The 53,443-nt window shown below is 74.9% G+C and carries 64 protein-coding genes, 1 tRNA gene and 1 pseudogene (2 of these 66 running past the window's edge); 31 read left to right on the top strand and 35 right to left on the bottom strand.

The genetic code is table 11. The annotated features are described in order from the left end of the window. On the bottom strand, positions 1–474 hold the beginning of the coding sequence (locus tag ACU610_RS26370) for an IS110 family transposase (protein WP_446770645.1). It extends 552 nt beyond the left edge of the window; 474 of the gene's 1,026 nt are visible here — the first part of the coding sequence; its start codon is at positions 472–474; the stop codon falls past the left edge of the window. A 588-nt stretch (positions 475–1,062) separates the two neighbouring features. Here ACU610_RS26370 and ACU610_RS26365 point away from each other — a divergent pair. From ACU610_RS26365 to ACU610_RS26350, 4 genes are all read left to right on the top strand, one after another. Further along, a complete protein-coding gene (locus ACU610_RS26365) occupies positions 1,063–1,269 on the top strand; it encodes a hypothetical protein (protein ID WP_446770644.1) in 207 nt (68 codons plus the stop codon). 98 nt (positions 1,270–1,367) lie between these two features. Continuing rightward, a complete protein-coding gene (locus ACU610_RS26360) occupies positions 1,368–2,381 on the top strand; it encodes an alpha/beta hydrolase (protein ID WP_446770643.1) in 1,014 nt (337 codons plus the stop codon). 83 nt (positions 2,382–2,464) lie between these two features. Continuing rightward, complete coding sequence (locus tag ACU610_RS26355; protein WP_446770642.1) at positions 2,465–3,292, top strand: helix-turn-helix domain-containing protein; 828 nt, start codon at positions 2,465–2,467, stop codon at positions 3,290–3,292. After that, positions 3,289–3,705, top strand: coding sequence for a VOC family protein (locus ACU610_RS26350; protein WP_446770641.1), 417 nt, complete (start codon positions 3,289–3,291; stop codon positions 3,703–3,705). Before ACU610_RS26355 ends, ACU610_RS26350 begins: the two co-directional genes overlap by 4 nt. On the opposite strand, the gene ACU610_RS26345 is transcribed toward ACU610_RS26350, so the two are convergent. From ACU610_RS26345 to ACU610_RS26325, 5 genes are all read right to left on the bottom strand, one after another. After that, a complete protein-coding gene (locus ACU610_RS26345; RefSeq protein WP_446770640.1) occupies positions 3,690–4,406 on the bottom strand; it encodes a hypothetical protein in 717 nt (238 codons plus the stop codon). The genes ACU610_RS26350 and ACU610_RS26345 overlap by 16 nt on opposite strands. Continuing rightward, positions 4,403–4,573 (bottom strand): hypothetical protein, encoded by a 171-nt coding sequence (locus tag ACU610_RS26340; RefSeq protein ID WP_446770639.1) that lies wholly within the window; start codon positions 4,571–4,573, stop codon positions 4,403–4,405. Before ACU610_RS26340 ends, ACU610_RS26345 begins: the two co-directional genes overlap by 4 nt. A gap of 76 nt (positions 4,574–4,649) precedes the next feature. Then, a complete protein-coding gene (locus tag ACU610_RS26335; RefSeq protein WP_446770638.1) occupies positions 4,650–6,491 on the bottom strand; it encodes a potassium channel family protein in 1,842 nt (613 codons plus the stop codon). Between the two features lie 13 nt (positions 6,492–6,504). Continuing rightward, positions 6,505–6,891: a DUF6394 family protein gene (locus ACU610_RS26330; RefSeq protein WP_446770637.1), complete on the bottom strand. Its 387-nt coding sequence runs from the start codon at positions 6,889–6,891 to the stop codon at positions 6,505–6,507. A gap of 72 nt (positions 6,892–6,963) precedes the next feature. Next, positions 6,964–7,485: a TetR/AcrR family transcriptional regulator gene (locus tag ACU610_RS26325; RefSeq protein WP_446770636.1), complete on the bottom strand. Its 522-nt coding sequence runs from the start codon at positions 7,483–7,485 to the stop codon at positions 6,964–6,966. A 609-nt stretch (positions 7,486–8,094) separates the two neighbouring features. On the opposite strand from ACU610_RS26325, the gene ACU610_RS26320 reads away from it, so the two are divergent. The 6 genes from ACU610_RS26320 (at position 8,095) to ACU610_RS26295 (ending at position 12,711) form a co-directional block, all read left to right on the top strand. After that, complete coding sequence (locus ACU610_RS26320; RefSeq protein ID WP_446770635.1) at positions 8,095–8,466, top strand: hypothetical protein; 372 nt, start codon at positions 8,095–8,097, stop codon at positions 8,464–8,466. A gap of 7 nt (positions 8,467–8,473) precedes the next feature. Next, positions 8,474–9,625: an FAD-dependent oxidoreductase gene (locus ACU610_RS26315; protein WP_446770634.1), complete on the top strand. Its 1,152-nt coding sequence runs from the start codon at positions 8,474–8,476 to the stop codon at positions 9,623–9,625. Positions 9,626–9,826: 201 nt separating this feature from the next. Next, a complete protein-coding gene (locus ACU610_RS26310) occupies positions 9,827–10,744 on the top strand; it encodes an ABC transporter ATP-binding protein (RefSeq protein ID WP_446770633.1) in 918 nt (305 codons plus the stop codon). Continuing rightward, positions 10,741–11,559, top strand: a complete 819-nt coding sequence (locus ACU610_RS26305; RefSeq protein WP_446770632.1) for an ABC transporter permease subunit — start codon at positions 10,741–10,743, stop codon at positions 11,557–11,559. Before ACU610_RS26310 ends, ACU610_RS26305 begins: the two co-directional genes overlap by 4 nt. Positions 11,560–11,741: 182 nt before the next feature. Then, on the top strand, positions 11,742–12,248 hold the full coding sequence (locus ACU610_RS26300; RefSeq protein ID WP_446770631.1) for a DUF4231 domain-containing protein: 507 nt from the start codon (positions 11,742–11,744) through the stop codon (positions 12,246–12,248). Positions 12,249–12,369: 121 nt separating this feature from the next. Beyond that, entirely contained in the window at positions 12,370–12,711 is a 342-nt protein-coding gene (locus ACU610_RS26295; protein ID WP_446770630.1) for a hypothetical protein, read from the top strand. Between the two features lie 3 nt (positions 12,712–12,714). Here the strand turns inward: ACU610_RS26295 and ACU610_RS26290 are convergent, their stop codons facing one another. Together ACU610_RS26290 and ACU610_RS26285 are read right to left on the bottom strand one after the other, a co-directional pair. Further along, the gene (locus tag ACU610_RS26290) at positions 12,715–13,152 is read right to left on the bottom strand and encodes a hypothetical protein (protein ID WP_446770629.1); all 438 of its coding nucleotides are present in this window, start codon (positions 13,150–13,152) and stop codon (positions 12,715–12,717) included. A gap of 52 nt (positions 13,153–13,204) precedes the next feature. Beyond that, positions 13,205–14,362 (bottom strand): MFS transporter, encoded by a 1,158-nt coding sequence (locus tag ACU610_RS26285; RefSeq protein ID WP_446770628.1) that lies wholly within the window; start codon positions 14,360–14,362, stop codon positions 13,205–13,207. 120 nt (positions 14,363–14,482) lie between these two features. Here ACU610_RS26285 and ACU610_RS26280 point away from each other — a divergent pair, with 120 nt between their 5' ends. Further along, positions 14,483–15,145, top strand: coding sequence for a class I SAM-dependent methyltransferase (locus ACU610_RS26280; RefSeq protein ID WP_446770627.1), 663 nt, complete (start codon positions 14,483–14,485; stop codon positions 15,143–15,145). A 25-nt stretch (positions 15,146–15,170) separates the two neighbouring features. Beyond that, the gene (locus tag ACU610_RS26275; protein WP_446770626.1) at positions 15,171–15,725 is read left to right on the top strand and encodes a DUF488 domain-containing protein; all 555 of its coding nucleotides are present in this window, start codon (positions 15,171–15,173) and stop codon (positions 15,723–15,725) included. Between the two features lie 36 nt (positions 15,726–15,761). Here ACU610_RS26275 and pruA read toward each other — a convergent pair whose 3' ends face one another. Next, positions 15,762–17,387 (bottom strand): L-glutamate gamma-semialdehyde dehydrogenase, encoded by a 1,626-nt coding sequence (gene pruA / locus ACU610_RS26270; protein ID WP_446770625.1) that lies wholly within the window; start codon positions 17,385–17,387, stop codon positions 15,762–15,764. Between the two features lie 33 nt (positions 17,388–17,420). Then, positions 17,421–18,356: a proline dehydrogenase family protein gene (locus tag ACU610_RS26265; RefSeq protein ID WP_446770624.1), complete on the bottom strand. Its 936-nt coding sequence runs from the start codon at positions 18,354–18,356 to the stop codon at positions 17,421–17,423. Between the two features lie 123 nt (positions 18,357–18,479). Here ACU610_RS26265 and ACU610_RS26260 point away from each other — a divergent pair, with 123 nt between their 5' ends. Then, complete coding sequence (locus ACU610_RS26260) at positions 18,480–19,607, top strand: PucR family transcriptional regulator (RefSeq protein ID WP_446770623.1); 1,128 nt, start codon at positions 18,480–18,482, stop codon at positions 19,605–19,607. A 107-nt stretch (positions 19,608–19,714) separates the two neighbouring features. Here ACU610_RS26260 and ACU610_RS26255 read toward each other — a convergent pair whose 3' ends face one another. Then, on the bottom strand, positions 19,715–20,689 hold the full coding sequence (locus ACU610_RS26255; protein WP_446770622.1) for a transposase family protein: 975 nt from the start codon (positions 20,687–20,689) through the stop codon (positions 19,715–19,717). A 76-nt stretch (positions 20,690–20,765) separates the two neighbouring features. On the opposite strand from ACU610_RS26255, the gene ACU610_RS26250 reads away from it, so the two are divergent. Then, a complete protein-coding gene (locus ACU610_RS26250) occupies positions 20,766–21,392 on the top strand; it encodes a biliverdin-producing heme oxygenase (RefSeq protein ID WP_446770621.1) in 627 nt (208 codons plus the stop codon). Continuing rightward, the gene (locus ACU610_RS26245) at positions 21,389–23,701 is read left to right on the top strand and encodes a SpoIIE family protein phosphatase (protein WP_446770620.1); all 2,313 of its coding nucleotides are present in this window, start codon (positions 21,389–21,391) and stop codon (positions 23,699–23,701) included. Before ACU610_RS26250 ends, ACU610_RS26245 begins: the two co-directional genes overlap by 4 nt. Before the next feature lie 7 nt (positions 23,702–23,708). Here the strand turns inward: ACU610_RS26245 and ACU610_RS26240 are convergent, their stop codons facing one another. Then, positions 23,709–24,116 (bottom strand): four-helix bundle copper-binding protein, encoded by a 408-nt coding sequence (locus ACU610_RS26240; protein WP_446770619.1) that lies wholly within the window; start codon positions 24,114–24,116, stop codon positions 23,709–23,711. Between the two features lie 123 nt (positions 24,117–24,239). Between ACU610_RS26240 and ACU610_RS26235 the strand changes: the two genes are divergently transcribed. Further along, positions 24,240–24,632, top strand: a complete 393-nt coding sequence (locus tag ACU610_RS26235; protein ID WP_446770618.1) for an ArsR/SmtB family transcription factor — start codon at positions 24,240–24,242, stop codon at positions 24,630–24,632. A 39-nt stretch (positions 24,633–24,671) separates the two neighbouring features. Here the strand turns inward: ACU610_RS26235 and ACU610_RS26230 are convergent, their stop codons facing one another. The 3 genes from ACU610_RS26230 to ACU610_RS26220 form a co-directional block, all read right to left on the bottom strand. Beyond that, positions 24,672–24,959: a hypothetical protein gene (locus ACU610_RS26230; protein ID WP_446770617.1), complete on the bottom strand. Its 288-nt coding sequence runs from the start codon at positions 24,957–24,959 to the stop codon at positions 24,672–24,674. A 56-nt stretch (positions 24,960–25,015) separates the two neighbouring features. Next, positions 25,016–25,795, bottom strand: coding sequence for an SDR family NAD(P)-dependent oxidoreductase (locus ACU610_RS26225; protein WP_446770616.1), 780 nt, complete (start codon positions 25,793–25,795; stop codon positions 25,016–25,018). 74 nt (positions 25,796–25,869) lie between these two features. Continuing rightward, the gene (locus ACU610_RS26220) at positions 25,870–26,685 is read right to left on the bottom strand and encodes a polysaccharide deacetylase family protein (RefSeq protein ID WP_446770615.1); all 816 of its coding nucleotides are present in this window, start codon (positions 26,683–26,685) and stop codon (positions 25,870–25,872) included. Between the two features lie 177 nt (positions 26,686–26,862). On the opposite strand from ACU610_RS26220, the gene ACU610_RS26215 reads away from it, so the two are divergent. Next, entirely contained in the window at positions 26,863–27,477 is a 615-nt protein-coding gene (locus ACU610_RS26215) for a maleylpyruvate isomerase N-terminal domain-containing protein (RefSeq protein ID WP_446770614.1), read from the top strand. 8 nt (positions 27,478–27,485) lie between these two features. On the opposite strand, the gene idi is transcribed toward ACU610_RS26215, so the two are convergent. Beyond that, positions 27,486–28,037, bottom strand: a complete 552-nt coding sequence (gene idi / locus ACU610_RS26210) for an isopentenyl-diphosphate Delta-isomerase (RefSeq protein ID WP_446770613.1) — start codon at positions 28,035–28,037, stop codon at positions 27,486–27,488. 360 nt (positions 28,038–28,397) lie between these two features. Here idi and ACU610_RS26205 point away from each other — a divergent pair, with 360 nt between their 5' ends. Beyond that, the gene (locus tag ACU610_RS26205) at positions 28,398–29,231 is read left to right on the top strand and encodes an alpha/beta fold hydrolase (protein WP_446770612.1); all 834 of its coding nucleotides are present in this window, start codon (positions 28,398–28,400) and stop codon (positions 29,229–29,231) included. 84 nt (positions 29,232–29,315) lie between these two features. Here ACU610_RS26205 and hppD read toward each other — a convergent pair whose 3' ends face one another. Beyond that, positions 29,316–30,521 (bottom strand): 4-hydroxyphenylpyruvate dioxygenase, encoded by a 1,206-nt coding sequence (gene hppD / locus ACU610_RS26200; RefSeq protein WP_446770611.1) that lies wholly within the window; start codon positions 30,519–30,521, stop codon positions 29,316–29,318. Between the two features lie 170 nt (positions 30,522–30,691). On the opposite strand from hppD, the gene ACU610_RS26195 reads away from it, so the two are divergent. Further along, complete coding sequence (locus ACU610_RS26195) at positions 30,692–31,228, top strand: Lrp/AsnC family transcriptional regulator (RefSeq protein ID WP_446770610.1); 537 nt, start codon at positions 30,692–30,694, stop codon at positions 31,226–31,228. Between the two features lie 21 nt (positions 31,229–31,249). On the opposite strand, the gene ACU610_RS26190 is transcribed toward ACU610_RS26195, so the two are convergent. Beyond that, positions 31,250–31,663: a nuclear transport factor 2 family protein gene (locus tag ACU610_RS26190; protein ID WP_446770609.1), complete on the bottom strand. Its 414-nt coding sequence runs from the start codon at positions 31,661–31,663 to the stop codon at positions 31,250–31,252. Between the two features lie 87 nt (positions 31,664–31,750). Here ACU610_RS26190 and ACU610_RS26185 point away from each other — a divergent pair, with 87 nt between their 5' ends. The 4 genes from ACU610_RS26185 (at position 31,751) to ACU610_RS26170 (ending at position 34,698) form a co-directional block, all read left to right on the top strand. Then, entirely contained in the window at positions 31,751–31,936 is a 186-nt protein-coding gene (locus ACU610_RS26185; RefSeq protein WP_446770608.1) for a hypothetical protein, read from the top strand. A gap of 123 nt (positions 31,937–32,059) precedes the next feature. Beyond that, on the top strand, positions 32,060–33,397 hold the full coding sequence (locus tag ACU610_RS26180; RefSeq protein ID WP_446770607.1) for an MFS transporter: 1,338 nt from the start codon (positions 32,060–32,062) through the stop codon (positions 33,395–33,397). Between the two features lie 22 nt (positions 33,398–33,419). Beyond that, positions 33,420–33,587, top strand: a complete 168-nt coding sequence (locus ACU610_RS26175) for a hypothetical protein (protein ID WP_446770606.1) — start codon at positions 33,420–33,422, stop codon at positions 33,585–33,587. Continuing rightward, on the top strand, positions 33,580–34,698 hold the full coding sequence (locus ACU610_RS26170) for an NAD-dependent epimerase/dehydratase family protein (protein ID WP_446770605.1): 1,119 nt from the start codon (positions 33,580–33,582) through the stop codon (positions 34,696–34,698). Before ACU610_RS26175 ends, ACU610_RS26170 begins: the two co-directional genes overlap by 8 nt. A gap of 321 nt (positions 34,699–35,019) precedes the next feature. Here the strand turns inward: ACU610_RS26170 and ACU610_RS26165 are convergent, their stop codons facing one another. Then, positions 35,020–36,174 carry an acyl-CoA dehydrogenase family protein gene (locus ACU610_RS26165; RefSeq protein WP_446770604.1) on the bottom strand — a complete coding sequence of 385 codons (1,155 nt, stop codon included), beginning with the start codon at positions 36,172–36,174 and terminating at the stop codon, positions 35,020–35,022. Positions 36,175–36,347: 173 nt separating this feature from the next. Between ACU610_RS26165 and ACU610_RS26160 the strand changes: the two genes are divergently transcribed. After that, entirely contained in the window at positions 36,348–36,827 is a 480-nt protein-coding gene (locus tag ACU610_RS26160; protein ID WP_446770603.1) for an STAS domain-containing protein, read from the top strand. A gap of 24 nt (positions 36,828–36,851) precedes the next feature. On the opposite strand, the gene ACU610_RS26155 is transcribed toward ACU610_RS26160, so the two are convergent. Next, positions 36,852–37,706: an aldo/keto reductase gene (locus ACU610_RS26155; protein WP_446770602.1), complete on the bottom strand. Its 855-nt coding sequence runs from the start codon at positions 37,704–37,706 to the stop codon at positions 36,852–36,854. A 115-nt stretch (positions 37,707–37,821) separates the two neighbouring features. Between ACU610_RS26155 and ACU610_RS26150 the strand changes: the two genes are divergently transcribed. Further along, on the top strand, positions 37,822–38,403 hold the full coding sequence (locus tag ACU610_RS26150; RefSeq protein WP_446770601.1) for a histidine phosphatase family protein: 582 nt from the start codon (positions 37,822–37,824) through the stop codon (positions 38,401–38,403). Here the strand turns inward: ACU610_RS26150 and ACU610_RS26145 are convergent. Then, a complete protein-coding gene (locus ACU610_RS26145; RefSeq protein WP_446770600.1) occupies positions 38,381–39,466 on the bottom strand; it encodes an EAL domain-containing protein in 1,086 nt (361 codons plus the stop codon). The genes ACU610_RS26150 and ACU610_RS26145 overlap by 23 nt on opposite strands. Before the next feature lie 136 nt (positions 39,467–39,602). On the opposite strand from ACU610_RS26145, the gene ACU610_RS26140 reads away from it, so the two are divergent. Further along, on the top strand, positions 39,603–40,229 hold the full coding sequence (locus tag ACU610_RS26140) for a TetR/AcrR family transcriptional regulator (protein ID WP_446770599.1): 627 nt from the start codon (positions 39,603–39,605) through the stop codon (positions 40,227–40,229). A 1-nt stretch (position 40,230) separates the two neighbouring features. On the opposite strand, the gene ACU610_RS26135 is transcribed toward ACU610_RS26140, so the two are convergent. Together ACU610_RS26135 and ACU610_RS26130 are read right to left on the bottom strand one after the other, a co-directional pair. Next, positions 40,231–40,728 (bottom strand): DUF427 domain-containing protein, encoded by a 498-nt coding sequence (locus ACU610_RS26135; RefSeq protein ID WP_446770598.1) that lies wholly within the window; start codon positions 40,726–40,728, stop codon positions 40,231–40,233. A 1-nt stretch (position 40,729) separates the two neighbouring features. Continuing rightward, positions 40,730–40,960: a DUF3618 domain-containing protein gene (locus tag ACU610_RS26130; protein WP_446770597.1), complete on the bottom strand. Its 231-nt coding sequence runs from the start codon at positions 40,958–40,960 to the stop codon at positions 40,730–40,732. Positions 40,961–41,071: 111 nt separating this feature from the next. On the opposite strand from ACU610_RS26130, the gene ACU610_RS26125 reads away from it, so the two are divergent. Together ACU610_RS26125 and ACU610_RS26120 are read left to right on the top strand one after the other, a co-directional pair. Beyond that, positions 41,072–41,152 (top strand) — tRNA-Leu (locus ACU610_RS26125). A gap of 496 nt (positions 41,153–41,648) precedes the next feature. Further along, positions 41,649–42,494 (top strand): hypothetical protein, encoded by an 846-nt coding sequence (locus ACU610_RS26120; protein WP_446770596.1) that lies wholly within the window; start codon positions 41,649–41,651, stop codon positions 42,492–42,494. Positions 42,495–42,552: 58 nt separating this feature from the next. Here the strand turns inward: ACU610_RS26120 and ACU610_RS26115 are convergent, their stop codons facing one another. The 3 genes from ACU610_RS26115 to rph all read right to left on the bottom strand — a co-directional run bounded on the left by ACU610_RS26115 (position 42,553) and on the right by rph (position 46,020). Then, a complete protein-coding gene (locus ACU610_RS26115) occupies positions 42,553–44,544 on the bottom strand; it encodes a putative bifunctional diguanylate cyclase/phosphodiesterase (RefSeq protein ID WP_446770595.1) in 1,992 nt (663 codons plus the stop codon). A gap of 115 nt (positions 44,545–44,659) precedes the next feature. Further along, positions 44,660–45,271 (bottom strand): RdgB/HAM1 family non-canonical purine NTP pyrophosphatase, encoded by a 612-nt coding sequence (rdgB, locus tag ACU610_RS26110; RefSeq protein WP_446770594.1) that lies wholly within the window; start codon positions 45,269–45,271, stop codon positions 44,660–44,662. Next, the gene (rph, locus tag ACU610_RS26105) at positions 45,268–46,020 is read right to left on the bottom strand and encodes a ribonuclease PH (protein WP_446770593.1); all 753 of its coding nucleotides are present in this window, start codon (positions 46,018–46,020) and stop codon (positions 45,268–45,270) included. Before rph ends, rdgB begins: the two co-directional genes overlap by 4 nt. Before the next feature lie 62 nt (positions 46,021–46,082). Between rph and ACU610_RS26100 the strand changes: the two genes are divergently transcribed. Further along, positions 46,083–46,487: a YjbQ family protein gene (locus ACU610_RS26100; protein WP_446770592.1), complete on the top strand. Its 405-nt coding sequence runs from the start codon at positions 46,083–46,085 to the stop codon at positions 46,485–46,487. Positions 46,488–46,553: 66 nt separating this feature from the next. On the opposite strand, the gene ACU610_RS26095 is transcribed toward ACU610_RS26100, so the two are convergent. Next, positions 46,554–47,477, bottom strand: a complete 924-nt coding sequence (locus ACU610_RS26095; RefSeq protein WP_446770591.1) for a GNAT family N-acetyltransferase — start codon at positions 47,475–47,477, stop codon at positions 46,554–46,556. 401 nt (positions 47,478–47,878) lie between these two features. Here ACU610_RS26095 and bcp point away from each other — a divergent pair, with 401 nt between their 5' ends. Further along, a complete protein-coding gene (bcp, locus tag ACU610_RS26090) occupies positions 47,879–48,367 on the top strand; it encodes a thioredoxin-dependent thiol peroxidase (RefSeq protein ID WP_446770590.1) in 489 nt (162 codons plus the stop codon). A gap of 83 nt (positions 48,368–48,450) precedes the next feature. Here bcp and ACU610_RS26085 read toward each other — a convergent pair whose 3' ends face one another. From ACU610_RS26085 to ACU610_RS26055, 7 genes and pseudogenes are all read right to left on the bottom strand, one after another. Next, complete coding sequence (locus tag ACU610_RS26085) at positions 48,451–48,729, bottom strand: DUF4262 domain-containing protein (RefSeq protein ID WP_446770589.1); 279 nt, start codon at positions 48,727–48,729, stop codon at positions 48,451–48,453. A gap of 85 nt (positions 48,730–48,814) precedes the next feature. Beyond that, positions 48,815–48,928, bottom strand: a pseudogene (locus ACU610_RS26080) (DUF4262 domain-containing protein); the annotation flags it as partial. A gap of 82 nt (positions 48,929–49,010) precedes the next feature. Continuing rightward, the gene (locus ACU610_RS26075; protein ID WP_446770588.1) at positions 49,011–49,967 is read right to left on the bottom strand and encodes a DNA polymerase domain-containing protein; all 957 of its coding nucleotides are present in this window, start codon (positions 49,965–49,967) and stop codon (positions 49,011–49,013) included. Positions 49,968–50,096: 129 nt separating this feature from the next. Beyond that, positions 50,097–50,837, bottom strand: a complete 741-nt coding sequence (locus tag ACU610_RS26070; protein ID WP_446770587.1) for an MBL fold metallo-hydrolase — start codon at positions 50,835–50,837, stop codon at positions 50,097–50,099. Between the two features lie 144 nt (positions 50,838–50,981). Continuing rightward, on the bottom strand, positions 50,982–51,932 hold the full coding sequence (locus ACU610_RS26065; protein WP_446770586.1) for a PLP-dependent cysteine synthase family protein: 951 nt from the start codon (positions 51,930–51,932) through the stop codon (positions 50,982–50,984). A gap of 50 nt (positions 51,933–51,982) precedes the next feature. Beyond that, positions 51,983–52,261, bottom strand: a complete 279-nt coding sequence (locus ACU610_RS26060; RefSeq protein WP_100500997.1) for a ubiquitin-like small modifier protein 1 — start codon at positions 52,259–52,261, stop codon at positions 51,983–51,985. A 172-nt stretch (positions 52,262–52,433) separates the two neighbouring features. Further along, positions 52,434–52,907: a Mov34/MPN/PAD-1 family protein gene (locus tag ACU610_RS26055; protein ID WP_446770585.1), complete on the bottom strand. Its 474-nt coding sequence runs from the start codon at positions 52,905–52,907 to the stop codon at positions 52,434–52,436. Between the two features lie 103 nt (positions 52,908–53,010). Here ACU610_RS26055 and ACU610_RS26050 point away from each other — a divergent pair, with 103 nt between their 5' ends. Further along, positions 53,011–53,367 (top strand): hypothetical protein, encoded by a 357-nt coding sequence (locus ACU610_RS26050; RefSeq protein ID WP_446770584.1) that lies wholly within the window; start codon positions 53,011–53,013, stop codon positions 53,365–53,367. Here the strand turns inward: ACU610_RS26050 and ACU610_RS26045 are convergent. Continuing rightward, on the bottom strand, positions 53,306–53,443 hold the end of the coding sequence (locus ACU610_RS26045) for a DUF2017 family protein (protein WP_446770583.1). It continues 360 nt past the right edge of the window; 138 of the gene's 498 nt are visible here — the last part of the coding sequence; the start codon falls outside the window, past its right edge; it ends in the stop codon at positions 53,306–53,308. The two genes, ACU610_RS26050 and ACU610_RS26045, sit on opposite strands and share 62 nt — an antisense overlap.

Below are 53,443 nucleotides of genomic sequence, written 5' to 3'. Positions count from 1 at the left end.
CGCCGGGGCGCCCTGGTGCAGCAGTATGGCGTGGATGCGCTGCACCCAGGCGGTGTGTTCTTCGCGCAGGTCGCGGAAGAGCTCGAGCCTGGCGCGCATCTCCAGCACCTGCTCGGGCGGGATCCACGATTCGGGCAGCCGCCCGCCGGCGAGCAGCTCGCGCAGATGCCGCGCATCGGTGCGGTCGGTCTTGGCCCGCCGCTTCGGACCGCGGGCGGCGGCGGTGTCGGCCGGCTCGGCCAGGTGCGCCTCGATCCCGGCACGCTGCAGCTCCTCCACCACGAACCGCCAGCCGGTGCAGGCCTCGACCGCGAACGCCGCCGGCGAGTCGACGACGGTGTCCTGGAGCCAGCGGCGCAGCAGCATCCGATCCGCTGGTGCGATCCGGCCACGGCGTTGCTGGCCAGTGCGCTCATCGAGGTAGTCGAAGGTGATCGGCCGCCGGTGGACGTCCAATCCGCCTACGATCCGCATCAGGGGCCTCCTCACGCTCCTACAGCCGACGCATCCAACCGTGCGCCTGAGCTGAGGGGGTCCCTCCGCATGTCATCTTTTCCGCGGTGGCGCGGGTGGCGGACAAGTAGGCGTGGGCGAGCATGGCCAGGGTGATGTGCCGGTACCAGGCGGTGTAGTCACGGACCTGGTAGGAGGCCAGCCGGCCTGGTTCTTGGCCGCCTGGAAACACTCCTCGATCCGCCAGCGGCCGCGGGCCACCGCGACGAGCTGCTCGAGAGAGGTCTCGGCCGGCCCAGCGCAGACGTGAAAGGCCAGCTCGGCCTGCTTGCCGTCGGTGGGGGTGCTCCGGCGGGCCAGCACCCAGCGTGCCCAGCCCGGGTCGAACCCGGCCAGCAGCTCGATCCGGGCCCAGTCATACAGGTGCAGGCCGTGCGCGCCCGCGCCGGCCGACCGCCGGGCCCAGGCCTCGGCCGGCACCTCACAGCGGTTTTCAGGCGACTTGCCGGGTGAGGTAGCCGGCGTGTGAGAACCAGCCGGCGACATCGGCGGCGATGAGCACCGGGAACTACTGCCTCGCCCCCCCGACTGGGTTCTCACCCCGAGGTGATGGGGTCCGACCACGAGGGTCTCTACGACGACGTCGACGAGCTCCGGGAGAAGCTGACCGACGTCCTCGGGAACGCCGACCGGAGGCAGCAGGGTGGGCGGCGACTCTCCGATCGGGCGCGTCTCCTCGCCTCGCCGGACGGGGTGGCCACGCGCGTCGAGCAGGCCGTGCTCGACCACCGCAGTCGAGATCGGCGCCTGTCCTGACCGACCGGGAAGCGGAGGGGCGGTCTCCCCCGGTCGGGGCGGCCGCGCTCGTCGCGTCCGGCACACTCCCAGGACCCCGCCGACCACGGAGGAGATCGATGAGCAGCAGCCGTGCGCTGGCACTGGCAGCCCTGGTGGGCGCGGGGACCGGCGCCGTCGGTCGCCGCGCCCGCACCCTCGCGGCGGTGGCGCCGGACCTGCGGACCCCCGGCCTCTGGCTGCCGCTGTCGATCGGCTCCCGCCTCGAGCTCGGGGCCGCCCGACGGTTGTACGGCCGCGCCACTGCACCGGTCGCGGAGGTCGACGTCTCAGGGTCCGACGTCCCCGGTGGCCAGGACGTCCTCGTCTTCGCCCCCGCGGGCCGCGAGCGCCCGAGCGCGGCGCTGCTGTGGTTCCACGGCGGCGGCACGATCCTCAGCCGCCCCGAGGCCGACGTCGAGCTGTGCAGCCGGATGGCCCGCGACCTCGGCATCCTCGTCGTCAGCGCCCGCTACCGGCTGGCGCCCGAGCACCCGTTCCCCGCCGCGCTCGACGACTGCTCGGCCGCGCTGGACTGGCTGCACGACTCCGCCGGCGTGCTGGGGGTCGACGCCGCCCGCGTCGCCGTCGGTGGTGCCAGCGCCGGCGGCGGGCTGGCCGCCGCCGTGGTGCAGCGGGCGCACGACGAGGGGCCGCCGGTGGCCTTCCAGCTGCTGGTCTACCCCATGCTCGACGACCGCACGGTGCTGCGCCGGAACCACCGCGGACGAGGCCGGGTCGCCTGGACGCCGCGGTCCAACCGCTTCGCCTGGACCGCCTACCTCGGCCACCCGTCCCGGCCCGACGAGCCCCGCCCGTACGCCGCACCGGCCCGCCGCGCGGACCTCTCCGGCCTCCCGCCGGCGTGGATCGGCGTGGGCGACCTCGACCTGTTCCTGGAGGAGGACCTCGAGTACGCCCGCCGGCTGGAGGCCGCCGGCGTCCCGGTCGAGGTGCTGGTCGAGCCGGGGATGTACCACGCCGCCGAGACGGAGCTCGAGTCGTCGGTCCCGTCGATGCGCGCCTTCCGGCGGGCCGCGTTCGACGCCCTCGCCGCGGGACTGGGAGTGACCTCGGCCCGGCGCGTGCGCTGAGCCGGAGGCCCGAGGACCCCACGGGACGCCGACGGCACGGCACGATCGCCGCACCATCGACGCCGAGCGCAGGAGGCCCAGCCGTGTCCCTCGTCCGCCACGTCGTCCCGGCGCCCCTGCGCCCGTTCGTGGCGGCGGCGCACGGCTACCGCTCCCCCGCGATGCCGACGGGGCTGCACCGTGGGCTGCCCTCCCGCCACCTCACGCTGGTCGTCGAGCTGGCCGCACCGCTGCGGGTCAGCGGCACCGGCCCCGCCGTCGCCGCCCACGCGGTCGTCGGCGGGCTGCACACGCGGCCGGCGCTCATCGACGCCACCCGCCCCCAGGACGGCCTGCAGTACGCCCTCACCCCGCTGGCCGCGACCGCCCTCCTCGGGCTGCCCGCCGCCGAGCTCGCCGAGCGGACCGTCGACCTGGCCGACGTCCTCGGCCGGGCGGCGGACCGGCTCGTCGACGACCTCGCGGCGGCCCCCGGCTGGGCGGAGCGGTTCGCGGTGCTCGACGCGGCCCTGGTCGACCGGCTCTCCGGCCGCGTCGTCCCCGTGCCGCCCGAGGTGCGTGAGGCCTGGCGCGTGGTGCACCGCAGCGCCGGCCGCTGCCGGGTCGAGGACCTGGCCGCGCACGTCGGCTGGAGCCGCCGCCACCTGAGCGAGCAGTTCCGGCTCGCCACCGGCGTCCCGCCCAAGCAGGCGGCGCGGATCGCCCGCTTCGAGGCCACCCGGCGGCTGCTGCTCGACCCACGCCGCCTCCCGCTGGCCGAGGTCGCCGCCCGCTGCGGCTACGCCGACCAGCCGCACCTGGCCCGGGAGTGGCGGGCGCTTGCCGGGTGCAGCGTCGGCACGTGGCTGCGCGAGGAGCTCCCGTTCGTCCAAGACAGCGCGCCGGCCCAGGGAGCACCCTGTCCCGCATGACCGATGCGATGACCACCACCGCCCCTGCTCCCACCGTCTGGCCGAGCGTCGGCTTCACCGACGTCGACGCCGGGGTCCGCTTCCTCACCGGAGGACTCGGCTTCACCGTCACCGCCTGCTACCGCGACGAGGACGGCACCGTCGTGCACGCCGAGGCACGCTGGCCGGACGGCGGGGGCGTCATGTTCGGCACCCGCGGCAAGCCCGGCGACTGGGGCGCCCTCGGACCCCAGGGTGTGTACGTCGTCGCGGCCGAGCCGGCCACCGTCGACGCGGCGTGGGAGCGTGTCCGCGGCATGGCCGGGGTCGAGGTGCTGCAGGAACTGCACGACACCGACTACGGCTCCCACGAGTTCGGCGTCCGCGACGCCGACGGCAACCTCTGGACGGTCGGCACCTACCGCGGCGCCTGACCGGGCAGCGGGGACGCCCGGGACACCAACCAGCCCAGCGCCACCTGCCACAGGACGAAGCAGGCGAGCGCACCGAGCCACCCGGCGGGCGTGATGCCGAGCAGCACCGGGCGCGGGACCACGGCGACCGAGCACAGCACCAGGACGCCGGCCAGCCACACGGCCAGCGCCGTCCAGCGGTAGCGCGGCGCGCGGCTGGGGCGGACGACGATGCCGAGGGCCGACAGGTCCTCGGGCGGGTGCCGGCGCAGCATCCGCCGCCGCGACCAGTAGACCAGCACCCCGGGGTAGCACTCGGCCAGCAGCCGTTCGCACCGGCGGCGGCGCCGGCGGGAGAGGCGGACGCGGCGCGGGAGGCACACGGCCTGGACGCGGGCCGCGGCGGCGCGGAACCCGGTGTCGCCGAGGACGATCCGGCCGCGGGCGGCGACCACCGCGGTCACGTCCCCCCAGCCGGTCCCCAGGCCGGTGTGGCTGGGGTGGTACCAGCCGTAGAGGCCACAGCTGCAGCCGCGCGCCGGCGGCCGGTGCTCGTCGTCCACCATGCAGCGGGCGTGCTCGACCGGCCAGCTCCACGGGCCGGCGGCGACGTGCACCGGCGGGCGCAGGCCGTCCTCGGCCAGGCGGAAGCGCCGGTAGCCGCGCAGCTCCCCCGGGACCAGGGCCGGCGGGTCGGCGCCGGGGTCGGTCGGGAGGGTCACGCCGGGGCTGGAGCGGCCGGGGCCGGTTCGGGGCTCGGCGCGGCCGGGGCCGGGTCGGCCACCGGCTCGCACTCGATCTCCCGACGCTCGGGGCCGATGTCGCCGGCCACGCAGGGCCGGGCCGCCGCGGCGGTCCGGGGTGTCAGCGGTGCGGTCAGCGTGTGCATCTGCGGCTCCTCACCGTGCGACCCGTGCCTCAGTGAAGCACCGGCCGAGCCCACCCGGGAGGTCTCCGCGTCGCCGTCAGGACGGCGTGGCGGCGGTTGGCCGCGTTTCCTCGTCCGGGGTCGGCGCCGGGGTGCCGTTGAGCTTCCGCCAGAGCCAGCCCGACGGCACCCGACGACCGGTCACCACGTACTCGTGGACCGCGTCGACCACTAGGGTGACCTCCAGCGCCCGCCGGGCGGCCGGCCAGCCGGCGAGCAGGAGCTCGTCGCCTGGGGCGAGGACCGCCTCGGGACCCGGGGCCAGCAGGGCGTCATCCCGCCGGAGCAGGAGAAGCGGCACCGCGTGGAGGCGCTCGTCGCGGTTCTCCGGGTTGCGCAGCAGGTCGCCCAGCCGCGCCTCCCCGGAGGCCAGCCAGGGCGTCAGGGCGGGGGCCTCCCGCTCGATGAGCCGTACCTTCCACAGCGCCTGCAGGTGCTGCCCGCACACGTCGGTGAGCCGGTCGACCAGATTCGCGGCCCAGGCGTCCCCGAGCTCCGGCATCTCGCGCAGGAACCGCCAGAGCAGCGGCGTGGAGAGCTGCGCGTACACCTCGTGCGCGACTTCCTCGGTGGGGACGAGCAGCGCGTCGAGCTCCATCGCGGCGAACAGCGGCGCGCTCTGCGGCCGATTCTGCCGGGCGGCGAGGAACAGGCCCGGGTTGATCCGGCGGGCGGTCTCCACCAGCGAGAGGTTGGTGATGTCGTTGTCCGTGCCGGCGACGAAGCCCACGGCCTCCTCGAGCCCCACCGACGCCAGCACGCCGGACTCGAAGCCGCCGGCCACGACGACGTCGTCCACGTCGTCGTGCGGGCTCGGATCGATGACCGTCACCTCGATGCCCTCGGCGCGCAGGTCCTCCGTGAGCTCCCGGCCGAGCCGGCCGTAGCCGCACACCACCCAGCGGCCGCTGCGCGGCGGTGCGCCCCGCGGGGGCAGCGCGGCTCCGGGCCCGCTCTCCAGCCAGGTCAGCAGCTGGTAGGACGCCGGCGCCCGCAGGGCCAGCCGCACGTGGTCGCCGAACAGGTCGAAGGGGTTGACCACGCTGGGCGAGCCGAACACCCGCATCCGCTCGGCGATGACGTGGGTCGTCGCGCGCGCGATCACCGGGAGGTCCGGACGCAGCAGCGCGGTCGTCATGACGACGGCGAGGTTGGCCTCGTCGTCGTCGGTGAGGGCCACCACCGCCTCGCAGCAGGCATGGTCCAGACCGGCGACCCCGAGGTGCCCGGGGTCCCGGGCGTCGGCGGCCAGCCCGGGGACGTCACCGTGGTACGACTCGAGTTCCAGGCCGTCGATCCGCTCCTCGTCCCGGTCCAGGACGACGACCCGGCGGCCCAGGGCGTCCATCGAGTGCCCGAGCAACTCGCCGGCGCGGCCGTAGCCGGCGATCAGGACGAACGGCTCGGACAGCCGGGCTACCTTGCGGGTGAAGCGCTGCAGCGCCAGCGCCGAGCGGAATGCCCGGTCCTGCACCAGGGACAACAGCGACCCGATGGCGTAGGCCCAGCCGACCACCGTGAGGTAGATCGAGATGGTCAGCCACATCCGCTGGTTGTAGGTGAACGGGTACGGGATCTCGCCGAAGCCGATCGTCGTCGCGGTGTAGCTCATGACGTAGATGGCGTCGAAGAAGCCCATGTCCCAGGGCCGCCCCTCGGCGTCCTCGCCGGGGATGAGGGTCAGGCCCAGCACGCTGATCGAGAAGATGGCGATCAGCACGATCAGCGGCGCGCGCATGCGCCGCAGGATCAGGAAGATCGTCGCGGAGGCCCGGTTGGCCGACGCGGCGGCCGCCAGCAACCGGGCGCGACGGGCCCGCCGCTCCTCCTCCTCGCGCCGGTTCCGGTGCACCCAGAACGTCAGCAGGGGGTTGCCCATGGCGGCCTCCCGGTCACCCTCGGTGGAAGGACACCGTCTCCACGACCAGCAGGACGACCGAGACGAGGTTGGCCAGCAGCGCGCCGCCGGAGAGGGACACGATGCTCGCCATCGTGCCGGGGGTGATCCCGGCGGTGGAGACGTAGACGGCATAGCCGTACACGAGCGCGGCGCTGATGAGCTGGAGGTCGGCGACCAGGCTGGTGGCCAGGTGCACCGCCCCGATCTGCGTGCGGTCGCCGAACTTCAGCACGGTGGCGATCAGGTTGACGACGACCGCCGCGAACAGCTCGTAGCGGTTGTGCACCACCGGGTTGTCGATGTCACCGATGAAGAACCCGAAGTTCAGCGTGGCGGCGAGCAGCACGAAGAACCCGAAGACGACCTTCTCCAGGTTCACGCGCCCTCCCGCCCACTGCCCCCGGACACCCCCGGGATCGGCCCACAGCATCGCTGCTGTGGTCCGCTCGCGCTACGGACGCTGCAACAGCGGCAGGACCACGCGGTCGACGAGCTCGATCACGACGGTGGCGTCCAGCGGCCGCCCGGTGACCAGCCAGCGCAGCGCGAGCACCGCCGGGCCGACCTCCGCCGCGATCGACTGCCCGGCGCGGGCCGGGACCTCGCCGCGCTCGACCGCGCGGGCGACGACGGTGTCCCAGGCGGCGTCCCAGTTCGCCAGCGGGAGGCGGCGGCAGCCCTCCTGCAGCACCGGGTCGTCGACGACGGCGCCGAGCAGGCTGCGGATCGCCCGCCCCGAGGGGCCGCCGAGGAGCTCCACCACCTGGGTCAGGACGGCGATCAGGTCCTCGCGCAGCCTCCCCGTGTCGGGCACCTCCAGCACCGGCGCGCCCACCACGTCCATGACGCCGAGCAGCAGCTCGGCCTTGCTCGACCAGCGCCGGTAGATCGTCGCCTTGCCGACCCCGGCGACCATCGCGACGGCGTCCATCGTCAGGCCGGCGTAGCCGGATCGGCCGAGCACCTCGATCACGGCCGAGGCGATCGCGGCGTCCCGCGACGCGTCGAGTCGGCGTCCTGTGGTCCGGGTCCGGGTCGGGCAGACTGCCGGCGCGGTCTCGTCACACTGTGTCACGACGCGAACGTAACCCGTGTTCTGGAGCAGCGCAGGACGGATCTCACCGCCAGCATGCGGGACGCTGCGGAGTGGCACGGGCACGTCCGCCACGGACGTCCGGGCGGATGGCGAGCCGGGCCGGCAGACGCGGCGGGGCCGGCCGCGGTCTCCCGCGGCCGGCCCGTGCGCTCCCCCTCGACCGGCTCTCCCCGTCCCCCACGGTCGTGCCGGTCGGCGTGCGACCGGGCCCGCCGTTCCCCAGCGGCGTGCCCGGCGGTCGTGCCCGGCGGCGTCGTCCCCCTCGATGCCGCCGGTCGATCCGCCGGCGACTCCGTCCCCCCGTGCGATGGAGACGCCGGCTGCCTCAGGCCCCGTCGGGGCCGGTGTCTCCGGAGACGCCCTCGGTGGCCGTCGTCTCGGTGACAGGGAGGACTCTGCTGGCCCATCCGCAGGGCACGCGCCGGGCAACCGCAAGAGGCCCGCAAGACGCCGAAATGGCGTTGCAGGCCTCCCTACCGTCGGGACGTGACCCGGATCGAGGACCTGACGCCGGTCCACCGCGCGGAGGACGGCGAACTGGTGGGCTGGCTGTCCACCGAGCGGCGCGGCGACGCCGACGTGGTGGTCGCCCGTGCACTGTTCGGGCCCGCCCTGCGCGTCCTCCCCGACCGGCCGGCCGCGGAGTCGTTCCTCCGCCGCTTCGGCCTGCCGCTGCTGGCCGAGCGGTGGTGGTACCGGCCGGCCGACGGGACGGCGGAGCGGCCCACCTGGCTGGTCGAGGCCCGGCCGGGCGCGGTGACCGTCCGGTTCGGCTACGACCCGCGGGACACCGCGACGCTCACGGGCGCCGACCTGGACCGGCTGCGGCCGGAAGCCGGGGGCGCCTGCCGCGGTTGAGCCTCGCGTGAGCAGGGACGTCGAGGTCGTCGTCATCGGGGCCGGCCAGGCCGGGCTGAGTGCGGCGCACCACCTGGCCCGGCTGGGCCTCGACCTCGTCGTCCTGGACGCCGAGGAGCGCGCCGGGGGCGCCTGGCAGCACCGCTGGCCCTCGCTGACGCTGGCCCGCACCCACCACGTGCACGACCTGCCCGGCCTGCCGTTCCCGCCGGCTGGGGACGACGTCCCGGCCGCCGACGCGGTCCCCGCCTACTTCGCCGACTACGAGCGGCACTTCGCGCTGCCGGTGCACCGGCCGGTCCGGGTGCGCGCCGTCCGTCGGGCCTCCGACGACAGCCGCGGGGAGCATCGCAGCGAGCGCTGCGAGCGAGGAGCCGACCGCGGCGCGGAGTCGGGCCGGAGAGCACGGCCCGACGAGCGGTTCCGCGTCGAGACGACGGACGGCCAGTGGACGGCCTCCGCCGTCGTCAACGCCACCGGCACCTGGACCCGGCCGTTCGTGCCGCGCTATCCCGGGCAGGAAGTCTTCCGCGGCCGCCAGCTGACCCCGGTCGACTACCGGGGCGCCGCCGAGTTCGCCGGGCAGTCGGTGGTCGTGGTGGGCGGCGGCGCCTCGGCGGTGCAACTGCTCGGGGAGATCGCCGAGGTCGCCGACACCACCTGGGTGACCCGGCGCCCCCCGGTCTGGCGCGAGGAGCCGTTCGGCCCCGACGAGGGACGGGCGGCGGTCGCGCTCGTCGAGGACGCCGTCCGCGAGGGCCGCTCCCCCGGCAGCGTCGTCGGCGTCACCGGGCTGGTCGTCACGCCCTGGGTGCGGGAGGCACGCGCCCGCGGCGTCCTCGACCGGCTGCCGGTGTTCGACCGGCTCACCCCCGACGGCGTGGCGTGGGACGACGGCCGCTTCGTGCGCGCCGACGCCGTCCTGTGGGCCACCGGCTTCCGCGCGGCGCTGGGCCACCTGGCGCCGCTGGGCCTGCGCGGACCCGGCGGCGGCATCCGGATGGAGGGCACCCACGTCGCCGGCGAGCCGCGGGTGCACCTGGTCGGCTACGGCCCCTCGGCGAGCACGGTCGGCGCCAACCGGGCCGGACGGGGGGCCGCGGTGGCGCTGCGCCGGCTGCTGCACCCGGACACGGCGATCCCCCGCTCGGCCGCCTGAGCCGCCGTCCCGGACCGGGCATAGGAGGCAATGCATACGTCTCGACCGGCTCACGCGTATGCATTGCCTCCTATGCCGAGGGCGCGGCCGCCTCCGGGACCGTTCAGGGTCGGTCCAGGGCGTTCCCGGATACCCGCGGGGGCCGGCGGCCGCGAGCCTCGACGCCATGACCTCCCCGACCTCCCGCGGCCCGGTGACCCCGTGATCGCCGCACACCGCCTCACCAAGACCTACGGCGCCCGCACCGCCGTCGACGGGATCAGCTTCACCGTCGAACCCGGCCGGGTGACCGGATTCCTCGGCCCCAACGGCGCGGGGAAGTCCACGACGATGCGGATGGTCCTCGGTCTGGGCCGCCCGACCTCGGGCAGCGTCACCGTCAACGGCCGCCGCTACGCCGACTACCCCGCTCCGCTGCGCGAGGTGGGAGCGCTGCTCGAGGCCCGCGCCCTGCACCCGGGCCGCTCGGCGCGCGACCACCTGCGCTGGCTGGCGGCCAGCAACGGCATCCCACGGACCCGCGTCGACGAGGTGCTCGACCTGGTCGGACTCACCGCGGTCGCCGACCAGCGGGTCGGCCGGTTCTCCCTGGGCATGGGCCAGCGCCTGGGCATCGCGGCCGCGCTGATCGGCGATCCGCCGGTCGTCGTCCTCGACGAGCCGGTCAACGGCCTGGACCCCGAGGGCATCCGCTGGGTGCGCACCCTCGCCCGCGACCTCGCCGCCGAGGGCCGCACGGTGTTCGTCTCCAGCCACCTGATGTCGGAGATGGCGCTGACCGCCGACCACCTCGTCGTCATCGGCCGCGGCCGGGTGCTGGCCGACTGCTCGACGGCCGGGTTCGTCGCCCAGCACGCCGCCTCCCACGTGCGGGTCCGCAGCCCGCAGCACGACCGGGTCGCCATCCTGCTGCGCCGCGAGGGCCTGGACGTCGCCGCGCACGGCGAGGAGTTGCGGGTGCGGGGCCTGGACGCGGCCGGAGTCGGCGAGCTGGTCAGCCGCGCCGGCCTGGTGCTGCACGAGCTGACCCTGGTGCGCTCCTCGCTCGAGGACGCCTTCATGACCCTCACCGCCGACAGCGTCGAGTACGCCGCCACGCCCGCAGGAGCCTCCCGATGACCGCCACCGTGGGCACGCACGCCTGGACCCGCACCGAGACCACGGCCGGGCCCGGCCCCGGTGCGACGCTGCGGGCGGAGTGGGTCAAGTTCTGGACCGTCCGCTCGACTCCCTGGTCGCTCGGCGCGATGTTCGTGCTGGGTGCCGGCCTGACCACGCTGGTGTGCGCGCTGAGCGCCGAGGCGCTGGCCCGTGGGGACGTCGGCGAGCCGGTGGGCGCCTTCGTCACCTGGGGCGTCGTGTTCGCCCAGGTCACCGCCGTCGTCCTGGGCGCGCTCGTGGTCACCAGCGAGTACGGGACGGGGATGATCCGCGCGACGCTCGCGGCCACGCCCCGGCGTGGGGCGGTGCTGGCGGCCAAGGCCGCGGTGCTGGCCTCGACGCTGTTCGTCGCCGGCACCCTGACCGCGCTCGCCGGTTACCTCGGCGGCAACTGGTTCCTCGACCGCGAGGGCATCGGCCTGGCCCTCACCGACGACGGCGTGCTGCGGTCGCTGCTGGGCAGCGGCCTCTACATGGCCGGGCTGGGGCTCTTCGCGGCGGCCGTCGGGCTCCTGGTGCGGCACACCGCCGCGGCGCTGGCGATCGTGCTGGGGCTGGTCTTCGTCGTCGGCAACCTGGTGATGGTGCTGCCCGGAGCCTGGGGCGAGTGGACGACCAAGCTGATGCCGGGCAACGCCGGGTCGGCGATCGCGACACCGGAGTCGTTCAACCCGCTGCTGCTCGACCCGTGGGTCGGCTTGGCGGTGTTCGTCGCCGAGGTCGCCGCCGTCCTGGCGCTCGCCGCGGTGACGTTCACCCGCCGCGACGCCTGATGCCGACCCTCATCGGACGTGCCCCGACGAGCACGTCCGATGAGGGAGGGGCGTTCCGGCACTTCCGGGGCCGGCCGCTGCCACGCCATCCTGTGAGGTGCCGGGTCCGTCCGGGCGACCGGGGCGCCCGAGACACGTGCGCGGTCTCCGGTCGCAGCGACGCCAGGTGGTCAGGAGGCGCCATGAGCGACCACGACGGGGCGCGACCGCGCGAGTCCGTCACGGAGCCGCCACCGGGCACCGACCCGACCTGGGACCGGCTCCAGGACCAGCTGGCCTGGTACGACCGCAAGAGCGGGGCGGCCCAGCGGGCGTACAAGCGGGTCAAGATCGCGCAGTTGCTCCTGGCCGCGGCGGTCCCCGTGGCGGTGGCCGCCCGCCTGCCCGGCGTCGTCACCGCACTGCTGGGCGCCCTCGTCGTCGTGCTCGAGGGCGTCCAGCAGCTGTACCAGTGGCAGACGAACTGGGTCCTCTACCGGGCCACCAACGAGGCCCTGCAGCACGAGAAGTTCCTGTACCTGGCCGGTGCCGGCCCGTACAGCGGACCACAGCCACGCCGGGTGCTGGCCGAGCGCGTGGAGGGACTGGTCTCGCAGGAGCACGCCAAGTGGACCGAGGGCAGGCACCAGTCCGTTCCCGAACCCGATCCCGGCGCCGGGCCGGGTCGCGTAACGTCCTCGGCCTCCTGAGCGCGTCGTCCGCGCGGCGAGCCGGCGCCGCCCACCTCCGCGCACCGCCACCGACGTCGGCGCCATCGAGCCCTGACGGGTCCCCGTGCGGTCTCGCAGGGGGGCCAGGGACAGTGGGGGCATGACCGATCCGCAGGAGACCGGCCGGCGCACGGCCCTCGAGCTGGTCCGCCGCCTCGCCGCTGACGACGCCGCCGGGGTGGACGAGCTGCTCGCCGGCATCACCGAGATCCGCGACCTCGTGTTCGTCGGCGCCGGCCTGACCGCGATCGCGCGCGCCGACGGCCGGCAGCTGCCACCGGCCCAGCGCGCGCAGGCCAGCACCCGGCAGCTGAACCTCGGGCAGCTCCGCGACCGGCACCGCACCGACCCCGAGGGGCTGCGGACCTGGCTGCGCCGGTCGGCCGAGGAGGTCCTCTTCCTCCGCTCGCTGCGCGTGGCCGCCGCGCGCGTCGCCGGCTGACGGTCAGCCGAGCGGCTCGACCCACGGAGTCCTCCAGGCGGGCGGCTCGACGGGCTGCGCGTAGTAGCGGGTGTCGCGCACGATGCGGCCCTCGTCGTCGAACTCCAGGACGAGCGCGACGTGCCAGACCTCGCCGCCGTAGTCGTTGACCCCCTCGAGCACCCACACGTGGCCGGCGCCGACCACGCGCCGCACGGTGAGCCGCGGCGGGGTGGGGAACGCCTCCTGCACCGCCCGCATCGCCTCGCGGCCGCGGATGCGCTCGCCGGACTGCGGCATCTCCATCACGTAGTCGGGGTGCCGGACCCGGTACTCGTCCTCGGCCGACAGCCCCGTGCCGGAGGTGAGACCGAGCGCCCGGTCCAGACCCGCCCGCATCGCGACCACGTCGTCGCCGGCCACCGCGCGGCGGAAGAGGTCGAGGACCTCGGACGCGCTCATCGCCGACGTCTACACCCGACCGGCCGGCACGGGCAGGGGCCGACGCCCCCGGTCAGGCCGGCCGCGTCGCCACCCGGGCCAGCGGCAGGGTGAGCAGCAGCACCCCGGCCACGAGGACGTAGGTCCACGGCAGGCCGAGGCCGCCCGCGAGGAGGCCGAGCACCAGGGCGCCGACGGCGGTCCCGGCGTCGAACGCGGCGTTCCACACCGCGCTCGCGGCGGTGGCCCCGCCCTCGCCGGCGCGGGCGAAGGCGGCCAGCAGCGTCAGGTTCTGCACCGCTCCGTAGCCCGCGCCGAAGACGGCGGCACCGGCCAGCACCCACCCGGCGCCGGCGCTCAGCCCCAGCGCGACGGCCGCCAGCCCGACCGCGGACACGAGCAGCGCCAGCGGGACCAGCAGCCGGGTGCCCGTCCGGTCGGCGAGCGCCCCGGTCCGCCACCGGGACAGCGCCCCGGTGACGCCGAAGACCAGCAGCGCCGCCGTGGCCAGGACGCCGTCGGGCCGCTCGATCGGCAGGAACGTCACCAGTCCGCCGCCGGCGAGGGTGACCACGAGCAGCACCCCGGACGGCGCGAGCGCGGCGAGCACCGCGGCCCGGGAGGACGACGTCCCGCCGCGCGGCTCGGCGCGCACCTCCCGGACGACACCGGGCACCAGCGGCAGCGCGAGCACCGGTGCGGCGGCCAGCCACGCCATCCAGGCCGCGTGCCCGCCGAGCACGAGCGCCACCCCGGCCGGGACGAAGGCCAGGTTGGGCACCGCGATGGCCAGCCCGTACAGGCCGATCGACTCGCCGCGCCGCCCCGGTGGGGCCACCCGCGCGGCCAGCGTCGCGCCGAGCACGGTGAGCACCGCGAAGCCCAGGCCGCGCACCGCGGAGACCGCCGAGAGCCAGAGCAGCCCGTCGTCCACCGCGTACAGCGGCGAGGGGGCGCCGAGGGCGACGAGCCCGACGGCCAGCACCGGGCCCGGGCCGAACCGCGCGGTCAGCGCCGGCACCACCGACTGTCCGGCGACGGTGACCACGAGGAAGACCGCGGTGACCACCCCGGCGGTGTCGGCGGCGGCGCCACCGGCGACCGCGTAGGCGGGCAGCGAGGCCAGGGTCAGGCTGAAGCTGGTGAAGCCCAGCACCGTGGCGCCGGCCAGCGCCCGCACCGCGGGCAGCCGCCACAGCGACGTCCGCGTCTCCGTCGTCCCCCCCGCCACACCGCTCCCCTCGTCCGTGCTCCGTCGCCCGACCGACCAGCATGACCGGCCGGACCCGACGGCGCGGGGCCGGGTCGTGCGGGAGCCCCGCGCCCGTCGGCGGCGGTGCACCATCCGGGGGTGCCCCCACCGCAGCGCGTCCCGCCGACGGACCGTCCCCGACCGGTGTTCAGCCGCCTGTACGCCCGCATCAGCGAGGGGATGGACGCCGAGGGCCTCGGCGCACTGCGCAGCGAGCTGCTCGCGCCGCTGTCCGGGTCGGTGGTGGAGGTCGGCTGCGGAAACGGCCGCAACTTCGCGCGCTACCCGGCGGCGGTGACCCGGGTGACCGCGGTCGAGCCCGAACCGCACCTCCGGGGCCTGGCCACCCGTGCGGCCGCGGCAGCACCCGTGCCGGTCACCGTGGTCGCCGGCACCGCCGAGGCGCTGCCCCTGCCGGACGGCGGTGCCGATGCGGCCGTGCTCTGCCTGGTGCTGTGCTCGCTGCCCGATCGCGACCGGGCGCTCGCCGAGGTCACCCGCGTGCTGCGTCCCGGGGGGACCCTGGCCTTCCTCGAGCACGGCCTCGGCCCGACCCGGCGGGTGCGCGCGGCGCAGCGCCTCGCCGACGCGACCCTGTGGCCGCTGCTGGCCGGTGGCTGCCACACCGCCGTCGACCCGGTCGGTTCGATCGAGCGGGCGGGGTTCGAGGTCACGGCCCTGCGCCGGCTGCGGTTCCCCGACTCCCGCCTCACCCTCCCGGCCACGCCGCACGTGCTCGGTGTCGCCCGCCGACCCCGCTGACCGCAGGTGGGGGTAGGCAGGGAGCGTGCCCCTGCTCACCGTCGGCCACGGCCCCGACGACCGCACCCGCCTCGGCGCCCGACTGACCGGGGCGGGGATCGGGCAGGTCGTCGACGTCCGCCGGTTCCCGGGCAGCCGCAGCAACCCCGACGTCCGGCGGGAGGCGCTCGAGCGGTGGCTGCCCGGCGCCGGCGTCGGCTACCGGTGGGACGCGCGGCTGGGCGGGCGCCGCCGCCTCCTGCCGGACGAACCCGTCGCCGACGGCTGGTGGACCGTCGCCCAGTTCGCCGCCTACGCCGCACACACGCGGACGCCGGAGTTCGCCGCCGGACTCGACGAGGTGCTGGCCGAGGCGGCGAGGGCGACCGTGGCGGTGATGTGCAGCGAGAGCGTGTGGTGGCGCTGCCATCGGCGGATGGTCGCGGACGTCGCCGTCCTCGGCCGCGGCGTGCCGGTGCACCACCTCATGCCCGACGGCCGGCTCGTCGAGCACCGCCCGTCCGAGGGCGCCGTGCTCGCCCCCGACGGCACCGTCTCCTGGCCCGCGAGATCTGCACACTCGCGGCCTCCAGGTGCCTGAAGGCCGCGAGTGTGCAGATCTCGCGCGGGGGTGGCCTCAGCTCATGTGCGGGTAGCGGTGGTCGGTCGGCGGCACGAACGTCTCCTTGATCGACCGGGTGGACGTCCAGCGCAGCAGGTTCTGCGCCGCGCCGGCCTTGTCGTTGGTGCCCGAGGCCCGCCCGCCGCCGAAGGGCTGCTGGCCGACGACGGCGCCGGTGGGCTTGTCGTTGACGTAGAAGTTGCCCGCCGCGAACCGCAGGAAGCGCTGCGCGTGGGCGATGGCGGCGCGGTCCTCGGCGATCACCGCACCGGTCAGCGCGTAGGGCGCCGCCGACTCCATCTGGGTGAGCACGGTGTCGTAGTGGGCGTCGTCGTAGACGTGCACCGCCAGCACCGGCCCGAAGTACTCGGTGGTGAAGACCTCGTGGCCGGGGTCGGTGCCCTCGATGACCGTCGGGCGGACGAAGAAGCCCTCGCTGTCGTCGGCCTGCCCACCGGCCACGATCGACAGCGCCGGGTCGTCGTCCACCCGGTCGAGGACGCCGGAGAGCTTGGCGAACGACTTGCGGTCGATCACCGCGCCCATGAAGTTGGCGAAGTCGGTGACGTCGCCCATCGGCAGCGACTCGGTGACGTCGACCAGGTCGTCGCGCAGCCGCGCCCACACCGACCGCGGGATGTACGCGCGCGAGGCCGCCGAGCACTTCTGCCCCTGGTACTCGAAGGCGCCGCGCACCAGCGCCGTCCGCAGCACGTCGACGTCGGCCGAGGGGTGCGCGACGACGAAGTCCTTGCCGCCGGTCTCGCCGACGATGCGCGGGTAGCCGCGGTAGGAGGCGATGTTCTCCCCCACCCGCCGCCACAGCATCTGGAACACCGCCGTCGAGCCGGTGAAGTGGATGCCGGCGAGGTCCCGGTCGGCGAGGGCGACGTCGGAGACGGCGGCTCCGTCGCCGGTGACCATCGAGATGACGCCCGGGGGCAGCCCGGCCTCCTCCAGCAGCCGCATGAGGAAGTGGGCGGCGAACTGCTGCGTGGGCGCGGGCTTCCAGACGACGGTGTTGCCCATGAGCGCCGGCGCGGTGGGCAGGTTGCCGGCGATGGCGGTGAAGTTGAACGGCGTGACCGCGTAGACGAAGCCCTCGAGCGGCCGGTGGTCGGTGCGGTTCCAGACGCCCGGGCTGGACTGCGGCTGCTCGGCCAGGATCTGCCGCGCGAAGTGCACGTTGAAGCGCCAGAAGTCGACGAGCTCGCAGGCCGAGTCGATCTCGGCCTGGTAGGCGGTCTTCGACTGGCCGAGCATCGTCGCGGCGTTGAGCGTCTGCCGCCACGGCCCGGACAGCAGCTCGGCGGCGCGCAGGAACACCGCGGCCCGGTCGTCGAACGACAGGTCACGCCACGCGGGGGCAGCCGCCTTGGCGCAGGCCACCGCCTCCTCGGCGTCGGCGTGCGTGGCGTGCGCGGACGTGCCGAGGACGGCGGCGTGCCGGTGCGGCTGGACGACCTCGAACTTCTCCCCGGAGGCCATGCGCGGCCGGCCGCCGATCGTCATGGTGAGCTCGAGCGGCTCGCCGGCCAGCTCGGTGAGGCGCTGCTGCAGCGCGGCACGCTCCGGTGAGCCGGGGGCGTAGGTGAGCACCGGCTCGTTGCGCGGCGGGGGGACCTGGGTGACGGCGTCCATCGGGGATCTCCTGCGGGTGGGAGGGCGGGTGGATCAGCTGGTGCTGACGAGGGAGCGCAGGAAGAAGCGCAGGTTCGCGGGACGCTCGGCCAGCCGGCGCATGAAGTAGCCGTACCAGTCGACGCCGTAGGGGACGTAGGCCCGCACGCACAGGCCCTCGGCGGCCAGTCGGCGCTGCTCGCCGGTGCGGATGCCGTAGAGCATCTGCACCTCCCACGAGTCCGGCGTCCGGCCGTACTCGGCGGCCAGCCGCTGCGCGAGGTCGACCATGCGCGGGTCGTGCGAGCCGACCATCGGGTGGCCGGGCCCGCGCATGAGCACGCCGAGGCAGCGGGCGTAGGCGGCGTCGACGTCGGCGCGGCCCTGGTGGGCGACGGACGGCGGCTCGTCGTAGGCGCCCTTGACCAGGCGCACCCGCGAGCCGGGGACGGCGAGCGCGGCGGCGTCGTCCTCCGTGCGGTGCAGCGCGGCCTGCAACACCGCGCCGGTGCCCGGGTGGTCGCGGCGCAGCTCGGTGAGGACGGCGAGGGTCGAGTCGACGGTGGCCGACTCCTCCATGTCCAGGGTGACCGTGGTGCCGATCGCCGACGCCGCCTCGGCGACGGGCCGGACCAGCTCCAGCGCCAGGTCGGTGCCGCCGCCGGGCAGCGACTGGCCGAACGCCGAGAGCTTCACCGACACCTCGGCCCCGCGGCCCAGCCGCAGCGGCGCCAGCCCGTCGAGCAGCGCCAGGTAGGCGTCGCGGGACCGCACCGCCTCGGCCCGGTCGGTCACGCCCTCGCCGAGGTGGTCGAGGGTCACGGTGATGCCCTCGGCGGTGAGCCGGCGGACGACGGCGAGGACGTCGTCGAGGGTCTCGCCGGCGACGAACCGGTCGACGACACGCCGGGTCGCGGGGGTGCCGGTGACCATCCGGCGCAGTTCCGGGCGCCGGGCGGCGCTCAGCAGCAGGGCCTTCTGGGAGAGCACGCGCCACCTCCAGCACCGGGGACCCGACGCCTCCGACGCTAGGCAGCCCCGGCCCGCACGACCAGCGACAGACGTACGGTCTCCGCCGTCCGGTGTCATACAGGTGTACAGGGGGACGACGGGGTGCGCGACGAGCTGCAGGAGCTGGTCGACCGGGTGGCGGGGCTGCTCGGCGCCCCGGCGACCCTCGAGGACGCCGACTTCACCCTGCTGGCCTTCTGCGCCCACCCGGTCGACGGCGCCGAGACGCCGGTGATGGACGCGGTGCGCACCCGCTCCATCCTCGGCCGCGGGTCGACGCCGGAGACCCGCCGCTGGTTCGAGGACTTCGGCATCGCGGTCGCCGAGGGCCCGCTGCGCACGCCGGGGGACCCGGAGGCCGGCATCCTCACCCGGCTGGTGTTACCGGTCCGGCACGCCGGACGCACCCGCGGCTACCTGTGGCTGCTCGACGGCGGGCGCACCGACCCCGCCGCCGCCGACCCCGCGCTCGCCGCGGCGGTGGAGCTGGCCGCCGAGGCCGGGCGGCTGCTGGCCGAGCGGGAGGAGGACGCCGGCGACCTGGCCCGCCCGCTGGCCGCCGCGCTCACCGGCGCACCGGCCGCGCAGGCACAGGCGGTCCGGACGCTCGCCGCGGCCTGGGGCGAGCCGACCGCGGTGGTGCTCCTGGCGCTGCGGCCGGCCGGCGCGGGGCTGCCCTCGCCGTGGCGGGCGCCGGCCGCGGGTGCGGTCAGCGCCGTGCTGCCCGGCGAGGGGCTGGTGGCGGTCGCCGTCCCCCTGCCCGGTCCGGCGGACCTGCGCCCGGCCGCCGCGGTCACCGCGGCCGCGCTGGCCGGCCTGCCGCCCGGGAGCACCGCGGGGCTCTCCGCCGTGGGCGCCGGGGCCGACGGCCTGCCCGTGCGGTGGGAGCAGGCGCGCACCGCCGCGCGGGTCGCCGCCGCGGTCCCGCGGTTCTCGCCCGTGGCGCACTGGGGCGAGCTGGGTGGGTGGCGGCTGGTGGCGGCACTGCCCGGTCCCGACCCCGCCGTCCGCCCGCTGCTGGCCGACCCCGTGCTGACCGCCACCGCCGAGACCTGGCTGGACGCCGGGTGCAGCCCGGCGCGCGCGGCCGCGACCCTGCACGTGCACCGGCAGACGCTGTACCACCGGCTCGGCCGGATCGAGGCGCTGACCGGCCTGGACCTGGCCGACGGCGATGCCCGGCTGCTGCTGCACGCCTCGCTGCGCCGCGCCCGCCTCCCTGGGTCGTGACCGCGGGCACACCCCGTCCGCCGCGCGCGCCGGAGTGCGGGGAGTCACCTACGACCTCGTGCATGGTTAGCCGCGGGCCGTAGTTGGTCCGTTCAGGGCCAGTTCGATCACGCGGCGGTGCCGGCCGGGAGAGCTCTCGGCGGGCGGGAAAGCTGATCAGGTCGTGGGGCTCGTTCCTGGCTGGAGACCAGTCCGGCGACCGCACGCAGGATGGTGTCGAGGTGTTCGCGTCGGCCGAGGTGACGCGACAGAGCCCGCCAGTTCTTCAGGTGGCTGATGCCGTGCTCGACGCGGATTCGCTTGGACGCGTGAGCCCGGCGTTCGGCCTCGTGCGCCGCGGCGACGGCGGGGAAGACCGGGATCTGGTTCTTCCGCCGGGCCGGCCGCGGAGTGATGACCGCGCCGGCGGTCTGGGTGCTCAGGCCCTGGTAGCCGGCGTCGGCCAGCAGGGTGACCCCCGGGGTGAGGGCCAGCAATTCAACCAGGCCGGCCTGGCGGACCTGGGTCAGATCGTGAATGGAGCCCGGTCGGGTTTGCCCGCAGAACAGCAGCCGCCCGTCGGCGTCGGTGATCACCAGGCTCTTGATGGTGTTGGCGCGGGCCTTGCCCGAGACGAACCGAGCCCGGCCGGCCTTGTGGGCGGCCGGGCGGCGCACCCGGACCTCGGTGGCATCGAGCAGACCGCGCTGCCCGGTGGCGCCTAGATAGGCGACCACGTCGGCCAGGGTGCGCAGCCGGATTCCGCCTTCGACGGTGCAGCCGCGCTCGGCCAGCAGCGGGCGGACCTCGCCGATCGCCCGGGTGATCGTCGAGCGGGACACCCCGAACCAGCAGGCCAGCACGTCATGGGTGACCCCGTGGCGCAGGTGCACCAGGGTGGCCAGCAGACGATCGATGAACACCAGCCGATACGAGGCACCGGCGCCGACCGCCCGCTGGCGCGGCCGGTCGACCAGCCGTGCCTCCTGGCGTGCCTGCCAGCGCGGCCCCACCTCGGCGACCAGCTCGGCGAGGACCTGCTGGGACAGGCCCGTCACATGGCGATCGGCGACCGCGGCGGCACGGGCCAGCGTCTTGGACACACCACGACCCTGCTCCGTCGGTCACGAGCAAGCGGTCCCGCTAACCATGCACGAGGTCGCTAGTCTCGGAGCCGGTATGGGTGCTGCAGGAGAGGCGTCGCCGCGACACACGCGGAGCGCCGACGTCCTCACCGAGCTGCGCGCGGCCACGGCCCTCGAACACGAGCAGGTGGAGACGGCGCTCGGCCTGATGGACGACGGGCTGGGCCGCGAGCGCCTGGTCGCCGTCCTGGCCCGGCTGCACGCGTTCTGGACCGCCGCCGAGGCGGGCCTGGACGCGTGGGCCCGCCGCTGGCCGGCGGACGCCGAGACCGTCGCCTGGTCGCGGCGGCGCCGGGCGCACCTGTTCGCCGAGGACCTGCGCGCCCTGGGCGCGGAGCCCGACACCGCGGCCCTGCCCGAGCTGCCCGCCGTCGAGGACACCGACCAGGCCCTGGGCCGGCTCTACGTCCTGGAGGGCTCCACGCTCGGCGGCACGTTCATCTCCCGCCACCTCGCCACGCTGCCGACCCTCGGCCCCGACGTCCGGCTCGGGGCCTTCTCCCCGTACGGCGCCGAGACCGGCGCCATGTGGCACGCCTTCCGCCGGGTGACCCGTGACCGGGTCGCCGAGGGCGGGGACGCCGGCCGGGTGGTCGGTGCCGCGCGGGCCACCTTCACCACGCTGGCCGCCTGGTGCGCGCCGGTCGGGGCCCCGGCGTGAGCAGCCCCGAGATCGAGCTGCTGCCGGCGGGGACGCCGGTCGACCTCTCCAACTGCGAGCGCGAACCGATCCACGTCCCCGGCAGCATCCAGCCGCGCGGCGTGCTCCTCGCGGTCACCGAGCCCGACCTCGTGGTCGAGCAGGTGTCGGAGAACCTCGCCGACCTGGTGGGCGTGGACCCCGCCGATGCGCTGGGCCGGCGGCTGCCCGACGTCCTCGGGGTGGTCGCGGGCGAGTCGGTGGCCCGCTCGGCCAGCGCCTTCGGCGACCTGCGGGAGCGCAACCCGGTGGAGACCACCCTCGACGTCGGGGGCAGCCCGGTGCCGGTCGACGCGCTGCTGCACCGCGCCGTCGTCGGCCCGGCCCACGACGGGACCCCGCCGACGGCGGTGCTGGTCGTCGAGCTCGAGCCCGCCCGCGGCCCCCGCCCGTTCTCGTTCCCGAACACCTACCAGGCGGTGCGCGGCACGGTCGGCGAGCTCAACCGCGCGACCTCGCTGCAGGAGCTCTACGACATCACCGCCCAGGCGGTGCGCGAGCTGACCGGCTTCGACCGCGTGATGGTCTACCGCTACGACGCCGACTACAACGGCGAGGTCGTGGCCGAGGCGAAGGCCGAGGAGCTCAACTCGTTCCTCGGCCTGCACTACCCGGCCTCCGACATCCCGGCGCAGGCGCGGGCGCTGTACGAGAAGAACTGGATCCGGCTGATCTCCGACGTCGACTACCGGCCGGTGCCGCTGCGCCCGGCGCTGGTGCCCTCGACGGGGACGCCGCTGGACATGACCTTCTCCACACTGCGCAGCGTCTCGCCGATCCACGTCGAGTACCTGCAGAACATGGGCGTGCGCGCCTCCATGTCGATCTCGCTGCTGCGTGACGACAGGTTGTGGGGCCTCATCGCCTGCCACCACTACTCCGGTCCGCACGCCCCGCCCTACGCCACCCGGGCGGCCGCGGAGTTCCTCGGCTCCACGCTGTCGGTACGCCTGGTCGACCGCGCCGAGGAGGGCGAGGTGCACCGCGCGCTGCAGGTGCGCTCGACGCTGGCCTGGCTGACCGCGGCCACCCTCGACGAGGACCGCCCGCTGGCCGACACGCTGCTCGGCTCGCCCGACCTGCTCGACCTGCTGCCGGCCGACGGCGTCGTGGTGCACCTCCAGCGCCACCGCGGCAGCCGCGGCACCCCGCTGCCCGAGGGCACCGCGGACACGATCGCGGCCTGGGCCGCCGCGCGGCACGAGGACCTCGTCGCCACCGACTCGCTGCCCCGGCACGCCCCCGAACTGCAGGTCCCGTGCGAGGTTGCCTGTGGGGTCCTGGTGCTGCCGCTGCCGGAGGGCCAGTACGTGCTCTGGCACCGCGCCGAGGCCCGGCGCACCGTCGACTGGGGCGGCGACCCCCACAACAAGGCGATCGCCGAGCGCGAGGGCGACTCGGTCCGGCTGAGCCCGCGCAAGAGCTTCGAGCGGTGGCGGGAGACGGTCCGCGACCGCTCCGAGCCGTGGACGGCGCAGGAACTGGCCGAGGTCGGCGAGCTGCGCACCCACCTGCTCGAGGCGCTGTACGCGCGCAGCCGCAGCCTCGTCCGCGCCGCGGAGACGCTGCAGCGCTCGATGCTCACCGACCCGCCGGAGTCCTCGCGGCTGCAGGTCGCCGTGCGCTACGTGCCGGCCGCGCGCGAGGCCCAGGTCGGCGGCGACTGGTACGACGTCTTCGAGCAGCCCGACGGCTCCACGGTCGTCGTCATCGGCGACGTCGTCGGGCACGACACCGAGGCCGCCGCCGACATGGCCCAGCTGCGCGGGCTGCTGCGGGGTATCGCCTACGACAGCGCCGACGGCCCGGCCACCGTGCTGCGCCGGCTGGACTCCGCCGTCGTGGGTCTCGGGCTCCGGGCCATGGCCACCGTGCTGGTCGGCCGGCTGGCCCCGGACCCGGACACCGGCGGCACCCGCCTGCGCTGGTCGAGCGCGGGGCACCTGCCGCCGCTGCTCACCGAGCCCGGCGACGGCGCCCTCCGGCTGACCACGCCGCGCGCCGAGCTGCTGCTGGGCGTGGACCCGGCGGCACGACGCACCGAGTCCGAGGCGGTGCTGGAGCCGGGCTCGACGCTGCTGCTCTACACCGACGGCCTCGTCGAGCGGCGCGACCAGGTCTTCGACGTGGGCGTGGACCGGCTGGCCGCCGAGCTGGTCGCCGTCCGCGACCGGCCGCTCGAGGCCGCCTGCGACGAGCTGATCGGTCGGATGCTGCCCCAGGCCGCCGAGGACGACGTCGCGCTGGTCGCCGTCCGGCTGCGCGGCTGAACGACCCTCAGCCGAGGGCGTTGACGAGCTCGCGGCAGGCGGCCTCGCAGCGCCGGCAGGCCTCGGCGCAGATGCGGCAGTGCTCGTGCATGTCGGCGTGGTTCGCGCACTCGTCGCCGCACGCCTTGCACGCCGCGGCGCAGGCCTCGAGGACCGCGCGGGTCAGGTTCGCGTCGTAGCCGGTGTGTCGGGAGAGCACCCGGCCGGTCGTGTCGCAGACGTCGGCGCAGTCGAGGTTCGTACGGACGCACTTCGTCAGCTCGGCGACCATCTCCTCGCTCAGGCACGCGTCGGCGCAGGCGGTGCACGCCTGGGCGCACTCGTAGCAGGCCTCGATGCAGGCGACGAGCGCCTGCCTGTCGACGCCCCCGAGGTCGGCCGGGTAGGTGTCGAGCATCTGGCTGGCAACGGTCACGGGTGTTCCCTCCGTCGGCCCACGTCGGCGTGGGGCAGTCTGGTCGTCGGCGGTCGCGGTGCGACGGCCAGCAACCAGATATCCGGACGGACGTACGGATAACGGGAGCCTCGGCGACACACCATGGACGACGACGGACCGCAGTCGCACCAGCACCCGGTAGACCCGGAGCGGGTGGCCCGCGCCCGCGCGCGGCTGCCCAGCCGGGACGACGCCGCCGCGCTTGCCGGCATGCTGTCGCTGATCTCCGACCCGACCCGGGCGCGGGTTCTCTACGCCCTCGACGTCGCCGAGGAGCTGTGCGTGGGGGACTTGGCCCTCGCGCTGGAGGTCAACGAGGACGCCGTCGGCTACGCACTCCGCGTGCTCCGCACCGCGGGGCTGGTCGTCAACCGGCGGGAGGGACGGGTCGTCTACTACAGGCTGGCCCCTGACTTCCCCGAGCCGCTGCTCGGGCACTGCTTGTGGCGCCTGGTGGCCCTCAGCCGCTCCCCCGGCGCGGACGACGCGCCGTGACGCGCGGGCTCCCCGGCAGACCGCCGGGGAGCCCGCGCGTCAGGCCTCGCCCTCCCCGGGCGGTGAGCTGAACCGGGCGCTGAGCCCGTCGCCCTGGTCGCCGCCCTCGGCGCCCGGCAGCGGCGCCTCGTCCTCGGCCGCCCGCACGACGGCGTCGTCGGCGAGGTCGTCGTCGTCACGGCCGGCGGGGGCGTCCCGCTCGAGCTCCTCGAGCACCCGTCGCTCCTCGTCGGTCAGGTCGCCGGCGCCGAGGCGCTCCCCGGGCTCGCCGGCGTCCGACCCGCTGGCCATGGCCGAGTCGGGGTCGAGGTCGTCCGGGCTGGTCATCGTCGCCTCCTCGGGACGGATGCCGGGTCAGCGCGGGGAGTCCGGCTGCGGGCCGGTCATCGGGGGAAGTTGGGTTCCAGGCGCGGCACGATCTGCATCTCCGGCACGAAGGCCGCCGGGTGCAGCGTCACCAGGTAGCGCACCATCTCCGCGACCGCCGACGGCGGCATCATCAGGTGGGCCGGGATGCCCCACTGCTCCATCATCGGCGTGTCCATGGCCGCGGGGATGACCGCCTGCACGCGGCACGGGAAGGGCCGCTCCACGCCGTCCTCACCCTTGACGGCCTTCTCGCGCAACTCCCGCTGGATGCACTTCGTCGCGTTGAGGAAGCCGGCCTTGGAGCCGTTGTAGGCGATCGCGCCGCTGCCGGAGGTGATCGCCGAGAGGCTCACGATGTGCACCACGTCGGCGGTGCGGCCCTCGGGCAGGTGCTGCACCCGCTTCATGAACTCGCTGGTCAGGAAGACCGGTCCCTCGCAGTTGACCGCCTGCACCCGCTGGTAGTCCGCGAGGTCGATGTCGGTGATGTAGCCGGGCCGGTCGATGCCGGCGACGTTGGCCAGGATGTCGAAGGCGTCGCCGTGGGCGTCGAAGAGCTGCGCGACCACCGCGCGGCGGCTGGCGTCGTCGGTCACGTCGAGCGCGACGACCTCCGCGGACCCACCGGCGTCGGCCACCAGCTCCGCCGTGCCCTTGGAGCCGCCCTCGTCGATGTCGGCGATGGCCACGTGCGCGCCGGCCTCGGCCAGTGCCACGCAGGTGGCCCGGCCCAGTCCGCTCGCCCCACCCGTGACCAGGGCCACCCGCCCCTGCAACGCCCTGCTGTCGGCCATCGGCTCCTCCGTCTGTCGGTCGTGGTGTCCCCGACCAGCCTGGTGGATGCCGCCGCCCGTCGCAGGTCGGACGATCACGTGGTGGTCGCCCTCCCCGACGCCGTCCGCACCCCGCCCAGCCCCGTCCCCCACACGTCGGCCAGCGTCACGGTCTGCAGCCCGCGCTCGGCGATCAGCTCCAGCAGCTGGTCGTAGATCGTCGTGATCGTCGGCTGGTTGGCGTGGCCGACGACGATCGCCTGGGCGGCGAACCACCGGCGGGCGGCGTCCATCAGCTCGTCGGCCGTGAGCAACCGGTTGTCCTCCAGCGTGCTGTTCCACATGACGACGGTGGGGTGCCCGAGCTCGGCGCTGATCCGCTGGACCCGCTCGTCGTGCGCGCCGAACGGCGGCCGCAGGAAGGGGGTGCGGATGCCGAAGGTGGCCTCGATCCAGTCCCGGTTGCGGCCGATCTCCTCGGCCACCTGGTCGTCGGTGAGCGTGGTCAGGTCTGGGTGCGACCAGGTGTGGTTGCCCATCGCGACCTGGCCGGAGTCGATGAGTGGCTGCAGCACGTCGCCGTTCTCCTCCCAGGAGGAGTAGCGGCCGTTGGGGAAGAAGGTCAGCCGGACGCCGCTGTCCCGGACGAACCGGCACAGCGACCCGACGACCTCCGAGCTGGTGCCGTCGTCGATGGTCAGCGCGAGCGACGTGCCGTCCCCCGGGATCTGGTCCACGACACCGGCCGGCGCGGGCACCACGGCGGGCAGCGCCGGCGGTGCGACCGGCTCGGCGGCCGCGGCGGTGCTCACCGGTGCCCGCGTGGGGTCGACCAGGCCGGCCGTGCCCCGGCCCACGGCCGTGCCCGCCAGCCCGGCGGCGAGGAAGAGGAGGAACCGACGGCGCTCCATGCGGCGGACGCTAGGGAGCACTCCGGGCGCGCCCGCGCAACGACACGAGCGCCCCGGGTGGCCGGTACCGTCCGCGCCCTGACGATCACCGGTCGTGCTCGGCGTCTCGGGATGCGCCCCGCATCCGCCGTCCGCGGCCGCTCCGCATCCGGCCGCGCCCGGGCTAGCGTCGCCCGCATGGACGTCGCATGGGACGACTCGCGTCGGGCGTTCGCCGACGCCGCGCAGTGGTTCGTCCGGACGGCCGCCCTCGTGGGCGACCGGTGGACCCGGCCCGGCCTCGGCGAGTGGGATGTCCGCGCCCTGGTGGGCCACACGAGCCGATCGCTCCTGACGGTCGAGACCTACCTCGCGGATCCGGCCGCGACCGTCGAGGTCGCCTCGGCCGGCGACTACTACCGCGCGATCCGAGCGGCGGCCGCCGACCCGGCTGTCGCGGCGCGCGGGCGGGACGCCGGGGCCGCCCTGGGCAGTGATCCGGCCGCCGCCGTGGCGGAGATCGCCGGGCGCGTGCTCCCGCTCGTCGGGGCCCGGGACGGCACGGAGCTGCTGACGACGCTCGCGGGCGGCATGCGGCTGGCGGACTACCTGCCCACGCGCACGTTCGAGCTGGCGGTCCACACCGCGGACCTGGCCACCGCGCTGAGGGTACCCCTCGACGTCCCGGCGACGGCTGCGGCGCAGGCACTGCGGCTGGTCGCCGACCTCGCGGTCCCCGAGGGCCTCGCCGGCCCGCTCCTGCTCGCCGTCACCGGCCGGACGGGACTCCCGGCGGGCTTCTCGGTGCTCTGACCGCCGGGTCAGCCGATCGGGACCAGGCCCGCCTCCTCGATGAGGCGGGCCTGCTCGCGGCACCACGGCGACCACGCCTCGCCGTTCTCGGACTCCTGGCGCTCGCGGAAGGTCGCCCAGTCCAGCAGCTCCCACTCGCCGACCTCGTCGGGGTCCGGTGTGGGGGTGCCGGCGAAGCGGCCGAGGTAGACCGGGCAGACCTCGTTCTCCACGACGCCGCGGAACTCCGCGCGGTAGCGGTAGCCGGGCAGCGCCGGGCGCAGCTGGTCGACCCGCAGCCCCAGCTCGAAGGCGGCGCGGCGGGCGATCGCGGTGGCGTCGTCCTCTCCGGGGCCGGGGTGGCCGCAGACGGTGTTGGTCCACATGCCCGGGAAGGTCTGCTTCCCCTCGGCGCGGCGGGTGACCAGCAGCCGGCCGGCGTCGTCGAAGAGGTACGCCGAGAAGGCGCGGTGCAGCGGCGTCTCGCCGTGGTGCACCAGCGGCTTGGGCATCGTGCCGATCACCGTCCCGTCGTCGTCGAGCAGGACGATGAGCTCCTCGGATGCCGTCACTCTGTCCATTGTCGTCCTACCGGACTCCCACCGCGGCCAGGGGCCGTTCCCGACCTGCTCTGAGCCCAACCGAAATCTCGTCGCGGAGGCCTCCGGCCCCCACACCTCGACCCCACCGCGGCCAGGGGCCGTTCCCGACCTGTCCCGAGCCCACCCGAGGTCTCGTCGCGGAGGCCTCCGGCCCCCACTCCTCGCCCCCACCGCGGCCAGGGCCGTTCCCGACCTGCCCCGAGCCGACCCGAGGCCTCCGCCATCGCCGTCCGCACCGCGCGATCGCCGTCCTCGGGCTGCAGGGCGAGGACGGCGACCGCGGGAGGCGGACCGCCGAACCGACTGGCGGAGCCCGGAGCGGGCGGGCACGGTCTCCGGGTGGACAGCTTCACGCGCGACGGTCTGGTCTTCGACGTCCGGGACGGCGGCCCCGCGGACGGCGACCCCGTCGTCCTGCTGCACGGCTTCCCGCAGGACGCAGCCGCCTTCACCACCGTCGCCGACCGGCTGCACACCGCCGGTCTGCGCACCCTCGCCCCCGACCAGCGCGGCTACTCCCCCGGCGCCCGCCCGTCCGGCCGCGCGGCCTACCGGATGCGGGAGCTGAGCGCCGACGTCCTGGCACTGCTGGACGCCGCCGGGCTCGGCAGCGCGCACGTCGTCGGGCACGACTGGGGCGGCATCGTCGGGTGGGCGCTGGCGGCCTGGTACCCGGAACGGGTCCGCACGCTCACGGCACTGTCGGTGCCGCACCCGGCAGCGATGGCCAAGGCCTTCGTCACCAGTGACCAGGCACTGCGCTCGTGGTACATGGGGCTGTTCCAGCTGCCGATGGTCCCCGAGCGGCTGCTGCTGACCGGGGACGGCGCGGCGCTGCGCCGGATGCTGCTGACCGGCGGCGTGCCACCCGAGCTGTCCGAGCACTACGTGCGGCGGATGCAGGAACCGGGCGCACTCAGCGCGGCCCTGGCCTGGTACCGCGCGCTGCCCCTGGACGCCCGCGACCCGGTCGGCACGGCACGCGTGCCGACGCTGCACCTGTGGAGCACCCGCGACGTCGCCCTCGGCCGCACCGCCGTCGAGCAGACCCGGCGGTTCGTCGACGCCCCCTACCGGCTCGAGGTGCTCGAGGGCTTGCCCCACTTCATCCCCGAGCTGGCGCCCGACCGGGTCGCCGAGCTGGTCACCGAGCACGTCCGCGCGCACGGGTGACGGCGCGGACCGCACCCACGGACCCCGACCCCCACCGCCGCTCGAGCACCGTCTCCGGGCCCGCAGGGACCGGCGCGGCTCTCCTCAGAAGTTGCCGCGCCTGGCCTGCTCCCGCTCGATCGCCTCGAACAGCGCCTTGAAGTTGCCCTTTCCGAAACCGAGCGAGCCGTGTCGCTCGATCAGCTCGAAGAAGACCGTGGGCCGGTCCCCGATCGGCCTGGTGAAGATCTGCAGCAGGTAGCCGTCCTCGTCCCGGTCGACCAGGATGCCGCGCCGCTGCAGCTCCTCGACCGGTACCCGCACGGTGCCGATGCGGGCCCGCAGCTCGGGGTCCTCGTAGTAGGAGTCCGGGGTGGGGAGGAACTCGATGCCTTCGGCGGTCATCGCGTCGACGGTGGCGAGGATGTCGTTGGTCGCCAGTGCCACGTGCTGGGCGCCGGGGCCGCCGTAGAACTCGAGGTACTCGTCGATCTGCGACTTCTTCTTCCCCATCGCGGGCTCGTTCAGCGGGAACTTGACCCGGTGGTTGCCGTTGCTGACGACCTTGCTCATCAGCGCGGAGTAGTCGGTGGCGATGTCCTCGCCGACGAACTCGGCCATGTTGGTGAAGCCCATGACCCGGTTGTAGAAGTCGACCCAGCGGTCCATGGCGCCGAGCTCGACGTTGCCCACGACGTGGTCGATGGCCTGGAACAGCCGCTTCGGCCGTCCGGGTCGCGGCTGGTGACCCGACGTCCGGGCCACGAACCCCGGCAGGTACGGGCCGCTGTAGCGGGAGCGGTCGACCAGTGTGTGCCGGGTGTCGCCGTAGGTGGCGATCGCGGCGACGCGCACGGTGCCGTGCTCGTCGCTGAGGTCGTGCGGTTCCTCGAGGACCGTCGCACCCTGCGCCCGCGCGTGCGCGATGCACGTGTCGACGTCGGGCACCGAGAGCGCGATGTCGCGGATGCCGTCGCCGTGCCGGCGGTGGTGGTCGGCCAGTGGGCTGGCCGGGTCGTAGGCGCCGGTGACGACGAAGCGGGCCGCGCCCGACCGCAGGACGTAGGCGAGGTGGTCACGGTTCCCGGTCTCCGGACCGGAGTAGGCGACCAGCTCCATGCCCAGGGCCGACTGGTAGAAGTGCGCCGTCTGCGTGGCGTTGCCGACGACCCACACCAGCGCGTCCCAGCCGGAGACGGGGAACGGGTCGCCCGAGGCGTCGTACTCGACGAGCCCGACCAGCTGCCGGAGCTGGTCGAGGTCGAGCTGCGCGAGGCGCTCGTCGTCGTTGAGGGTCTGCTCGAGGCTCATGCCGGGCTCCTCCTCCGGACCTCCGTCGGTGTCGTCTGCACCACACACCCGGCGGGGTCGCTGCGCAATGGGCCCTGCACCACCTGGGCCGGCTGCCCATCCAGCCCAGCCGACCGGCTCCTAAGCTGGTCGGACTGCACAGACGACGTCGGAGCAGGAAGGCGTGCGGGATGACCGACGACCGGGGCCTCGACGCCCTCGACGTGGCCCTGCTGGCCGCGCTGGAAGACCACCCCCGCGCCGGGGTCCTCGAGCTGTCCCGGGTCACCGGGGTGGCCCGGGGCACCGTGACCGCGCGCCTGCAGCGCCTGGAGGACGCCAGCGTCGTCACCGGCTACGGGCCCGACGTCGACGTCCGCGCCGCCGGCTTCGGGGTCCAGGCCTTCGTGACCCTCGAGATCGCCCAGGGCGCGATCGACGAGATGCGGCGCGACCTGGAGGCCATCCCCGGCGTCCTGGAGGCGCACGCCACCACCGGCAGCGGCGACGTGCTGTGCCGGGTGGCCGCGCGCTCCCACGAGGCCCTGCAACAGGTCCTCGTCGACCTCAACCGCTCCTCGGCGGTGATGCGCTCGACGAGCGTGGTGGCGCTCTCCGAGCTGGTCCCGTGGCGCACCCGCCCGCTGCTCGAGTCCGCGGCCGCACCGGGCGCGGGCCGGTCGGGCATGCAGCCGAGGGGCGACCGGAGCTCCCCTGCCGGCACCTGACCCGTCGGAGCGTCAGGAACGTCACCTCGCGCCGGTCAGCCCGCGCGAGGTCACCTCGTCGGAAGCCCGCAGCCCGGCGGCGGCCAGCGCGGCAGGCAGCCCCTCGTCGTGGCGCCGGAGACGGGTGATGACGCCGTCGGCCACGAGGAACTCCGAGGCGACGACGGCCCGGCCCCGCTCGGCGCCCGTCGCCGGGTCGGCCCAGGTGGCGTCCTGCTCGACGACCACCGCGCCGTCAGCTCCGCAGAACCAGCGCAGCGGGCGGGCGGTGAACCCGGCCCGGGCCATCCACGGGCGCAGCACCTCGCGGCCGTACACGCTGCCCCGCGGCCCGACCACCTCGAGGTCCGGCGCGCACAGCGCCATGGCGGCCGCGGCGTCGGCCCGGTCCACCGCGTCCAGCCAGGCCTCGACGACCCCGAGCTGTCCCGTCACGACCGCGACCGTAGCCGCCGACCGCATGGAGCGCGGCTGCGCTGGGCACCCCCGGAACCCGCTCGCAGCCGATCCCGGGAGGACCCCGTGACGACCACCCGCACCCGCCGCTGGCGCCTGGCCGCCGTCGGCATCGCGATCGCCGCGACCTCGTTCAGCACCACGGCCTGCGGCTCCGACGTCGTGGACGACGGCGTCGAGCAGGAGGTCGAGGACGCCGGCAACGAGGTCGAGGAGGAGGTCGAGAACACCGACCAGGACAACGACGGCTGACCCGCCCGCCCCGTGACCGAGCTCGCGAGGTCACGCATGGGCAGAGCACCGGCGGGCACGAGGCCGACGAGCGCCAGCGAGGAGGTCGCGTGACCGTACGCCGCACGGGGTACGCGGCCGCCCGTGAGCACCGACGCGACCACCGCCTCGGCCAGCCGCGCGCAGCGGCTCGACCGGCTGCCGTTCACCCGCGAGCACGGCCGGCTCGTGGTGGGCTCCGGCCTGGGCTGGGCGCTGGACGCGATGGACGTCGGCCTCATCTCCTTCGTGATGGCCGCGCTCGCCGTCCAGTGGTCGCTCACCCCCACCGAGCTGTCCTGGATCGGCTCGATCGGCTTCGTCGGGATGGCCCTGGGCGCCACGCTCGGCGGCCTGCTGGCCGACCGCATCGGCCGGCGGCAGGTCTTCGCGCTCACCCTCCTGGTCTTCGGCGTGGCCACCGGCGCCGCCGCGCTCGCGTGGTCGGTGGCCTCGCTGCTGGTGTTCCGGTTCCTCATCGGGCTGGGGCTGGGCGCCGAGCTGCCGGTCGCCTCCACCCTGGTCAGCGAGTTCGCCCCGGCCCGCGTGCGCGGCCGGGTCGTCGTGCTGCTCGAGGCGTTCTGGGCGGTCGGCTGGCTGCTGGCGGCGCTGATCGGCTACCTCGTCGTCCCGCGCAGCGACGCCGGCTGGCGGTGGGCCCTCGCGCTGGGCGCCGTCCCCGCGCTGTACGCGGTCGTGGTGCGCCGCGGGCTGCCCGAGTCCGTACGCTTCCTCGAGCTGCGCGGCCGGACCGACGAGGCCGAGGCCGCGGTGCGCCGCTTCGAGTCGGCGGCCGGGGTGGCGCCGGTGTCGTCGGCCCCGGCGCGGCCGGTCCCGGCCGCGCGGCCGGGCGCGCTGTGGGCGCCGGGCTCCCGGCGGCGGACGGCGGCGCTGTGGACGGTCTGGTTCGGCATCAACTTCGCCTACTACGGCGCCTTCATCTGGCTGCCCACGCTGCTGGTCGCCGCGGGCTTCTCGCTGGTCCGGTCCTTCGGCTTCACGCTGCTCATCACGCTGGCCCAGCTGCCCGGCTACGCCGCCGCGGCGTTCCTCATCGAGCGGTGGGGCCGCCGGCCGACGCTGGTGGTGTTCCTGCTCGGCTCGGCTGCCGGCGCCGGGCTGTTCGCCCTGGCCGACGGGGACACCGCCGTCCTGGTCACGGGCATGGTGCTGTCGTTCTTCAACCTCGGGGCCTGGGGTGCGGTCTACGCCGTGACGCCGGAGGTCTACCCCACCGCGCTGCGTGCGACCGGCGCCGGTGCGGCTGCGGGCTTCGGCCGGATCGCCTCGATCGTCGCGCCGCTGTGCGTGCCGCCGCTGCTGGCCGCCGGCGGCAACGGCCTGGTGTTCGGCACCTTCTCCGCCTTCTTCGTGGTGACCGCACTGGCCGGCTGGGCGCTGCCCGAGCGCCGTGGCGAGGCCCTGGAGGCCGTCGACGGTTGAGGCAGCCCGCCGCAGCCCCACCGTGACCATCGACGTGGTACTCCCCCGGCTGCCGGAGGTGGCCGGCAACCCCGCCGGCCTGCTCAGCGCCGCCGTCGCGGCCCTGCTCACCGCCCTGGTCTCCCTGCGACTGCGCCCACACCGGCCGGGTACACCGGGCCCGGCGCGGGTAGCGGCCCTGCATGGCTGAGCCCACCCGGAACCGTCTGCAGGGTCTGAGGGTCGCCGTCACCGGCGCCACCGGCAACGTGGGGACGGCGTTGCTGCGCCGGCTCACCGCGCCCGGCAGCGGAGTGGCCGAGGTGCGGGGGATGGCCCGGCGGGAACCCCCGTCGATCGCGCCCTACGACGGCGTCCGGTGGCACCTGGCCGACCTCGGCGAGACCCGCAGCGAGCACGAGCTCACCCGCTTCCTCGACGGCGTCGACGCCGTCGTCCACCTGGCCTGGGCGCTGCAGCCGGGCCGTCAGCCCGAACGGCTGCACCGGGTCAACGTCGACGGCACCCGCCGCCTGGCGCGCGCCGCGGCCGGCGCGGGCGTCCAGCACTTCGTGCACATGTCCTCGCTGGGCGCCTACGCCCCCGGCGGCGGCGACCGGAAGGTCGCCGAGGACTGGCCGGTCACCGGCATCCCCAGCTCCCAGTACAGCCGGGACAAGTCCCAGGCCGAGCTGGCCGTCCGTGAGCTGCTCGGCTCCCGCGAGGGGACGACGCTGACCGTGGTGCGCCCGACGCTGGTGCTGCAGCCGGAGGCGAGCAGCGAGATCGGCCGCTACTTCCTCGGGCCGCTGCTGTTCGGCGCCGCCCGCCTGCTGCCCGGGTCCGTGGCCAGGCTGCTGCCGCTGCCCCTGCCGTCGCTGCGGGTGCAGGTCGTGCACGCCGACGACGTCGCCGACGCTCTGGTCGCGATGCTCGACCGCCGCGCCCCCGGGCCGTTCAACCTCGCCGCCGAGCCCACCTTCGACGCCGACTCGCTCGGCCGCGTCCTCGGCACGGTGCGGGTGCCCGTCCCGGCCACCGTGCTGCGGACGACGCTGTCGGCGGCCTTCCACGCCCGCGTCCTGCCCACCGAGCCCGGCTGGCTCGACCTGGCCCTGCAGGCGCCGGCACTGGACAGCTCCCGTGCCCGCCGGCTGCTGGAGTGGTCGCCGCAGCACGCCGGGGACGAGGTGCTGCGGCAGTTCGTCGCCGCGCTCGGCCGCGGCGAGGGTGCGCCGGGCCCGCTGCTGAGCCCGGCCGGCGGCCCCGAGCGCGACCCCGGCGGCGACCCGGCCAACGTGCCCGGCCCGCGTGCGACCTGAGGAGTGTCGGTGCCAGGTCGGCTCCCGGGACGTCCAGGCGCCGACCGGGCGGTCCGTGGGTCCGAACACCCCGGCCGCCGCTCGGGAGGGCAGCGCGGCCACGATCCCCTGGGCATGCGCCGGAAGGGGGTCGGGTCGTCCTCGGTTGACCAGCCGCGCGGTCAGCTCGCGGGCGGCCGCAGCGACCGCGGCCGGCGCCTCGGTGCGGACGGCGGCGTCGACCAGTGGAAGGCCCCGCCCCCCTCACCCCTCGCAGGCTCGCAGCGGGACCCTGCAGGAGGGCCTGCGGACGGGTCGCCATGAGGGCAGGAGGGTCCTCCGTCAGCTCCGCGGCATGCCGGCGTCGCGCAGCAGCCCGCCGCCGATGATCACCCGCTGCACCTCGCTGGTGCCCTCGTAGAGCCGGTAGAGCCGGGCGTCGCGGTAGAAGCGCTCGACCGGCGTCGTCCGCAGGTAGCCCAGGCCGCCGTGCACCTGCACCGCGCGGTCGACGGCGCGGCCCACCATCTCGGTGCAGAACAGCTTCGCCGACGACGGGCCGATCGAGGTGTCCTCGCCGGTGTCGTAGCGGGCGGCGACGTCGCGCACCATCGCCCGGCCGGCCAGCAGCTCGGCGTGGATGTCGGCGATCTGGGCCTGCACCAGCTGGAACCGACCGATGGGGGCGCCCCCCTGCTCGGCGGTCGCGGCGTAGGCCACCGACTCGTCGAGCACCCGCTGGGCCATGCCGACGCAGAGGGCGGCGATGTGCAGCCGGCCGCGGGAGAGCACGGTGAGCGCCTTCGAGTAGCCGCGGCCCTCCTCGCCGATGAGCGCGTCGGCGGGCACGCGGGCGTCGTCGAAGAAGACCTCCGCGGTCCACGCGCCGGCCTGGCCCATCTTGCGGTCCTTCGGGCCGACGGTGACCCCGGGCGCCCGCGCGTCGACGACGAAGCTGGAGATGCCGCGACCGCCCTTCTGCGACGGGTCGCTGCGGGCGAAGACGACGAACAGGTCGGCGATCGGCGCGTTGGTGATGTAGCGCTTGGCCCCGTTGAGCACCCAGCCGTCGCCGTCCCGGCGGGCGGTGCTGCGCAACCCCGCGGGATCCGAGCCGGCCTCGGCCTCGGTCAGCGCGAACGAGCCGATCAGCTCGCCCGCGGCCAGCCGCGGCAGATACGCCTTCTTCTGCTCCTCGCTGCCGAACGTGGCGATCACCTGGCCGGCGATGCCGTTGTTGGTGCCGAACAGCGAACGGAACGCCGGGGTCGTGTAGCCGAACTCGAAGGCCAGCTCGACGTCCTCGGCCATGGTGACGCCCAGGCCGCCGTGCTCCTCGGGCAGCGCGTAGCCGAACAGGCCCATCTCGGCGGCCTGGGCACGCAGCTCGTCGGGGATGCGGTCCTCGTCCTCGATGCGTTCCTCGAGCGGGACGACGACCTCCCGCACGAGCTGCCGGACGGCGTCCCTGACCTGGCGGAAGTCCTCGGCGTCCACGGCGCCATGGTGCCGCGCGTCACGGCTGGCTGCGGCAGCGGGTCTCCGGCGACACGCCAGAGCGCTGCGCAGTCACCCGGGCACGTTGGGTTGTAGGCGTGGGTCCACCGCACTACGGTCGTGCCGGACCGCCCGAAACCGACGGCGGTGCAGCGCACCTGGTCGGAGCCCCCGTGCCGCACCTGCAGATCGCTCTGGTCCGCGCGCCGGACCAGGTCGTCGTCCGGCTGACCGGCGACGTGGACCTCCCGGCCGTCGGGCGGCTCACGCAGGCTCTGCAGGAGGCCGCCGTCGCCGGACGCGGGGCGGTCGTCGTGGACGTCGCCGGCGCACACTTCCGTGACTGCTCCGGCCTGCGAGCGCTGGCCGTCTTCTCCGACGCGCTCGTGCCCGCCGGCCGCTCCTGCCGGGTCGTGGGCGCCCCCGCGGCCACCCGCCGCCTGGTCCGCTCCGCGGGGCTCGGCGACCGGCTCGAGCTCGACGGGCCCGTGGACGAGGTCGGCCCACCTCCCGCCGTCCCCCTGCCCACGCCGCGCACGCCGTCCTCGGCGCGCCGCGTGGCGCTGCCGTACCAGGTACGGCCCGCGCGGCGCGCCGAGGAGCGGCCGCTCCGGCGGCGCGTCCGCCCGGGCACGCTGCGCCGCTGGCGCTGAAAGTGGACCCGGGACGGCGACTCCTCAGGCGAGGGCGTCCAGGCGGGCCATGTCCTCGTCGGAGAGGTGCAGCTGGGTCGCCGCCAGGTTCTCCGTCAGGTGCTCGACGGACTTGGTGCCGGGGATCGGCAGCACGACCGGCGACTTGTGCAGCAGCCAGGCCAGCGCCACCTGGGACGGCGTGGCGTCCAGCTCCCGGGCGATGTCGGCGACCGGACTGTCCGGCGCGGCCAGGTCACCGGTCGCGATCGGGAACCACGGGATGAAGCCGATGCCGTGCTCGGTGGCGTAGTCCAGGACGTCCTGCGACTGGCGGTTGGTCAGGTTGTACAGGTTCTGCACGCTGACGACCTCGACGATCTCGCGGGCCTGCTCCAACTCGGCCACCGAGACCTCGGAGACGCCGATGTGGCGGACCTTGCCCTCGTCCTGCAGCTCCTTGAAGGCGCCGAGCTGGTCGGCCAGCGGCACCTCGGCGTCGATGCGGTGCAGCTGGATGAGGTCGATGCGCTCCAGCCTGAGGGTGCGCAGCGACAGCTCCACCTGCTGCTTGAGGTAGGCCGGGCGACCGACCGGGGTCCAGATGCCCGGGCCCTGCCGGGTCAGGCCGGCCTTGGTCGCGATGACCAGGCCCTCCGGGTACGGGTGCAGCGCCTCGGCGATGATCCGCTCGCTGACCACCGGGCCGTAGGAGTCGGCGGTGTCGATGAAGTCCACGCCCTGCTCGACGGCGGCGCGCACCACCCCGCGGGCGTTGTCCGGGTCGGCCGGCTCGCCCCAGACGCCAGGGCCGGGCAGCTGCATGGCGCCGTAACCGAGGCGGTGGACGGGCAGGTCCCCGCCGATCGAGAAGGTGTCACTGGGCGCGACCGTGGTCATGCTGCCTCCAGGGGTCGGCCCGCGGCCGGGTGCCACGGGGTCTGCAGTCCGCGGCAGCACCCGCACCGGGCGTTGCTCTTCCAGGATGTGACCGCCGACACAGTCAGGAGGGCCCATGGGCGAGATCGTGGTGCTGCGGCACGGGCAGACCGAGTGGAGCCTCAGCGGCCAGCACACCAGCGTCACCGACCTGCCGCTGCTGCCCGAGGGTGAGGAGCAGGCTCGCCGGCTGCGCGGGCACTTCGGGGACCGCCGGTTCGTCGCGGTCTGGGTGAGCCCGCGGCTGCGGGCCCGGCGGACCGCCGAGCTGGCCGGGCTGACGCCCACCGGCACCGACGAGGACCTCGTGGAGCTCGACTACGGCGGCTACGAGGGCCGGACGACGGCCGCGATCAGCGAGGAGATGGGCCGCACCTGGTCGATCTGGGTGGACGGCACCATCCCCGGGGACACGCCGGGCGAGACGCCGCAGGACGTCGGCGTGCGGGTGGACCGGGTGCTCGACCGGGCCCGGCCGTTGCTCGCCGACGGCGACGTCATGCTGGTCGCCCACGGGCACGTGCTGCGCATCCTCACCGCCCGGTGGCTGGGGCTGGAGCCCAAGGCGGGGGCGCTGCTCGCGCTACCGGCCGGTTCCTACGGCGTCCTCGGGCACGAGCACGCCCGGCCGGTGCTCACCGGCTGGGGCCTGCACTGACCCGCGCGACCGGCGGCGGGACGGGCCGGCCGAACAGCCAGCCCTGACCCAGGTCCGCGCCGAGCCGGGTCACCTCGTCGGCGATCTGCTCGGTCTCCACGCCCTCGGCCACGACCTGGGCGCCCAGGGTGTGCGCGAGCTCGACGACCGAGCGGACCATCGTGCGCGCGCCGTCGTCGGGGAGCGCCTGCACCAGCGGCCGGCCCAGCTTGACGACGTCCGGCCGCACGGTGGCCATCAGCGAGCGGCTCGACCAGCCCGCCGCGACGTCGTCCAGCGCGACCCGCCAGCCCCGCGACCGGTGGTGCTCGAGCACCGAGAGCAGGTGCCCCCGGTCCCGGACGGCGGAGACCTCGCCGACCTCGACGACCAGCCGGGACGGGTCGATCCCCGCGTCCTCCAGCGCCTGCGCGGTGCCGGCCAGGTCGACCTGCGGGCGGTGCACCGACGCCGGGTCGGAGTTGACGAAGAGGTCGGCGCCCCCGAGCCAGGGCGCCGCCCCGGTGATCGCCGACTCGCGGCCGATCCGGTCCAGCCGGGGCAGCCAGCCGGCGGACTCGGCGACGAAGAAGAGGTCCTCGCCGCCGACCTCCTGGCCGTCGACCGTCCCCCGCAGCAGCGCCTCCTGCGCGACCACGGTGCGGTCGGTCAGCCGGACGATCGGCTGGTACACCGACCACAGCTCGGCCTCGGCCAGCAGGCCGATCTCCGCGGTGACGCCGCGGCGGGCCAGCTCCACGGCCAGCGTGGGCGCGGTGAGCAGTCGGGCGGCCAGGGCCGGTCCGCCGTCGGGCGGGTCGGTGGCCACCCGCAGGTCCTCGGCCTCCGCCGTCGTCAGCTCGCGGGCCAGCCGGCGGAACAGCCGGTCGACGCCGCGGCCGCCGTCCTCGTCGTCGAGGTCGAGCAGGTCCGGGACAGCCGACACCGTCAGCCCCAGTCCCCGCGCCGTCCGGGCCACCTCGGAGAGCAGGTGGGCGTCGGAGGTCGCCAGCAGGACCCGGGTGACCCGCCCGGGCAGGTGCCAGTACTCCCGGCGCCGGAGTCGTCCGTCGGTGCTCGCCACCGCACGAGGATGACCGAGGGCCGCAACCCGACTCGACAGGCGCGCGGTCGGCCATGATGGCTGTGGGCAACCCGGAGTGGCGACATGCAGCCCCAGACCTGTCGTCGTCGCTCACTTGAATGTCTAAGGTCAGCTCATGGTGCTTGTGCAAGAGGCCGGGCCGGTGCGCTCCTCGCGCGGCGGACGTCCCCGGGACCCGAGCCGGGACGACGTGATCCGGGCGGCGATCCTGCGCCTGCTGGCGGAGGTCGGGTACGGCGCGCTGACGATGGACGCGGTGGCCGCCGAAGCCGGCGTCGGCAAGGCGACCATCTACCGCCGCTGGCGGACCAAGCACGACCTGGTGGTCGACACGCTCTCCGACATCAACCGGGCGATCGCCGTCCCGCCGGACACCGGGTCCGTGGAGACCGACGTGCGGGCGCTCATGGACCTGGTCGTCACCACGGTGCAGAGCCCGGCCGGTGCAGCGATCCGCTCGCTGCTGCCGGCGATGCAGTACCAGCCGGCACTGGTCGAGGCCTTCCAGAAGGGCCCGCTGGCCGTCTGGCGCAGTGCCTTCTCCGCGATGTGGGCCCGGGCCGAGGAGCGCGGCGAGGTACGTCCCGGCATGGACCGCTCGGTGACGGCGGAGGCCATCAGCGCGCTGATCGTCCAGCGCTGGCTGCTGACCGGCGAGCCGCTGGACACCGCCTACGTCGACGAGGTGTTCGAGACCATCGTCCTGCCGCTGCTGCGCAACGCGCGCCCGGCGGCCGGCTGACTCACCAGCCCAGCGTCCCCGGCTCGCCCTTGAAGGGGCCGACGACCTCGTCGGTGATCCACCCGCCGTAGAAGTCGCCGGCCTGCGCCCGCACGGTCTCGCCGTCGACCAGCGCGCGGTCCACCCGGCTCGGGTAGAAGGCGACCGCTCCGCGCAGGGCGGTGTAGCCCTCGACCGGGTCCTCGTAGGACCAGGCCACACCCGGGTACCGCCGTCCGTCGACGACGGCGTCCCAGTAGGTCGCCGCGCCCTTCCACTCGCACCACGAGCTGCCGGCCGCGCGCTGCAGGACGCCCTCGACGACGTCCTCGCGGGGGACGTAGTAGACCGGCGGGTGGCTGGTCTCGCAGACGCGCACCGCGCGGTCGGTGCTCGCCACCACCCGGCCGCCGAGCTCGACGACGACCCGCCGCCCGGTCACCTCGGCCGAGGGCGGGCGCGGGTAGTCCCAGACCGACTCCTGACCCGGACCGACCGGATCGGGGCGCGGACGGCGCACGTCAGTCGTTGCGGTGCCGGACCTTCTGGACCACGACGAGGGTCATGAGCAGGCCGACCGCGCCGATCGCCGCCATCCCCACCGGTGTCTGCAGGAACTGCTGGACGGCGGCCTGGCCCTGCGCCTTCAGTCGCTGCGGGCTGCTCCGGAAGACCAGCTGGTCCAGGGTCGCCGCGAGCGACTCACGGGCGGCGTCGATCTCCAGCTGGATCTGGCGAGGGTCGCGAGGCACGGCCGACAGCCTGCCAGACCGGACCGCCCAGGGCGCGCCCGTCGGCCGGAGGCCACCCGCACGGGCGGCTCCGGGAACCCGCTGGCCCCGCTCCCTATGCTCGGGAGTCACGCGGGAGTGGTGTAACGGCAGCCACGCCAGACTTAGGATCTGGTGCCTTCGGGCGTGGGGGTTCGACTCCCCCCTCCCGCACTCAGCTCGATCGCCGGGCCGACGCTGGGGACGCGGACCCGTCGACGTCGACCCCCCGGTCCGGCCGGCGGACGGACGTCGCACGGGTCGACCGGGGCGCGACCAGGTCCCCTCAGCTGCGTTCGTGGACAGCAGCGCGACGTGCGCGACCGACGTCGGCCTCCGCTCCTCTGGAGGATCCTCCAGCCGGCCACCGGGCCTGCACCTCAGCGGCCCACGCGTCCTCACCCCGCCCACCCGACGGCCCGGACGACCACCACCAGCACCCGGCCCGGATGCCGACCTCCGACCGTTCCACCGCCCGCACGAGGGGTGAGGGCACGTCGTTTCGAGAGCAGGATCACAGGGCTGCATCACCGCAGGTCAGCGGCTCGCTGAGCGTGAGCGATCCCGGACGGGTAGCAACAGGAGCCCGTAGCCTGGTGGGGAGGCCCGTCGCGCACCGCTGCCCGGCCCGGCCGATCCCCCCTCACCTCCATCGACCCCGTCGGAGCTCATGACCTCCCCGCGCACCGAGACGACCGACCGAACCGAACTGATCGAGGACAAGGACAAGCCGAAGAGCGCCCAGCTGAGCGCCACCCAGGTGGCCGCCGGCGCCTTGGCCGCGGTGTCCTCGGCCGTGGTGGCCTCCTTCTTCGGCCTCGCCGGCACCCTGATCGGCGCCGCACTGGCCAGCGTGATCAGCACCGTCAGCGCCGCCCTCTACAGCAGCTCCCTGCAGAAGACCAACGAGAAGCTGCGGCGCGCCCGTGGCCAGCTCACCGGGCGCCAGTCCCGGGTCGAGGAGACCAGGGTCGCCCCGGCTGCCACGGCCGATCCCGTGACCAAGGTGCTGCCCGCCCACCTCGATCCACGCCGCGCTCCCGAGCGACGTCCCCGGCCTCGCTGGGCGAAGGTGGCCGTCTACGCCGCCGCCGTGTTCGTCATCGCCATGGGCATCGTCACCGGGATCGAGTTCATCGGCCAGAAGCCGGTGTCCGCGCTGGTCAGCGGCACGGAGACGTCGCGGACGACGACGATCGACGCCATCACCAACACGTCGTCGTCCTCCGACCACCAGGACGAGGACCCGTCGTCGCCGTCCTCCCCCACCACCACCGCGCCGGCGACCGAGACCAGCGCGCCGGCGACCGGCTCCGACGAGGACTCGACGTCGGAGGAGGAGGCGTCCGACAGCGAGCCGACCGGGTCGGCGACGCCGACGCGGACCTCCGAGGCGGAGCCGACCACCGGCAGCCAGCCGACGGGCTCGTCGGAGGGTTCGTCCCGGCAGGGCTCCTCGCAGGACTCGTCGTCGGAGGACACCTCCCCGGCCGCCGGGGTCGAACCGACCCCCTGACCCGACGCGGAGACGCCCGCGGCCCCGGTGCTCACCGGGGCCGCGGGCGTCCGTGCGTTCAGGCCCGGATCGGGAGTGTCGCGTCGAACCAGACCTCGAGCTGCTCGGCGGCCATCGGCCGGCACACGTGGTGGCCCTGGGCCACGTCGCAGCCCATCGCGCCCAGGCTGTCCCAGGTCACCTCGTCCTCGACGCCCTCGGCGACGGTGGTCAGGCCGAGGTTGTGCCCGAGCTCGACCACCGACCGCACGATGAGCGCGTTGCTCGGGTCGGCCGCCATCGACGCGACGAACGAGCGGTCGATCTTCAGCTGGTGCACCGGCAGGTCCTTCAGCTGCGCCAGGGACGTGTAGCCGGCGCCGAAGTCGTCGATCGAGAGGGTGACGCCGCGGTCGGCCAGCCCGGTGAGGATCCGCCGGGCCCGGTCCGGGTCGCCGGTGATCGCGCTCTCGGTGACCTCGAGCTCCAGGCAGGACGCCGGCACCCGCCAGCGTGCCAGCCGCTCCTGCACCTCCTCGACGAAGTGCTCGTCGAGGAGGTTGCGCGCCGAGACGTTGACCGCCACGGTCAGCACCCGGCCGGCCTCTCGCCACCGGGCGCACTGCTCCAGGGCGGCGTCCAGCACGTACCGGGTCAGCGGCCGGATGAGCGGCGTCCGCTCGGCGAGCGGGATGAAGTCGCCGGGCGGGACCAGACCGCGCTGCGGGTGCGCCCAGCGCACCAGCGCCTCGACACCGCAGACGTCGGCACCGGGCAGCGCGACCTTCGGCTGGTAGTGCAGGACCAGCTCGCCGGTGTCGATCGCCCGGCGCAGCTGGCCGAGCAGACCCAACCGCTCGGGGGTGTGGTCGTTGAGCGAGTCGTCGTAGACGCAGACCCCCAGGCCCCGGTCCTTGGCCGAGTACATCGCGATGTCGGCGTTCTGCAGCAGCGACTCGACGTCGTCCCCCTGCGGGCCGGACAGCGCGACGCCGATGCTGGCGTCGACGTCCAGCGCAACGCCCCTGACCTCGATGGGCGCCTCCAGCGCGGCCAGCGCGCGGACCGCCAGCAGCTGCGCGGACTCCTCGTCGGCCACGCTCGGCAGCAGGATGGCGAACTCGTCACCGCCGAGCCGCGCCACCGTGTCGGTGCCGCGGACCGTGGCACGCAGCCGGTCGGCGACCACCTGCAGGACGACGTCGCCGTGGGCGTGGCCGAGGGTGTCGTTGATCTCCTTGAACCGGTCCAGGTCGATGAGCACCAGCCCCACCGCGCCGCCGTCCGGACCGGCCAGCGCGTCGTCCGCGCGCCGGCGCAGCAGGGTGCGGTTGGGCAGCCCGGTCAGCGTGTCGTGCAGTGCCTGCTGGCGGTTGCGCTCGGCCTGCGCCGCGGTCTCGCGCCGGCTGCGGGTGAGGACCAGGGTGAACCAGGCGACCAGTGCGAGGCCGACGCCGAAGAGCACCGGCGTGGCGACGAGCAGGACCTGCTGGACGTCCCGCATGAACTCCAGCGACTCGCCGACCTCGGCCCAGTGCCGCTCTGCCTCCGCCTGGATCTCGTCCCGGAGCGCGTCGAAGTGGGGGTCGACGTAGGCGTCCTCGAACTCCTCGGCGATGCCACGGTCTCCCGCAGCGGCGGCCAGGAGCATCCGGACCGCGTGCTCGTAGCGGGCGTGCAGCCGCAGCCACTCCCCGACCGGGTGGTCGTGGTGGTCGGCCCCGACGGAGCCCATCGCCTCGATGGCCGTGCGGGTGGCCGCGCGGGTCTCCTCGTACGCGGCGCGGAGCTCGGCGTCCGGTGCGACCGCGAGCCGGTCGACCAGCTCCTCCTGCCACATCAGCGAGCGCTCGGCCGTCTTGGACCACTCCGAGACCCTGGCGCTGCCCTCGACGTCCGCCGAGGCCCGGGCGTTGGTCACCGCTGCGGTCACCGAGAAGGCGGTGAGCACCAGCAGGACGACGACCAGGCCGGCGGTCGCGGCGTGGGTCGACGACCGCGGGCCGCGCCGTGCCCGGGTCGTGGGCAGGCGCTGGGCGGCGGTACGGCTGGGCCAACGGCTGCGGTGCATGGTCCCTCGTCGTCGCTCTACCCGCCCGGTGCGGGTGTCGCGACGGGGATCGGGTGTCCGCCCGGTCGGCTGCAGTCGGCAGCCGCGCTCGTCCCCCCGAGGGGTGAGCGGGGGGTCAGGACCGGCCGAGCAGCTCCGCGACCAGCGGGACCAGCGCGGCGAAGGCCTGGCCGCGGTGGCTGCGCGCGTCTTTCTCCGCCGCGGTGAGCTCGGCGGCGGTGCGCTCCAGCCCGTCGGGGAGGAACACCGGGTCGTAGCCGAAGCCGTTGGTGCCCCGCGGCTCCCGGACCACCCGTCCGCGCCACGACCGCTCGAGCACCCGCTCGGCGCCGTCCGGCGTGACGACCGCGGCCGCGCACACGAACGCCCCGCCGCGACGCTCGTCGGGCACGTCGGCCAGCTGCCCGAGCAGCAGCGCGGTGTTCGCGGCGTCGTCCCCGTGCCGGCCCGACCAGCGCGCCGAGAGGACGCCGGGCATCCCGTTGAGCGCGTCGACGGTCAGGCCGGAGTCGTCGGCGACCGCCGGCAGCCCGGTGTACCGGACCGCCTCGCGGGCCTTGAGCAGCGCGTTCTCCGCGAACGTCGCGCCGGTCTCCGGCGCCTCCGGGTACTCCGGGACGTCGCGCAGGCCGACCACGGCGACCCCGGGGACGGCGCTCTCCAGCAGCCGCTTCAGTTCGGCGAGCTTGCCGGCGTTCCGGGTGGCCAGCAGCAGGCGGTCGCTCATCGGAGACCGGCCTGCTGCAGCGCCTCGGTCTGGATGCGGGTCAGCTCGGCGCACCCGCCGACCGCCAGGTCCAGCAGCGCGTCGAGCGTGGCGCGGTCGAACACGCCGTTCTCCGCGGTGCCCTGGACCTCGACGAAACTGCCGTCGCCGGTGCAGACGACGTTCATGTCGGTGCCGGCGCGGACGTCCTCCTCGTAGGCGAGGTCCAGCCGCGGCTGCCCGTCGACGACGCCGACGCTCACCGCTGCCACCGACTGCACGATCGCGTTCGTCCTGGCCAGTTTCTTCCGCTCGCCGAGCCACGAGACGGCGTCGGCGAGGGCGACGTAGGCGCCGGTGATCGCCGCGGTCCGGGTTCCTCCGTCGGCCTGCAGGACGTCGCAGTCGATCGCGATGCTGTTCTCGCCGAGCGCCGCCAGGTCGATCGACGCCCGCAGCGAGCGGCCGATGAGCCGGCTGATCTCGTGGGTGCGCCCACCGATGCGGCCCTTGACCGACTCGCGGTCGCTGCGGGTGTGGGTGGCCCGCGGCAGCATGGAGTACTCGGCGGTGACCCAGCCCAGGCCCGAGCCCTTGCGCCAGCGCGGCACCCCCTCGGTGACGCTGGCCGCGCAGAGGACGCGGGTGCGGCCGAACTCCACCAGCACCGAGCCCTCGGCGTGGTCGAGCCAGTTGCGGGTGATCGTCACGGGACGGAGCTGGTCGGCCGCCCGGCCGTCGGGGCGAGGCTTCGCCGAGGTCGTGGTCACGTCCGCCGACAGTAGTGCGGGCGTCCGCGTGCCCCCTGGCCCGGCTGGGCAGGAGCACCGCCATGCGATCAGAGCTGCGGACGGTCCGGACCGGGGGTGTGCCCACCGTGGTCGACCTCACCGACGAGTGCGCCGAGTTCGTGGGCACCGAGGGCGACGGGCTCCTGCACGTCTTCGTGCCGCACGCGACCGCGGGCCTGGCCATCATCGAGACCGGTTCGGGCAGTGACGACGACCTGCTGGCCCAGCTCGACGTCCTCCTCCCCCGGGACGAGCGCTGGCGACACCGGCACGGCAGCAAGGGGCACGGCCGTGACCACGTGCTGCCGGCGCTCGTCCCGCCGCACGCGAGCGTCCCGGTCCTGGAGGGCCGGATGCAGCTGGGCACCTGGCAGCGGATCTGCCTGGTGGACACCAACACCGACAACCCGCAGCGGCACGTCCGGCTGTCGTTCATCGCCGCCTGACGAACCCGACTCTGGTCGTCCGCCGCGCGATGACGTCACCTGCCAGCACCGCACCGCGGTCGGCGGTCAGCGCCAGTCGTCGAGGACCAGGTCGGAGGGACGGCTGAAGCCGGGGTTATTCGGCCGGTGCATCGCCAACCCGTACATCGCCGGCCGGAAGCCGTCGTCGAGCATCGCGTCGTAGGCCACCGTGCGCGCGGTGTTGACCCCGGCGAGCACGGCGGCGAGGCCGTGGTCGGCGGCCAGGGCATCGCAGGCGCGGAGCAGGGTCAACAGTTCGTCGGCCGGAGCGCCCGGGCGGACGGCGCCGAACTTGACGTAGCACGTACCGCCGCCGGCTTCCGTTCCGGCGCCGAGGTGACAGACGGCGAGAGCGGTCACCCCGGTGTCGTCGACGGTGACGACGACGTCCCCGAGGCCGAGCCGCAGCAGCTCGTCGATCTCGCCGGTCAGGTCCAGGCCCGGGTAGACGGCGGAGGTCAGCTCGGCCGTCCCGCGGACGAGCTCCGGCCGGTCGGGGTCGGTCACCGCGGAGAGCCGTTGCGCTCGTGGTGGGGTCCGTGGTTCGCCGGTGGTCACGCTGCGCTGCACGAGCGCGCTCAGGGCCCGTGGGTAGAAACCGAACCGGTGGTAGAGGCCGATGTGCTTGACGCTGTGCGGGAAGGTGAACAGCCCGGCCAGGCTCACGTCCCAGCCGTCGAGCAGGTCGACGACCGGCTCCATCAGCCTGCTGCCGATGCCCGAGTCCCAGCACGCCGGGTCGACTGTCAACGGCCCGAAGAACGCGAAGCTGCCCCACCGGGTCACCAGGTTCGACCCGAGGATCTGCCCGTCCTTCTCGGCGACGAAGGCAGAGACGTTGGCCGACTGCCCGCGGGTGCGGACGTACTCGCTGTCACCACCGAAGGACGCCGGGTCGGGCAGCCCGAGAAAGGTCCCGAAGGCTGTCCGCATGATCCGGTCGGCGTCGTCGAAGTCATCGACCGTCATCGGTCGCACCGTCACGTTCGTTGCTCGCACGGTGACTCCAGGGCCGTCCGTGGTGGAGGAGGGCTCGTCCCCGACTCCTCGCGCCGTGCCGCGCCCGGGGCACGGCGGATGGACCCTCCTCCCCGCGGTCCGGTGGCACCAGAGGCTTCCGGCTCACACGGTGCGGGTGGGCACCGCCATGCAAGCGCCGGTGCTGCCGAGCAAGGTGCTGGTCGCTCCAGCCCGACCCTCCGACCCGGATCCCCCTTGCTGCCGCACTCATCACCGGCGGACGACCCCGGGAGCATCGCAGCGGGGGAACGGACCGAGGCGTGGGAGCCGGGCCGGGGTCATCGCGCGGCTGTCCCCGGGACAGGCGTGCCCCGTGGATCGCCGCTTCCCCCACACGGCAGGATGGTGGTGTGACCGACACCGACGTCGCCCCCGTCCGCCTGGCCCCCGGTGACCCCGCGCCGGAGTTCACGCTGCCCGACGCCGACGGCAACCCGGTGTCGCTCGCCAGCTACCGCGGCCGCCGGGTGATCGTCTACTGCTATCCCGCGGCCATGACGCCGGGCTGCACCACGCAGGCCGTCGACTTCACCGCCGCCGCCGGCGACCTGGCCGAGGCGGGCCTGGACATCATCGGCATCTCCCCCGACCCGGCGGAGAAGCTGCTGCGCTTCCGCGAGAAGGAGGGGCTGCGGATCACGCTGCTCTCCGACCCGGAGCAGCGGGTGCTGGCCGCCTACGGCGCGTACGGGACCAAGAAGCTGTACGGCAAGGAGGTCGTGGGCGTGATCCGGTCGACCTTCGTCGTCGACGCCGAGGGCCGCATCGAGAAGGCCGCCTACAACGTCAAGGCCACCGGGCACGTCGCCAAGCTGCGCCGCGACCTCGGCCTGGACTGAAAGAGGACCACCCTTCCCCCCCGCCTCGCACGCTCGGCGCGGGACCCTGGAGGGTGGCCAGCGTGACCTGGGGGGGCCGCCGTTCACGCCCGCCAGGTGCCGGGCCGCGGCGGGCGCCCCGGCCCGCACGGGTAGCCCTCCTCCCAGGGGAAGTGCCCGTCGGCGTGGCTCCAGGCCAGCTGGAACGCCGGCACCGAGTACTCCGGTGGCCGCTGGTAGAAGCGGTTGGCGCCCAGCACCACCTCGCCCGGGTTGGGTGAGGTCTCGACGTGGAGCCGACCGGGCCGGTCGTCCCAGGCGACCAGCTCGCCGGGCACCAGGTCGCGACCGGCGGCGACCTCCTCGGCCACCCGCTGCAGCACGCCGTGGGTGGTGTCGATGCCCAGCCCGACAGCACCAGCTCGGGTGGCCGAGCCCGAACAGCCCGATGGTGTAGCCGAAGGGGGGCTCGTCGTCCTCGCCGGAGCCGACGTACTGCACCGCCCAGCGGTGCTGCCGGATCACCCGGGTGAGGTGTGCGTCCTGGTCGAGCCGGGCCGTCGTCTGCGGGTCGAGGGGCATGCGCGGAGCCTGCCCGGGCGGTGCGCCGCGCTGCCGGAGGGCTGTGGACGCCGCCGTCCGCTGTGGAGGGAGCCGTGGACCGTCAGTCCCCGGCCTCCGCGCGCCGGGCGCGGGCGCGGCGGCGGCCCTCGTGCATGGCCTGCACGCGGGCGACTGGGATGGTGTGGCCCTCGGCGACCAGGTCGGCGGGCAGCTCCTGCCGGTCGGGAAGCAGCGCCCGCCACGGGTCGCCGTCCCCCAGCCGCTCCGGCGCCGTCCGGACGGTCACGTCGCCGGGTTGCACCGACGGCAGGTCCTCCCAGGACACCGGCGCCGACACCGGCAGGCCCGGACGGATGCGCGGGCTGTAGGCGGCCACGATCGTCGAGGAGCCCGAGCGGGTGGAGTCGAGGAACACCCGGCCGTGCCGGTCCTCGCGGATGTAGGCGGTCGTGGCCAGGTCCGGGTCGAGCGCGGCGGCACGAGCGGCCAGGGCACGGGTCGCGGCGGCGGCGTCCTCGGGCGGCACCCCCCGCACCGGGACGACGACGTGCACCCCCTTGGACCCGCTGGTCTTCACCGCTCCGGCGAGCCCGGCGTCGGTCAGCGCACGCCGTACGAGCTCCGCGGCCTGCACCACCACGTCGAAGTCGGCCCCCTCCGGCGGGTCGAGGTCGAGCACGATGCCGGTCGGCTCGGCCTCGGCCCCCGCGACGAAGAAGGGGACGTGGAACTCGACCGCCCGCTGGTTGGCCAGCCAGAGCAGCGTGCGGCGGTCGTCGCAGAGCACCTGGTGCACCTCCCGGTGCGCGCCGAAGGACCAGACGGGGACGGTGCGCACCCAGTCCGGGGCGCCCTTGGGGACGTTGCGCTGCATGAACGGCTCCTGGCCGGGCCGCACGCGCTTCACCGACAGCGGCCGGCCGGCCAGCTGGGGCACCAGCCGGTCGGCGAACGCGTCCAGGTGGTCGACGAGTTCGCCCTTGGTGACCTCCAGCCCGTCACCCAGCGGGGCATCGAGGCTGGTCAGCCGGACGCCGTCCCGTTCGTCGTCGACCACCGGCCCACCGTGCCCGGCCACGCACCGCCGGGCAAGTGGGAGGTCAGCCTGCGAGGGGCGGGGAGGACGGCGGCCCCGTCCAGGGCACCGCCCTGAGCCAGCGCAGGGTGAGGAGGACGGGGGCCTTTCTCAGACGTCGTAGGTGGCGCCGGGCTCGACCAGCTCGGCCGCGGGGAAGACCGCCCGGGCCGACGCCAGCTGCGCCGTCCGGTCGACCCAGGCCGGCACGTGAGTGAGGAGCAACCGCCCGACGCCGGCCGCGGCGGCGTGCTCGCCGGCCTCCCGGCCGCTCAGGTGCAGGCCCGGGGGGAGGCCGGGGACGTCGGGGTGCGCGGCCTCGGCGAGCAGGACGTCGGCGCCGCGTGCCAGCTCGACGACGGCGGTGCTGGCGCCGGTGTCGCCCGTGTAGACCAGCGACCGGCCGCCGGCGGTCAGCCGGACGGCGTGGCACTCGACCGGGTGGGCGGTGCGCACCGTCTGCACCTGGAAGGGCCCGAGGTCGAACGGCGCCCCGGTGAGGACGGCGAAGTCGAAGACGTCCTCCAGCGGCGCGCCGTCCCCGTAGTACGCCGCAGCCAGCCGCCGGTCGGCGCCCACCGGGGCGTAGAGGGGGACCGGCTGCCGCCGGGAGCGTCCGGAGTACCGGTGCCAGACGATGAAGGGCGCGACGTCGAGGCAGTGGTCGGCGTGCAGGTGCGAGAGGTACAGCGCATCGACCGTGGCCGGGTCGGCGAGGGCCTGCAGCGTCCCGAAGGCCCCGTTGCCCAGGTCCAGCAGCACACGGAAGCCGTCGTGCTCCACGAGGTAGGACGACGCAGGGGACGTCGGCCCCGGACCGCTGCCCGAGCAGCCGACCACCGTGACCCTCACCCGACCGCCCCCTGCCGCGACGCCAATGACGCAGGTCAGGCTAACCGCAGGGGCCGGGAGACCGGGCTCACGCCTCTCCTCGCTGGCGCTCGTCGAAGGCGTTCGCCCGGGCTGCTCTGCCCACCCGTGAGCTCGCGAGCTCGCTCACGCCCAGAGCTGGCCCTCGAGCGCGGAGGTCGCCTCCTCCAGCGTGCCGGCGTAGGCACCGGTGGACAGGTACTTCCAGCCGCCGTCGCAGACGATGAAGACGATGTCGGCCTTGCGGCCGGCCGCGACCTCCTTGTCGGCGATGCCCAGGGCGGCGTGCAGGATCGCGCCGGTCGAGATGCCGGCGAAGATGCCCTCCTGCTCGACCAGCTGCCGGGTGCGGCGGACGGCGTCCTGCGGCCCCACGCTGAACCGGGAGTCTAGCAACGTCGGGTCGTAGAGCTCGGGCACGAACCCCTCGTCGATGTTGCGCAGCCCGTAGACCAGCTCGCCGTAGCGCGGTTCGGCCGCGATGACCCGCACCTCGGGCTTCTTCTCGCGCAGGAAGCGGGAGACGCCCATGAGCGTGCCGGTGGTGCCCAGGCCCGCGACGAAGTGGGTGATGGAGGGCAGGTCGGCGAGGATCTCCGGGCCGGTGCCGGTGTAGTGCGCCTCGGCGTTGGCCGGGTTGCCGTACTGGTACAGCATCACCCAGTCGTCGTGCTCGGCGGCCAGTCCCTTGGCGACGGCGACGGCCTGGTTGGAGCCGCCGGCCGCCGGGGAGCTGATGATCTGCGCGCCGTACATCTCCAGCAGCTGGCGTCGCTCGACCGAGGTGTTCTCCGGCATCACGCAGATCAGCCGGTAGCCGCGCTGCCGGGCCACCATCGCCAGCGAGATCCCGGTGTTCCCGCTGGTCGGCTCGAGGATGGTGTCGCCCGGCTTGAGCTTCCCCTCCTTCTCCGCCGCCTCGATCATCGAGATGGCGGCCCGGTCCTTGATCGACCCGGTGGGGTTGTGGTCCTCGAGCTTGGCCCACAGCCGGACGTCAGGGGACGGCGACAGGTTCGGCAGCCCCACGAGCGGGGTGTTGCCGAGCGAGTCGACGAGGGAGGCGAAGCGGGCCATCGGGAGTGCTCTTCCGGGAGACGGACGGGGGTGCTGCGAGCGACGGGCGCTCAGCAGCCGCCGGCGACCGCCGGGAGGATGGTGACCGAGTCGCCGTCCTTGACCTGGGTGTCCAGCGCACCGGTGAAGCGCACGTCCTCGTCGTTGACGTAGACGTTCACGAAGCGGTGCAGTTTGCCCTCCTCGGTGACGAGGCGGTTCTTCAGACCCGGGTGCTTGGCGTCGAGGTCGTCGACGAGCGCGGCCAGGGTGTCCCCGTTGCCCTCGACGGTCTTGTTGCCGCCGGTGTGGGTGCGCAGGATGGTCGGGATCCGGACCTCGATGGCCATGGCGTGTCGTTCTCCTCGGGATTCGGGGTTGCTGCTGCGCGGGCGCAGCGGGACGTGCGTCTGGTCGGGGGAACACCCGCTCGACGTGGGGCATTCCTGGGCGGCCCCCAGAAGGACCCCGTCCTCCTCACCCCTCGCACGCTCGGGGCGAGCCTCGGGACGGGGTCGTTCTTCAGTCGTAGACGACGGTGGTCGGCGAGTGGCCGAACAGGTAGGACTCGACGACCTCGACGTCCTCCTCGGTGACGACGCCGTCGACGATGCGGAAGCTGCGGAACTCGACCTCGTCGCCGGCGAGACCGGTCCGGGTCCCGTGGTGGCGGGTGGACACCAGGACGTAGTGCGCGTTCGGCTCCGAGGCGTAGCTGATGTCGGTCCGCGAGGGGTACGCCTCGGTGGCGGTGTGCGAGTGGTAGATGACCACCGGCTCCTCGTCCCGGTCGTCCATCTCCCGGTACAGCCGCAGCAGGTCGGCGGAGTCGAACTCGTAGAACGTGGGCGACCGCGCGGCGTTCAGCATCGGGATGAAGCGCTCGGGGCGGTCGCTGCCCTCGGGACCGGCGACGACGCCACAGGCCTCGTCCGGGTGGTCCTCCCGGGCGTGGGCCACGATGGCGTCGTAGGTCGCGCGGTCGATGCGCAGCACGCCTGTCAGTCTAGGCGGCCCGCCGACGGCCCCCTGCAGGGTCCCGCCCGGAGCTGGCGCGGGGCGGGGGGCAGGGGTCCGTGCTCCGATACGGTGCCCGTTCGTGGTCCTGGAGCTGCTGATGATCGCCGGGGTGCTGGCCGTGGCGGTGCCCGCGCTGCTGCGCGGGGCGGTCGGACTGCGCCGTCGCAGCGGCCGCTACAGCAGCGACGTCACCGCGGACCGGATCTCCCTGGTGCTGCTGGTCACCGGCCGGCTGCTGACGCTGCTCCTGCTGGGTGCGCTCTCGCTCGTCGTCCTCGTCAGCGCCGTCGGTGCGATCGTGCGGGACCTGCAGATGCCGGGCCTGGTGGCGGTGTTCTCCGTCCTCGACCTGCTGATCGCGGTGCTGGTCGTGCTCACCTTCGGCCGGCGCGACCGGCGGCGAGTGCGTCGACGAGCGACCCCTGCAGCCCGGTGAGCCAGTAGTAGACGGCCAGCTGCTGCCCCTCTTCGCTGGCGAGGTCCTCCGGCGGCTCGGTGTCCTCCTGGACGTC

This window comes from Geodermatophilus sp. URMC 61 (genome assembly GCF_052931555.1).
Note: the sequence above shows the minus strand (reverse complement) of the source record. Positions and strands in the feature narration are given on the sequence as shown.

What these genes read in the sequence shown, in the direction of transcription:
- ACU610_RS26365 (WP_446770644.1), top strand. Translation starts at nt 1,063, where the DNA reads ATGGGGTCCGACCACGAGGGTCTCTACGACGACGTCGACGAGCTCCGG.
- ACU610_RS26360 (WP_446770643.1), top strand. Translation starts at nt 1,368, where the DNA reads ATGAGCAGCAGCCGTGCGCTGGCACTGGCAGCCCTGGTGGGCGCGGGG.
- ACU610_RS26350 (WP_446770641.1), top strand. Translation starts at nt 3,289, where the DNA reads ATGACCGATGCGATGACCACCACCGCCCCTGCTCCCACCGTCTGGCCG.
- ACU610_RS26340 (WP_446770639.1), bottom strand. Translation starts at nt 4,573, where the DNA reads ATGCACACGCTGACCGCACCGCTGACACCCCGGACCGCCGCGGCGGCC.
- ACU610_RS26335 (WP_446770638.1), bottom strand. Translation starts at nt 6,491, where the DNA reads ATGGGCAACCCCCTGCTGACGTTCTGGGTGCACCGGAACCGGCGCGAG.
- ACU610_RS26305 (WP_446770632.1), top strand. Translation starts at nt 10,741, where the DNA reads ATGACCGCCACCGTGGGCACGCACGCCTGGACCCGCACCGAGACCACG.
- ACU610_RS26300 (WP_446770631.1), top strand. Translation starts at nt 11,742, where the DNA reads ATGAGCGACCACGACGGGGCGCGACCGCGCGAGTCCGTCACGGAGCCG.
- ACU610_RS26295 (WP_446770630.1), top strand. Translation starts at nt 12,370, where the DNA reads ATGACCGATCCGCAGGAGACCGGCCGGCGCACGGCCCTCGAGCTGGTC.
- ACU610_RS26290 (WP_446770629.1), bottom strand. Translation starts at nt 13,152, where the DNA reads ATGAGCGCGTCCGAGGTCCTCGACCTCTTCCGCCGCGCGGTGGCCGGC.
- pruA (WP_446770625.1), bottom strand. Translation starts at nt 17,387, where the DNA reads ATGGACGCCGTCACCCAGGTCCCCCCGCCGCGCAACGAGCCGGTGCTC.
- ACU610_RS26250 (WP_446770621.1), top strand. Translation starts at nt 20,766, where the DNA reads ATGGGTGCTGCAGGAGAGGCGTCGCCGCGACACACGCGGAGCGCCGAC.
- ACU610_RS26235 (WP_446770618.1), top strand. Translation starts at nt 24,240, where the DNA reads ATGGACGACGACGGACCGCAGTCGCACCAGCACCCGGTAGACCCGGAG.
- ACU610_RS26230 (WP_446770617.1), bottom strand. Translation starts at nt 24,959, where the DNA reads ATGACCAGCCCGGACGACCTCGACCCCGACTCGGCCATGGCCAGCGGG.
- ACU610_RS26225 (WP_446770616.1), bottom strand. Translation starts at nt 25,795, where the DNA reads ATGGCCGACAGCAGGGCGTTGCAGGGGCGGGTGGCCCTGGTCACGGGT.
- ACU610_RS26220 (WP_446770615.1), bottom strand. Translation starts at nt 26,685, where the DNA reads ATGGAGCGCCGTCGGTTCCTCCTCTTCCTCGCCGCCGGGCTGGCGGGC.
- ACU610_RS26215 (WP_446770614.1), top strand. Translation starts at nt 26,863, where the DNA reads ATGGACGTCGCATGGGACGACTCGCGTCGGGCGTTCGCCGACGCCGCG.
- idi (WP_446770613.1), bottom strand. Translation starts at nt 28,037, where the DNA reads ATGGACAGAGTGACGGCATCCGAGGAGCTCATCGTCCTGCTCGACGAC.
- hppD (WP_446770611.1), bottom strand. Translation starts at nt 30,521, where the DNA reads ATGAGCCTCGAGCAGACCCTCAACGACGACGAGCGCCTCGCGCAGCTC.
- ACU610_RS26195 (WP_446770610.1), top strand. Translation starts at nt 30,692, where the DNA reads ATGACCGACGACCGGGGCCTCGACGCCCTCGACGTGGCCCTGCTGGCC.
- ACU610_RS26170 (WP_446770605.1), top strand. Translation starts at nt 33,580, where the DNA reads ATGGCTGAGCCCACCCGGAACCGTCTGCAGGGTCTGAGGGTCGCCGTC.
- ACU610_RS26155 (WP_446770602.1), bottom strand. Translation starts at nt 37,706, where the DNA reads ATGACCACGGTCGCGCCCAGTGACACCTTCTCGATCGGCGGGGACCTG.
- ACU610_RS26150 (WP_446770601.1), top strand. Translation starts at nt 37,822, where the DNA reads ATGGGCGAGATCGTGGTGCTGCGGCACGGGCAGACCGAGTGGAGCCTC.
- ACU610_RS26140 (WP_446770599.1), top strand. Translation starts at nt 39,603, where the DNA reads ATGGTGCTTGTGCAAGAGGCCGGGCCGGTGCGCTCCTCGCGCGGCGGA.
- ACU610_RS26120 (WP_446770596.1), top strand. Translation starts at nt 41,649, where the DNA reads ATGACCTCCCCGCGCACCGAGACGACCGACCGAACCGAACTGATCGAG.
- ACU610_RS26115 (WP_446770595.1), bottom strand. Translation starts at nt 44,544, where the DNA reads ATGCACCGCAGCCGTTGGCCCAGCCGTACCGCCGCCCAGCGCCTGCCC.
- rdgB (WP_446770594.1), bottom strand. Translation starts at nt 45,271, where the DNA reads ATGAGCGACCGCCTGCTGCTGGCCACCCGGAACGCCGGCAAGCTCGCC.
- ACU610_RS26100 (WP_446770592.1), top strand. Translation starts at nt 46,083, where the DNA reads ATGCGATCAGAGCTGCGGACGGTCCGGACCGGGGGTGTGCCCACCGTG.
- ACU610_RS26095 (WP_446770591.1), bottom strand. Translation starts at nt 47,477, where the DNA reads ATGACGGTCGATGACTTCGACGACGCCGACCGGATCATGCGGACAGCC.
- ACU610_RS26065 (WP_446770586.1), bottom strand. Translation starts at nt 51,932, where the DNA reads ATGGCCCGCTTCGCCTCCCTCGTCGACTCGCTCGGCAACACCCCGCTC.
- ACU610_RS26060 (WP_100500997.1), bottom strand. Translation starts at nt 52,261, where the DNA reads ATGGCCATCGAGGTCCGGATCCCGACCATCCTGCGCACCCACACCGGC.